The following is a 48,173-nucleotide window of genomic DNA, read 5'->3' as shown; positions in this document are numbered from 1 at the left end:
CGCCGGCTTCGCGCCGCCGTCCGGCCGACCGCCCGCCGCGCAGCCCGGGCCGGCGCCGGGCGGTGCGGGCGGCCGTCGCGCTCGTCGCGGTGGTGGGTCTGGTCGTCCTCTACCACCTGGCCCTGTACTTCTACGTCGACCAGCGGATCGACCGCGTCGACGCGCTCGCGACGGACGGTCCGGAGGTGCTCGCGCCCGACCTCCAGGACGCCGCGGACACCTACCTCGTGGTCGGCACCGGGATCCCCGGGCAGACCGGCGCCGCCTCGTTGGCCACCCTCGTCGCCTCCGTCTCGGCCGAGGGTGACCGTGCGGTCCTGGTCAGCGTCCCGCCCACGGCCCTGATCGACACCCCCGCGTGCCGCACGCCCGACGGTGACCTGCGCAACCCGGTGACCGAGGCGTTCGCCAGCAGCCTGCTCGACGGCGGACCGGCCTGCATGGTGCGTGCCGTGCAGCAGCTGTCGGGCTTGCGCATCGACCACTACCTCGGGGTCGACCTCGCCGGGGTGCCCGGCATGGTGGACGCGCTGGGTGGCGTCCCGGTCTGCGTGGTGCCGTCGCAGGCCGTCGCCGCCGCGGCCGAGCCGCCGCCGGCCGGTCCCTCCCAGCTCTCCGGCCCGGCGGCGTCCGGCTTCCTCGCTCCGGGGGACTCCGGCCTCGACGTCACCGGTGCCGCGGTGGCCGAGCGCGCCCAGCGGTTGCTCACCTCGACGCTCCGGGCCGCGATGTCGGCCGACACCCTGCTCGACCCGGTGACGCTGACCCGGTTCCTCAACCGTGCCTCCGACGCCCTGACCGTCGACGAGCAGACGACGCTCGGCGACCTGCGCGTCCTGGCCGGGACCCTCGGCGACCTGTCGGGCGACGCCGTCCACCGCGCCGGCCTGCCGGTCGCGCAGGTCGGTTACGTGCCGGCGGGCACCGACCAGGCCTACGTGGTGCTCGACCGGCCCGCGACCCGGGCGCTGTTCGACGAGGTGATCGACGGGGCCCGGCTGCCGGACGAGGTCCTCGAGGCGCAGCGTGCCGACGCCGCCGCTGCCACGACGCCGGCCCCCGAGCCCGCCCCCGAGGCGGCGCCGGCCGGGCCACCCCCGCTGACGGCCGCGCCGGAGCAGATCACCGTCGACGTGCTCAACGGCACCGGCACCACCGGGCTCGCCGCCACGGTGGCCGATGCCCTGCGTGCGCAGGGCTTCGGCGTCGCAGCCGTGGGGAACGAGCCGGGCACCGTGAGCCAGAGCGTCGTGCGCTTCGGCCCGGGCGCGGAGGAGGCGGCACGCACCGTGGCGGCGGCCGTCCCCGGCGCGGCACTGGAACCCAGCGACGCGATCGGCGGCGCGGTGCAGCTGGTGATCGGCCCGGGCTACTCCACGGTGGTCCCGGTCGAGATCGGCGCGCCGGCCGCCCCCGAGCCGGCCACGGACGTCGCCGCGGCGGCACCGCAGCCCGAGGCGGCTGCGGTCCGCTGCTGAGCGGGGCCGGTGCGCGCCCGGCGCCGGCTTAGCCGAAGCGGCCGGAGATGTAGTCCTCGGTGGCCTTCTCGTCCGGGTTGCTGAAGATCTTCTCGGTCGGGTTGAACTCGATCAGCCGGCCCGGCTGCCCGACGCCGTTGAGGTTGAAGAAGCCGGTGGACTCGCTCACCCGCGCCGCCTGCTGCATGTTGTGGGTGACGATCACGATGGTGAACTGCTCCTTGAGCTCGGTCATCAGGTCCTCGATGGCCAGCGTGGAGATCGGGTCCAGCGCGGAGCAGGGCTCGTCCATGAGCAGCACGTCGGGCTCGACGGCGATCGCCCGGGCGATGCACAGCCGCTGCTGCTGACCACCGGACAGGCCGGAGCCGGGGCGGTCGAGGCGGTCCTTCACCTCGTTCCAGAGGTTGGCGCCGCGCAGCGACTTCTCGACGAGGTCGTCGGCCTCGGACTTCTTCATCTTCTTGTTGTTCAGCCGGTTGCCGGCGATGACGTTGTCGTAGATGGACATCGTCGGGAACGGGTTGGGCCGCTGGAAGACCATGCCGATCTGGCGGCGGACGTCCACCGGGTCGACGTCGGCGCCGTAGAGGTCCTGGCCGTCCATGACGACCTTGCCCTCGACGCGGGCGCCGGGCAGCACCTCGTGCATCCGGTTGAGCGAGCGCAGGAACGTCGACTTGCCGCAGCCCGACGGGCCGATGAGCGCGGTGATGCTCCGCGGCTCGATGGAGATGTTGACGCCCTCGACGGCTCGGAAGTCGCCGTAGTAGATGTTGAGGTCGGAGACCTCGATGCGCTTGGCCACGTGCGTGTCCTCCGGGTCGGTCGGTCGGCTTCGGCGGTCAGCGACCGGTCTTGGGAGCGAAGAATCGGCTGATCAGGCGAGCGACGACGTTGAGCGCCATGACCAGGATGATGAGAACCAGGGCTGCCGTCCAGGCCCGGTCCAGGAATGCCTGGGTGGCGGTACCCGGCTGGGTCAGCTGGTAGAAGGCGAAGACCGGCAGGGTCGCCATGCGCCCGTCGAACGGGTTGAGGTTGGTGCCGGTGATCAGGCCGACGGTGACCAGCAGCGGGGCGGTCTCGCCGACGACGCGGGCGACGGCGAGGGTGATGCCGGTGCCGAGCCCCGCGATGGCGGTCGGCAGCACCACCTTCACCACGGTCCGCCACTTCGGCACCCCGAGGGCGTAGCTGGCCTCGCGGAGCTCGTTCGGGACCAGCTTGAGCACCTCCTCGCAGGAGCGGACGACCACCGGGATCATCAGCACCGAGAGGGCCACCGCGCCCATGACGCCCAGCCGGACGCCTCCGCCGAACAGCAGCGTGAAGAGCGCGAAGGCGAAGAGGCCGGCGACGATCGACGGGATGCCGGTCATGACGTCGACGAAGAAGGTGATCGACTTCTTGAGCCGCCCGCTGGCGTACTCCACGAGGTAGATCGCGGTCATCAGGCCGATCGGCACCGAGATGGCCGTGGCGAGCGCCGTGATGACCAGCGTGCCGAGGATTGCGTGGTAGGCGCCGCCGCCCTCACCGACCACCCGGTACATCGAGTTGGTGAAGAAGGCGGCGTCGAAGCGGGGCAGGCCGTTGTCCAGCACGGTCCACACCAGGGAGAGCAGCGGCACCATCGCGATGCCGAAGGCGGTGGTGACCAGGGAGGTCACCAGCCGGTCGGTGGCCTTGCGCCGGCCCTCGACCGCCCGGGAGGCGACGTAGACGGCCAGCGTGCCGAGCAGCACGCCGTAGACGACCGCCGTGGGGATGCTGAAGCCCGACAGGGCCGAGAGGGCGAACCCGAGGGCGACGCCGGCCAGGAAGAGGCCCAGCGGCGCGAAGCGGGGCAGCCGGCGCTGGGCGCGGACGGGCCCGGCGGGACGTGCCGGGGCCTCGGGTGCGATCCGGGTGGGCGTGCTCATCAGTTGGCTCCGGAGAAGTCGGCGCGGCGGTTGACGACCCAGCGGGCGAGCATGTTCACGCCGAGCGTGATGACGAAGAGCACCAGGCCGCTGGCGATGAGCGTGTTGACGTCGATGCCGGTGGCCTCGGGGAACCTCAGCGCGATGTTGGACGCGATCGTCGACGGGTTGGAGTTGCTGATCAGGGTCAGCGTCGCGCCCGCGCCACCGGAGAGGACGATGGCGACGGCCATCGTCTCCCCCAGCGCACGGCCCAGACCCAGCATCGCGCCGGCGATGACGCCGGACTTGCCGTAGGGCAGCACCGCCATCCGGATCATCTCCCAGCGCGTGGCGCCGAGCGCCAGGGCTGCCTCGCGGTGCAGCGCCGGGGCCTGGGTGAACACCTCGCGGGAGATGGCCGAGATGATCGGCAGGATCATCACCGCGAGCACGAGCCCCACGGTGAACATGGTGCGGCCGGTGGTGGACGCCGGGCCGGCGAAGAACGGGATGAAGCCGAGCGTGTCCGCCGCCCACGAGTGGAAGGGCCGCAGGGCCGGCGCCAGGACCGCCAGGCCCCAGAAGCCGTACACGACGCTGGGGATGGCCGCCAGCAGGTCGATGACGTAGCCCATGGCGGCTGCGATCCGCCGCGGGGCGTAGTAGGTGACGTAGAGCGCGATCCCGACGGCGAGCGGGGTGGCGACGAGGAGGGCGAGCACCGCGCCGAGCAGCGTGCCGAGGACGAGCGGGCCGATGTAGGCGGCCAGGCCCTCCCCGCCGGGGATCTCCTCCGCCGGCGCGGTCAGCGCCGGGATCGCCTCCCCGATGAGGAAGGCGGCGACGCCGGCGAGCACCAGCAGGATGAAGATGCCGGAGGCCTTCGCGCTGCCGGCGAAGATGCGGTCGCCGGGCCGGCGGACGGCCGGCTGGCGCATGGGCTCGGACGGGGCCTTCGTGGCGGTCACCGCTGCTCCGTGGGGTTCATGCGTGGATGTGTACGCCTGGTCCGGGCCGTCTGCTCGTCCGGTGCCGGGCGGTGCGATGGCCCGGGACGTCGTGGAGACGTCCCGGGCCATCGTGGCGTACTGAGGTTCAGCTCGCGGCGGTGATCGCCTCGACCGCGGTCATGGCCTGCTCGCGCAGCCCGTCGGAGATCGGCGCGCTGCCGGCGTTCTCCTCGGCGGTCGCTTGGCCCTCCTCGCTGATCACGTACTCCATGAAGGCCTTGACGTTGTCGGCGGTCGACTGGTCGTCGTACTCGATGCAGCCGATGTGGTAGCTGACCAGCACGATCGGGTACTCGCCCGAGCCCTCGGTCTCCCGGTTGACCTCGATGGCGAAGTCGTACTCGCCGCGGCCCTCGACGGCGGGGGAGTTCTCCACCACAGCGGAGGCGGACTCGGCGGTGGGAGCGACGAACTCCTCGCCCACGCCCACGCTCACCACTCCCAGCTCACCGGCGCGGCTGGCGTCGGCGTAGGTGATCGCACCCTCGCGGCCCTCGACCACACCGACGACACCCGAGGTGCCGTTGGCGGCCTCGCCGCCGGACAGCGGCCAGACGCCGTCGGGCTCGTTGGTCCACACGTCACCGGCGGCCTGGTACAGGTAGTCGGTGAAGTTGTCCGTCGTGCCCGAGTCGTCGGCGCGGTGGACCGCGGTGATCGGCAGGTCGGGCAGCGTCACGTCCGGGTTGTCCGCGGCGATGGCCGGGTCGTTCCAGTTCGTGATGCCGCCGGTGAAGATGCCGGCGATCGTGTCGGCCGAGAGGTTCAGCTCGTCGACGCCCTCGAGGTTGAACACGACCGCGATCGGCGAGATGTAGTTGGGCAGCTCGAAGATCTCGCCGCCGGCGCAGCGCTCCTGAGCGGTGGCCAGCTCCTCCTCGTCCAGCGCGGCGTCGGAGCCGGCGAAGTCGGTGTTGCCGGCGACGAACTGCTCGCGGCCGCCGCCGGAGCCGACCGGGTCGTAGCTGAAGTTCACGTCCGGGTACTCACCCTGGAAGCCGGCCTGCCAGGCCTCCATGGCGGCCTGCTGAGCGCTGGACCCGGCACCGACGAGGTCGCCACTGAGCGACTGCCCGCCGCCGCCGCCGCCGCCCTCGCTGCCCGACTCGTTGGAAGCACCACAGGCGGCGAGCGCGAGGGTGCCGGCGAGCGCCATGGACATGGCCGTGGCGCGCGTCTTGGTGCGGAGCTTCAACTCAGTGCCTCTCGACATGGGCCCGGACCTTCTCCGGGCTGCTGTGGACCGTCGAGTCAGGACGCTAGAGAGCCGAGGTGGACGGGCCCGGCCAGCGAGGTGAACGCATGATGAACGGAGCGAAAGAGGTCGGAAGATCCTCATGACCCGTCTCACGTCGGATTGGTGAACGCCCGCGTGTCTGCCTTTTCCATAACGTCTGGATAACGTTGGATCGCCGGTTGGATGTCGGCGGACGAGCATGCGGACGGGCGACGTCGGGACAGCGGCCAGGTGTCCGGCCCGGTGCGGCGGCCGTCACGTCCCCCTGCGGTCCGTTCCACCGATCTCTGTGCGGGAGGGTCCTCCCGCCGCCGCTCCTCGACCAGCTGACCGGCGGCCGCCTGGAGGAGTAGGCGTCGCGCATCACCTCGTGGACGACGGATCCGGACCGTTGCCTGTCCGCCTGGATCGGTCACGGGTCGGTCGCCGAGCGGTCGTCATCGGGGGTGGACGTGCGTCGGCGGCGGCCCCCTCGGTGGGGACCGCCGCCGACCGGGCAGCTGGGTGGGTCAGGCCGGCGCGCCCTCCGCGGTGGTGGTGATGCGGTCGAGCGACGGCGCGGTCACCGGGTCGTTGGCCGTGAGGTAGGCGGTGAAGGCGTCCAGGTCGATCGGACCGGTCACGGCATTCGTCCCGCCGGTGAGGACGGAGAACCCGTCGCCGCCGCCGGCGAGGAAGTTGTTCACCGTGACGCGGTAGGTCTCGTCGGCCACGACCGGCGCGCCGCCGATCTCCAGGCTGCCCTCCACGACCCGGGAGCCGGTGCACGGGTCGGCCCCGGCCGCCGCGGTCGTGCCCTGGGGATCGACCACGTAGGAGACCGTGTCGGAGACGTACAGCGTCCGGCGCACCTGGAACTGCTGCTCCAGCAGGCAGTACAGCTGCTCGCCGGTGAGGTCGAGAGTGACCAGGTTGTTGGCGAACGGCTGGACGGTGAAGGCCTCCTCGTAGGTGATCTCCCCGGCGTCGAGGTCGGCGCGGACGCCGCCGGGGTTCATGAAGGCGGCCACGGCGCCGGCCTCGTCGTCGGTGGCGGCCAGCTGCGCGTCGGCGATCACGTTTCCGAGCGCCGACTCACCGAGTGCCCCCTCGAAGAGGGTCTCCTGCGTCCTCGTCAGGCCGTCGGGGGTGGTGCCGACGACCTGGTCGGCGATCGGGCCGAGCGCCTCCTGGTAGCGCTCGATCAGCTCGGTCTGGGTGGCGTCGGGCGTCACGTCACGGGTCACGACGACGTTGTCGGCCTCGGCGGTGAGCACGTCGCCGGTGCGCCGGTCGATGGACAGGTCGATGTCGGTGACCAGTCGGCCGTTGGAGCCGGCGCTGGTGACGAGCTTCCCATCGATCGTGCAGTTGTACGCCTGGTGGGTGTGGCCGCTGACGACGACGTCGATGGCGTCGTCCATGCCCTCGGCGATCTCGACGACGGGGCCGGTGAAGCCGTTGCAGCCGTTGACGTCCCAGGCGTCCGCACCGGTCTGCGTGCCGCCCTGGTGCAGCAGGACGACGATCGTCTCGACGCCCTGGGCCTGCAGCTCGGCTGCGTAGCGGTTCGCCGTCTCGATCTCGTCGGCGAATTCCAGGCCGGCGACGCCCTCCTGGCTGACGACGTCCTTCGTGCCCTCCAGGGTCATGCCGATGAAGCCGACCTCGACCCCCTGCACCTTGTGGACGGCGTACGGGTCGAGCAGCGGCTCGCCGGTCTCGGTGACGAACGCGTTGGCCGACAGGTACCGGAAGCCGGCGCCTTCGTACGGCGTGCCGTCGGCGCAGCCGTCGTCGGGGTGGCAGCCGCCGTTCTGGATCCGCAGCAGTTCCTCGGCGCCCTCGTCGAACGCGTGGTTCCCCACGCTCGCGTAGTCGAGCCCGGCGAGGCTCAGCGACTCGATGGCGGGCTCGTCGTGGAAGGCGGCCGACAGCAGCGGCGAGGCGCCGATGAGATCGCCGGCGGCCACGGTGATCGTGTTGTTCTTCTTCTGCTCCTCGGCCAGCTCCGCCAGCTGGGTGGCGAGGTATTCCGCCCCTCCGGCGTCGACGGTCGTGCCGCCGGCGGCGGTCTGGATGCGGCCGCCGGAGCCGCCCGGGACCTCGAGGGCGCCGTGGAAGTCGTTGATGGCCAGCAGCTGGACGTCGACCGGCTTCGGGCCCTGGGCCTTGTCCGGAGCCGCTCCGGCGGCGGACAGGCCGCCGGCCAGCGTCAGGGTGGTCAATGCCGTCGCGGCGGCGGCACCGGTTGCCATCCGGTGGAGGGCTGTGCGGGTCATATGTGCTCCAGGGACGGGGTGGGAAGGAAGGGCCCGTCCATCCACGCCCGGGAGGGCGGCCGACGGGGAGCCGACGCGTGAACACAGGCCGACCGGCGGCGGAACTGGCGATGACGGTCGCTCCGGACACGCCGGCCGGGCATCGAGCGGTCACCGCGCGGCCTGCGGGGCCCAGCCAGGAGGTCCGGCGGGGCCTGAGCGGACCGGGAGCCCAGGGCAGGGGCAGGTCGGTCGGCACGACGCCACCTCGTCAGGCTGCGGCGCCCCGGACGGGCCCGGATGTCGCCGACGGTCACGGACCCGGGTGGACCGCAGGTCGCGGCAGCGCGGCGGCGTCGCACGCTCGCCCGAGGACGTGCCCCCCATCGCGGAGTCGACCGCCCGCTGCGCTCCCGGGATCGGTGGCGGATGCCCCGTCCGGGAGGACAGGTGGCCCCCGGTCGAGGTCACACCACCTGGTGGTCCCGGGAGTTCGCACCCACCGCCTCGAGGGCGCCGGCGATCTCGGCAGCCCACGCGCGGACGGCCTGCCAGTCCCGTTGGTCCCCGGCCGGCGCTGCGAACCGCGGCCACGCGTGGAGTTCCGCAGCCGAGAGCAGGCGTCGCTCGGTGCGACCGCGGAACCACCGGTGCTCGTGCCGGCCGGTGAGCTCATGGACCCACGGGGACGACTCACCCCGCAGCGAGGGGGAGGCTTCCTGCCCCCACATCCCGCTGGAGAACGACCACGTGGCCCTGCGGGCGAGGGCGTCGGCGTGGGTCTCGAGATAGCCCCTCGCCGGCTCGAGCCACGCACCTCCGTAGACCGCGCTGCCCAGCACGACCCCGGTGAACGGTTCCGGGTCGGGCCGGCTCTGCGCAGGCGCCAGGGCGGCGTGCAGACCGGTCCGCCGGCCGGCCTCGCTCTGCGTCAGGTATCGGGCGAGCCGGGCGGCGATCTCCCGCGTCGACCCGTGCCGACCGGCGAATACGACCAGCACCCGCGGACCCCGGCCGTGCCGGGGAGCCGTCGGCCCTCCGCCCGGGCCGATGGCTGCAGGCGGCATCGCGGTCGTGTCGAGCGTGGTGGACATGCTTCTCCTCGGATCGACGCCGTCCTCTGCACCGTAGGAAGCCGGTGCTGCTTCCGGGTGAACGCGGAGCCAACATCGCCGCCAGAGCGCGCAACGGTCGTTCGCCGGGGCTTCGCCGGACGGCTCCTTCCCGGACGTCCGAGCTCCCTAGCGTCGGAACGGTCCGTCCTCTGCTCGACCTCAAGGAGAGCACCACATGAGCAGCTCCCTCGACCGCCGCAAGTTCCTCCAGCGCGGCGCCGTCATCACTGCCGGCACCATGCTGGCCAGCGGCACGCACGCCCTCGCCGCCCACGGGGCGCTCGCCGCCCCCGGCCGCCGCGGCCAGGAGCTGAAGGCACCCGACAACGGTGGCTACGGCCCCATCGCGCCCGCCAAGGACATGACCACCGGCGAGACCCTGCTGTGGCTCCCGGCCGGGTTCGAGTACGCGTCCTTCGGTCACGAGGCATCCTTCGCCACCCCCCGGGGCCTGCCGGCCCGGGGTTCGGATGGCCACCCGACTCCCGGCCGGCACGACGGCATGGCCACCTTCGCCACCGGCACCCCCCAGGTCATCCGGCTGGTCCGCAACCACGAGCAGGGCTACGCGCCCACCCCCACGGCCACCAGGAGCTACGACAAGGCGCTCGTCGGCGACCGGGACGACGCCTACGACCCCCTGGCCGCCGGTGGCACGACGACGCTCACCTTCGACACCAGCGAACTGATGCTGACCGACAGCTTCATCTCGCTCAACGGCACCTCGGTCAACTGCGCCGGAGGGCTCACCCCCTGGGGGTCCTGGCTCTCCTGCGAGGAGACGGTCAACGGAACGCAGAACGGGTTCACCAAGAACCACGGCTACATCTTCGAGGTGCCCGCCCACCAGGACGGCCCCGTCGAGAACCCCGCGCCCTACACGGCGATGGGGCGCTTCGCCCACGAGGCCGTCGCGGTCGACCCGGCCACCGGCATCGTGTACGAGACCGAGGACAGCGGCAACACCTCGGGCTTCTACCGGTTCCTGCCCGCGGAGCCCGGCAACCTCGCGGCCGGCGGGGTGCTGCAGATGCTCGCGGTCAAGGAACAGCCGCAGATGCAGACCTACACCGGGGTGAGCAACCGGGTGGGGAACCCCATGCCGGTCGAGTGGGTGACCATCGACGACCCGGACCCGGCCGCCATCACGACCGAGTCGGTGTACAACCAGGGCGCAGTCAAGGGTGGCGCAGCTTTCGCCCGGCTCGAGGGCTGCTGGTACGACGGCGGCAGCGTCTTCTTCAACGCCACCAGCGGCGGCGACGCCGGCGCCGGCCAGGTGTGGGAGTACCGCCCCCGTGGGCGCTCCGGTGGCCAGCTGATCCTGCTGTTCGAGTCGCCGTCGGCCGAGGTGCTGGACGCTCCGGACAACCTCACGGTCAGCCCTCGCGGTGGCCTGGTGCTGTGCGAGGACGGCGGCGGCGAGCAGTTCGTCCGCGGTCTCAACGAGCGGGGCGAGATCTTCGACTTCGCGAAGAACAGCCTCAGCGACGCCGAGTTCGCCGGGGCGTGCTTCAGCCCCGACGGTGACGTCATGTTCGTCAACGTCCAGACCCCGGGGGTCAGCTTCGCGATCCGCGGGCCGTGGGAGAAGGGCGCGCTCTGACCTGAGCCTCCTGTTCCCCGGGTGTCCCGGTGCCGTGGCGCCGGGACACCCGGGGACCCGTGGCCACACGACTGCGATCGGAGCCTGGCGTGCTCAACTCGATCGGCTGGGGCGAGGTGGTCGTGCTCGCCCTGGCCGCACTGTTCATCTTCGGCCCCGACCGGCTGCCGGACCTGGCGCGGGAGTCGGCGTCCGGCCTCAAGCGCCTGCGCGGGGCCATGACCGGTGTGCGCAGCCAGCTGGACGACAGCATCGGCGAGGACCTCGGCCGGCTGCGCGACCTCGACCTCCGTCAGTACCAGCCCCGGGAGCTGGTGCGACGGCACCTCCTGGGCGACGGGGATCCGGACGGCCCGGCCGCCCCGTGACCAGCTCCCACCACCGTCGAACACGCACTCGAGGAGAGACGTCATGAACCTGGGTCCCATGGAGATCGGCCTCGTCCTGCTGGCCGTGCTCCTGCTCTTCGGTTACAAGAAGCTGCCGGACGCGTCCCGCTCGCTCGGCCGGTCGCTGCGCATCTTCAAGGGCGAGATGAAGGGGATGAAGGAGGACGACCGCCATCGCCCGGACGAGCCGGCCGCCCTGCGTGGTGAGCTCGTGGCGACGCCGTCCAGTAGCTCCGAGGCCGGCGCCGGAGCGCGTCGGGTGCCGCCCGCCCCGTCCGCCCCCTGATCGAGGCCGTGCCCAGCGTGCGGACCGTCCGTCTCCGGCAGCGCCGGGCAGCCCGTGACCCGCAGGCGGGGATGCCCCTGGTCGCGCACCTCACCGAACTGCGCAACCGGGTCGGCGTCTCGCTGATCGCTGTGCTCGCCGGAACGGCGCTGGCGTTCTGGTGGTACGACCAGGGGCTCGGGGACTTCATCCGGGCGCCCTACTGCGGGCTGCCCGAGGAACTGCGCTACAACGACGCGCAGGGTGGATGCGGGCTGCTGGTGACGGACGTCTTCGGCGGCGCTCTCATCCGGTTGAAGATCAGCTTCATCGTCGGGGTGGTCGTGTCGGCGCCGTTGTGGCTCTTCCAGGTGTGGCAGTTCCTGACGCCGGGGTTGAAGAGCACCGAGAAGCGCTACGGCGTCGTCTTCGTGACCGCGTCGTCGGCACTGTTCGGCCTCGGCGCCGCCCTGGCATACGTGTCGCTCTCGGCCGGCCTCCGGCTGCTGCTCGGCCTCGCCGGGGAGGGGGTGGTCGTCGCGCTCACCGCTCAGGACTACATCGGCTTCGTCATCTCGCTCCTGCTGGCGTTCGGCTTGTCCTTCGAGCTGCCGTTGATCGCTGTGGCGCTCAACGTCGTCGGCGTCCTCTCGCACGACGCGCTCTCCGGGGCCCGCCGGTGGATCTTCTTCCTGACGGTGCTGTTCGCCGCGTTCGTCACGCCGACCCAGGACCCGTTCACCATGGTGGCGATGGCCGCGCCCATGATCGTGCTGTTCGAGCTCGCCATCCAGGTGGCCCGGGTGGTCGACCGCCGGAGGGCCCGGCGATCGATGGCCGAGTCGTTCCGCTCCGTGGGCGACGGGGAGGCATCGCCGCTGGATGCCACGCCTTCCCGGCTGGACGCGGAATTCCTGCCGGCGGACAGCGAGCCGGCCGGCCTCGGCGATGCGGCACGGCCGGCCTAGGGCGGTGGCACGCGCCAGCGGTCCGGGCAGGCATGGGGACGCCGCTTCGCGGGCGGCTACGGTCGCTCCGGGCGCCGCCAGGCGACGTCGACGGCGGACCGGCGGAAACCACGTGCCTCGTACAGCCGCACCGCCGCCTCGTTGTCCTCCTCGACGTACAGCAGCACCTCGGCCAGGCCCCGCCCGCGCAGGTGGGCCAGGCCGAGATCGGTGAGCGCCCGGCCCAGGCCCAGACCTTGCGCGCCTGGATCGACGCCGAGCACGTAGATCTCGCCGACCGGCTCGGGGCCGGCGTCGCCGGGCGGGTGCACCTTCGTCCAGTGGAAGCCGAGCAGCTCACCGCCGTCGTCCGGTTCACCGCGCCAGGCCAGCAGGAAGCCCTCGGGGTCGAACCACGGCTCGGCCTCGCGCAGCTCCAGGTCCGCACGGGTCGTCCGCCCCTGCTCCGGGTGCCAGTCGAAGGCGTGGGCGTTCACCCCCAGCCACGCCTCCTCGTCCCGGCCGGGACGGAAGGCCGACACCGTGACGCCCTCGGCGAGGGCGGGCCGGGGATCGGGGTCGACGCCGGCGAGGTCGCGGCGCATCTGCAGCAGCACACGGGCGCGGGCGAAGCCGTGCGCGGCGAGCAGTTCGGCGGAGCCGGGCAGGTCCCCGTGCGCCCAGATGTCGACCGGGCCCCGGCCGGCGGCGTCCAGCACCCGGCGGAGCAGCGCCGTCCCGTGGCCGCGGCGCCGGTGGTCGGGGTGGACGACCAGCTCGGCGACGCCGTCGTCGAGGCGGGCGTAGCCGACCGGTGTGCCGTCGTCGGCGCGCTCCACGAGGTCGGCACCGCCGGGGGAGCGGTGCTGCAACCGCAGCTCGGCGTCCTCCGACAGCGGCCGCACGCCGTCGGCGGCCGTGGCGGCGCGCAGCAGCGCGAGGACGGCGGGGACGTCGACGTCGGGACCCGAGGTGCTCACCCGCCCCATCAGACCAGCTCGGCGTCGGTCCTGTCGTCCGGGGCGGCGGCCGCGGCGGTGGCGTCGGCCACCTGGCGGTCGAGCTTGTAGCCGACGTTGCGCACGGTGCCGATCAGCGCCTCGTGCTCGGTGCCGAGCTTGGCCCGCAGCCGGCGCACGTGGACGTCGACGGTGCGGGTGCCACCGAAGTAGTCGTAGCCCCAGATCTCCTGCAGCAGCTGGGCGCGGGAGAAGACCCGCCCCGGGTGCTGGGCGAGGTACTTCAGGAGCTCGAACTCCTTGTAGGTCAGGTCGAGGGCGCGGCCGCGCAGCTTCGCGGAGTAGCTGTGCTCGTCGATGACCAGTTCGCCGGCCTGCGTGACGCCGCCGTCGGCACCGTCCGCGGGCGTCGAGGCGGCCAGCCGGCGGGAGGTGGCCCACTTGAGCCGGGCGTCGACCTCGGCGGGGCCGGCGGTGTCGAGCAGCACGTCGTCGACGCCCCAGTCGGCCGAGAGGGCGACCAGGCCGCCCTCGGAGAGGATGGCGACCAGCGCGGCGGCGACCCCGGTGGAGGAGAGCAGCCCGCACAGGGTGCGGGCCCTGGCGAGGTCGTGCCGGGCATCGACCAGGACGACGTCGCCCGAGTCCCCGTCCAGCAGGCTCGACAGCTCCGGGGCGACCACGCGGACCTGGTGACCGAGCAGACCGAGGGCGGGCAGCACCTCGGTCGTGGCCTGGCGCGCGGCGGTCATGAGCACGAGTCGCATGTCGTCTCCTCAGGGGTCCGTGGCCGGCGGGCGACGGCCGGACCTGCGACCACGCTGTCGAGGTGAGAGGGCAGGATAGCCGACGTGCCCCGCGACGTCCCCGAACTCGTCGAGGCGCGCCCCCTGCGGGTCAGCAGCGCGCCGGCCCCGCTCGTCGAGCGGGTCGGACGCCGGGCGTCTGAGACGATCCAACGGTGAGTTCCACCGCGGTCGTGCCCGGGACGCCGGACCGGGCGCACCACCTGCCCGCCGCCGGGGTGGCGGTGCTCGCCACCGGCCTGCTGGCCGGCCTGCCCGCCGCCTTCGGTGCCGTCGGCGCGCTGGCCGCCGTGCTCGTGGTCCAGTTCGCGCTCGTCCTGTCCTGGGTGCTGGTCGCCGGGATGCGGGGCTTCGCGGCCTCGCTGGCCGTCGGCACGGCCGCGGCGGTGGCCGCCGACCTGGTGCTCGCCCTGCCGCAGCGCCCCGTGCTGGGCGGGCTGCTGGCGGTGCTGGGGGTCGGTTTCCTGGCCGCCGTCCTCCAGCAGATGCTGCGCTCCCCGCGGCACGCGCTGGTCGACTCGCTGGCCGGCTCCGCGCTGCTGCTGACCGCGGTCGGCGCGCTCGCGGCGCTGCTGCTGCTCGGCACGTCCGACGAGGGGCGGCTGGTGCTCACCGCCCTGTCCGCCGGGGTCTCCCTGGCGGTCGGCCACCTGGTGGACCAGGTGCTCCCGCGCCCGCAGGTCGCCGACGGCGTACCCCGGGGGCTGGTCGGCCTGGTGCTGGCCGTGCTCGCCGGCGCGGGGACGGCCTTCGCGGTCCGTGACCTCGCCGGGCTGGGCATGCTCCGCGCGCTGGCCCTCGGAGCCGTCGTCGCGGGCGTCGTCGCCCTGGTCGCCGTCGCGGCCAGCTACGTCGCGGTGGATGCGGCCGGCGGCACGGCGGCCGACGACTCGTCGCCGTGGGTGCTGACCGTGGTGCAGGTCGTGCTGCCGATGGCTGCGGCGGCACCGGTCGCCGTCGGTCTGCTGACGGTCCTGTGAAGGTCCTCGCGGTCCTGGTGCTGCTGGTCCTGGGGTTGTCGGTCCTGGTCGACCGGGTGGCGGTGGGCGTCGCCGAGGGGCAGGTGGCCCAGCAGCTCGCGGACCGCGGCGGGCTGGCCGGCGAGCCGGACGTGGACATCCGCGGCTTCCCGTTCCTGACCCAGGCCTTCGGCGGCCGGTACGAGGAGGTGCGGATCTCGCTGACCGCCGAGGAGCTGGGCCGCCCCGAGGGCACGGAGGCCGACATCGCCCTGCGCGGGGTCCGGTTGCCGCTGTCCTCGGTGCTGTCCGGGGAGGTGCGGGAGGTACCGGTCGACCGCATCGACGGCACGGCGACCCTGTCCTACGAGCTCCTGGCCGCCGAGCTGGGTGGCGACACGACCCTGCAGCGCGAGGGCGAGGACCTACGCATCACCAGGACGGTCGACCTGCTGGGCTACTCGCTGCCGCTGACCGCCTCCGGCACGGTGGGCCTGGACGGCGACGAGGTCGTGGTGGAGGTGGCGGACGCATCCGGCGCCGGCGTCGAGATCCCGCGGATCCTGGTCGGGCGGGTCGCCGACCTGCTCGACCTCCGCTACCGGGTGGAGCTGCCGTTCGGCCTGCGGCTCACCGGCGTCGCCCCGGCCGACGACGGCGTCGACGTGCGGGTCGAGGCCGACACCACGGTGCTCAGCGCGGAATAGCGGCCCGGACCGGCCCGGTTGGGTCAGGCGTGACCGGACGAGCGGAGGGGCGAGGCCTGGCCGGCTCCCCGGTCCTCGAGCGGCTCGGCGTGCGCCCTGCGGATGCGGCGCTCACCGTCGTCCAGTTCTCGACGGCGTTCTGCGGCCCGTGCCGCGCGACGAAGGCGCGGCTGGACCGGCTGCGCGCCACGCGCCCTGGGCTGGCCACCGTGCACGTCGACGCCGAGAGCCATCTCGAGGAGGTGCGCGAGCTGGACGTGCGCAGCACGCCGACGCTCCTCTTCCTCGACCGGGCCGGGCGGGTGGTGCACCGCGGCACCGGCGCGCCCGGGTTCGCGGAACTCGCCGCCCTGGTGGACGCCCACGGAGGGGCGTCCACGTGATCGGCTACCCTCGCGCCGTGGGCATCCTGCTGACCTCGCGCCGCACAGTGGACCTGTGCCGCGTCGGCAGCTGCCTGTGTCCGGCCCTGTAGAGGGCGGCACCGCACCGTCCAGACGCGCTCTCCGCGACGTCGGGATGCCCCATTCCCCCGTGAGTCCCGCGCTCGAGCGATCCGCGTCGTCCCCGCACCGCCTGACCGACCGACCGCACACCGATCATCCGGAGGACCATCCATGAGCCGCAACGACGTGCTCGTCACCGCCGACTGGGTCCAGGACAACCTGGGCACGCCCGGCATCGTCTTCGTCGAGGTCGACGAGGACACCAGCGCCTACGACGGCGGCCACATCGAGGGCGCCGTCAAGCTCGACTGGAAGCAGGATCTGCAGGACCCGCTGCGCCGCGACTACCTCGACAAGTCCGCGTTCGAGGCGCTGCTGTCGGCGAAGGGCATCAGCAACGACGACACCGTGATCCTGTACGGCGGCAACAACAACTGGTTCGCCGCCTACGCCTACTGGTACTTCAAGATCTACGGCCACCAGTCGGTGAAGCTCATGGACGGCGGCCGCAAGAAGTGGGAGCTCGACGGGCGCCCGCTGTCGAAGGACGTCGTCGACCGCCCCGCCACCCGGTACGTGGCGAGCGAGCCCGACCTCTCCATCCGCGCCTTCCGCGACGAGGTCGTGGCCGCGATCGGCAGCAAGAACCTCGTCGACGTCCGGTCGCCCGACGAGTTCTCCGGCAAGATCCTCGCCCCCGCGCACCTGCCCCAGGAGCAGTCGCAGCGGGCCGGTCACGTGCCCACGGCGATCAACATCCCGTGGAGCAAGGCCGCCAACGAGGACGGCACCTTCAAGAGCGACGAGCAGCTGGCCGCCCTCTACGCCGAGCAGGGCTACGACGAGAACAGGCCGACCATCGCCTACTGCCGGATCGGCGAGCGCTCGAGCCACACCTGGTTCGTGCTGCGCGAGCTCCTCGGCAAGACCGACGTCAAGAACTACGACGGCAGCTGGGTCGAGTACGGCTCGCTCGTCGGCGTCCCGATCGAGAAGTGAGCTGACATGTGCGGTGCCCCGAAGCAGGGCGGTTCCCTCGCCGGGATCGACCTGAGCACGCAGACGGTGATCCAGGGTTCGGTCTGGCACGACGGGGCCCCGGTCGCCGGCGCCTACGTCCGGCTGCTGGACTCCACCGACGAGTTCACCGCCGAGGTGGTCACCACACCGGAGGGCGAGTTCCGGTTCTTCGCCGCCCCGGGCGCCTGGAAGGTCCGCTCGCTGGCTGCGGTCGGCAAGGGCGAGCGGGTCGTCGACGCCGAGCTCGGGCTGAACGAGACCACCATCGTCATCGACTGAAGGACCCCCCTTCCACCCACCCTTCGCAGGCTCAGGGCGGGGCCCTGAAGGGGGGCCGCTCCATCGGGTGACAGTGCGCCCGTCCCGGCAGCCGCCGGGGCGGGCGCTGCCGCGTCCGGGCTCAGGACCCGATCAGCCCGGCGAGGTCGGCCATCGCCCGGTCGCAGTAGCGGTCGCCGTCCTCCACCGACCCGACAGGAGGCGAGCTCGCGGCCGGTCGGCCGAGGTCCTGCGGGCCGCGACCGCTCAGTCCACGCCGGGCGGGACCCGGTTGGGGCCGGCCTCCGGCGGTCGCGGGCGGTCCTCGGGGAAGGTGCGCACCGCGACGATGGCGACGTCGTCCGCTCCGGCGTCGGGCAGCAGCCGGTCCAGGACGGTGTCGAGCAGGTCCTCCAGCGGGCGGTCGCCCAGGTCGCGCAGCGCCTCGACCAGCCGGGCGGTGCCCTCGTCCAGGTCGATGTCGCGGCGCTCCACCAGCCCGTCGGTGACCAGCAGCAGCGTGTGGTGGTCGGGCAGGTCGGCGACGTGGTCGGTGCGGGGGGCATCCGGGTCGATGCCGAGCATCAGCTCGGGCCGGGTGGCGAGCTCGGTGACCGTTCCGTCCGGCGCCAGGAGCAGCGGCGGCAGGTGACCGGCGTTGCTCCACCGCAGCAGCCGCATCCCGCTGACCGGGACGTCGGGATGGCGCTCGACGCGGGCGACCACCCCGGTGGCCATCGCCGAGACGGCCAGGCCCCGGGCGGCCCGCTCCGCCCGGGTGAGGACCGCCGCCGGGCCGCCGTCGGAGTCGTAGGCGAGCGCCCGCAGCAGCCCGCGGAGCTGGCCCATGGCCGCGGCCGCGCTGCTGTCGTGTCCCACGACGTCGCCGATGACCAGCACGGTGGCGCCGTCGGGCTGCAGGAACGCGTCGTACCAGTCGCCGCCCACCTGGGCCTCGTGCGCGGCCGGGCGGTAGCGCACGGCGATCTGCAGGTGGTCGGGCTCGGGTGGGGGAGTGAGCAGCGACTGCTGCAGCCGGTCGGACAGGGCGCGCTCGCTGGCCGCGCGCGCCGACAGCTCGGCCAGCTCGGCGGACTGCTGCTGGGCGGCCCGCCGCTCGCTGAGATCGCGGAAGGAGACGACGACGCCCGTCTGCACGCCGTCCTCCAGGGTGGGCACGACGACCATCTCCACCGGCATGGCCGTGCCGTCGCTGCGCCAGAAGACCTCGTCGTCGGCGACGACGGTCCGGCCGGTGCGCAGCGCGCGCCAGACCGGGCACTCCTCCCGCGGGTAGGGGGAGCCGTCGCGGCGGTGGCCGTGGATGAGCCCGTGCTGGTCGTGGCCCAGCTGCTGGGCGGCGGGGTAGCCGGTCAGGCGCACGGCGGACGGATTCAGGAACTCCACCCGGCCGTCGGCGTCCAGGCCGTAGATGCCGTCGGCCACGTTGGCCAGGACGCGCTCGCTGATCGCCAGGGTGCGGCTCAGCTTGGCCTCGGTCTCGCGCAGGACCTCGAGGTCCCGCGCACGGGTGGCCGCGATCCGGCGCAGCGCGGAGGCCTCCGCGCCCGCGGCGCGGGCCTCGGCGACCGTCCGTTCGCTGTCCAGCCGGTCGGTGATGTCCATGCCGGTGGCCAGCAGGTACTGCGGCCGCTCGCGCTCGCGCACCAGCTGCAGGGTGAAGTCGGCGACCCGCCGGGTGCCGTCGGCGAGGAAGAACTCCGTGACCGCGCGGACGGGCTCGCCGCCCGCGGCCACCTGCAGGCACCAGCGCCGGACGCGGTCCTGCACCTCGGCGCTCCCGGTCCACCACCCGGTGTCCCAGAACATCCGGCCCAGCTGCGCAGCGCGGTCGAAGCCACGGCCCTCGACGGCGAGCAGGTTGGCCGTCAGCAGCCGGCCGTCGAGCTCGCAGACGGCGGCGAACATGAACTGGGAGTCGTGCAGCACCGAGTACCAGGAGGGCGTCCCGGGCAGCGCCTGGTCCGCCGCGGTCGGCACCGTCCCGCCGGGGCCGGCCTCGGCCATCTCGATGTCTGCTCCTCGTCCGCTCGGGGGTGGGTGCCCGGACCGGCGCCACGACGCCTCGGTCGTCCATCATCCTCGCCGGTCGCGCCCGCCGCACCGACGGTCGGCCGGTCGAGGGCTCGCGGACCGGGCCGGAACGGCGACGGGCATCATGTCCTCCGTGGCACCGTCCCGCCCCGGTGGAGGGCCCGCAGCGGCGGCGGAGCCGGCGGCCCGGGCGAGCGGGGGGCGCGGGTGAGCGCGGTCCACGACCCGCAGCCGGACCTCGCGCGGGGCCAGCTGCGCGGGCTGCAGGGCGTCAACCTGGCCAGCTCCCTGGACCGCTCGACGATCGCGCCCATGCTGCTGGTCATCGCCGCCGACCTCCGCGTGTCGGTGGCCGAGGTGACCGTGGTCGCCAGCGTCTACTACCTGACCTACGGGCTGATGCAGCCGGTCTGGGGCATCGTCTCCGCGCGCGTGGGCACGGTCCGCACCCTGCGGCTCACCCTGGCCGGTGCCGGGATCGTGGGGCTGGTCTCCGCGCTCGCCCCCGACGTGGTCACGCTGACGGTCCTGCGCAGCATCGCCGGCGGGCTGTTCGCGGCAGCCATCCCGTCCACGCTGACGTACGTCGGTGCGACCGTCCCGGTCGAGCGCCGCCAGCAGCCGCTGGCCGACCTCATGGCGGGGGTCGCCGTCGGTATGGCGGCAGCCACGCTGGCGGCCGGCTGGGCGGCGGAGCTGATCAGCTGGCGGTGGGCGTTCGCGGGGACGGCGGCGGCCGGCGTGGTCCTCGCGCTGCTGCTGCGCACCCTGCCCGAGCTGCCGCGTGTACCGGGCGCCGCCCACCCGGTGCGCGCCCTGCTGTCGGCGGTGCGCGAGCCGTGGACCGCGCTGGTCCTGGTCCTGGGCTTCGTGGAGGGCGCCGCGCTGACCGGCGTCCTCACCTTCATCGCGCCCGGGGTGGAGGAGTCCATCGCCGGCGGTGCGGGGCTGGCCGGCACCGTCGTCGCCGCCTACGGCCTGTCCGTGCTGCTCTTCACGCGCGTCGTCCGCCTGCTGTCCCGGCGGCTGACCACACCCACGCTGCTGGTCATCGGTGGCGTCGCGGGTGCGGCGGGCTTCGGCGTGCTCGTCCTCCAGCGCGGCCTGGTCGGTGGGGTGGCGGCCTGCTTCCTCCTGGGCGCCGCCTGGGCGTTCATGCACTCCACGCTCCAGACGTGGGCCACCTCGGTGGCGCCCGCGGCGCGGGCCCAGGTGGTGTCCCTCTTCGCCGCCTGCCTCTTCCTCGGTGGGGCGACCGGCGCGGCGCTCAGCGCCGGCCCCGCCGAGGACGGTCGCTACGCGCTGCTGTTCGGCACCACCGCCTTCGTCTTCGTCCCGCTCACCCTGGTCGCCGCACTGGCCCGCCGGCGCTACCTGCGCACCCGTCCCGGCCGCTGACGGGGGCCGTGCGCGGGGTCCGGCCGTGCCGCGGGAGGGGCGTCACTACGGTGGTTCCCATGGTTTCTGCCTGGGTCCTGGTCACCCTGTCGGCGCTCGCCGCCCTCGGGTCCGGCTACGGCGCGGTCCGCCTGTCCCGCCGTCCCGAGGGGGCGCGGCGATGAGCGGCGAGACGGAGCTGCCGGTCCCCGACACCGCCGACGTCCGCAGCGGTGCCGAGGTCTCCGAGGAGATCCTCTCGGTGCTCCCGCTGCTCGGTGAGTGGCACGGGGAGGGTCAGGCCGCCGGCACCAGCGGCGACCACCGGTTCGGGCAGTGGGTCCGGTTCGGCCACGACGGCCGGGGATTCCTGGCCTACGAGTCGCGGACCTGGCGGCTCACCGACGACGGGAAGATCGTCGGCCCCGACGTCCGCGAGTCCGGGTTCTGGCGGCCACGTGGGAACGACGACGTCGAGCTGCTCGTGGCCGCTCCGGACGGGCTGGTGGAGATCTACGTGGGCACCGCCCGGACCGCGACCAGCTGGGAGCTGACCAGCGACGTCGTCGCCCGCACGCCCGATGCCCCGGAGGTGAGCCGCGCCGTGCGGCTGTACGGCATCGTCGAGGGCGCGCTCATGTACGCGATCGACCGCGCCGTCGGCGACGGACCCCTGCGCCCGACGATGTCGGCCCGGCTGGAGCGCCTCCGTTGACCGGTCCGCTCCCCGCCCCGCCGTCGCCCACCCGCCCCACCACCCCGAGACAGGTCGCCGACCGGTACGTCGAGGCCGTGTGCGATCTCGACCCGATCGTCGCCACGTCGCTGGGCAGTCGTCCCGGCGACGACCGGCTGCCCGACTTCTCGCCCGCCGGGCTCGAGGCCGACGCCGAACTCGACCGGCGCACGCTGGCCGCGCTCGACGCCCTGGGGCCGGTCGAGGACGCGGTGGAGCGCCGGTGCGCGCGGCTGCTGCGGGAGCGGTTGTCGGCGCAGCTCGCCGTGCACGAGGCCGGCGAGGGCTACCGGACGCTGTCGAACCTCTTCTCGCCGATCCACTCCACCCGGCAGGTGTTCGCGTTGATGCCGACGGCGGGTGAGGAGGACTGGGAGGTCGTCGGCCGGCGGTTGGCCCGCGTCCCCGAGGCCTACCGCGGCTTCGCCGAGTCGCTGCGCGAGGGCGTCCGCCGGGGTCTTCTGGCCGCTCCGCGTCAGGTCGCCACCGTGGTGGGACAGCTGGACGAGTGGCTCGCCGGGCCGTACTTCACCACCTTCGTGGCCGACGGCCCCGCACGGCTGGGCGAGGAGCTGCGCGCGTCGGCGGCCGCGGCGGATGCGGCGGTCGCCGAGGTCCGCGACTTCCTCCGCGATGAGTACGCACCGGCGACCGCGGGCACGCCGGACGCCGTCGGACGGGAGCGCTACGCCCTCGCCGTGCGGCGCTGGACCGGATCGGACCTCGGCGCCGGATCCGGACTGGAGGATGCGTACGCCTGGGGCTGGGCGGAGCACCGGCGGATCCTCGACGAGCAGGAGCTGGCGGCCGGGAAGGTACTGGCCGGCGGGACGCCGGCGGAGGCCCGGCGGTGGTTGCACGACCACGGCCCGGCGGTCGAGGGGGTCGAGGCCATCCGGGCCCACCTCCAGGCCCTGATGGACCGGACGATCACCGAGCTCGACGGCGAGCACTTCGACCTGGCAGAGCCGATCCGCCGGGTGGAGGCGATGATCGCCCCGCCCGGCAGCGCGGCGGCGCCGTACTACACCCGGCCGGCGCAGGACTTCTCCCGGCCGGGCCGTACCTGGCTGCCCACGCTCGGTCGCACCCGCTTCCCGCTCTGGGACCTGGTCTCGACCTGGTACCACGAGGGGGTCCCCGGCCACCACCTCCAGTTGGCGCAGTGGGCGCTGGTCTCCGGGCAGCTCTCGACGTACCAGACCTCGATCGGGCAGGTCAGCGCCGACGCGGAGGGCTGGGCGCTCTACGCCGAGCGGCTGATGGACGAGCTCGGCTACTTCGCCGACCCGGGGGAGCGGCTGGGCTTCCTCGACGAGCAGCAGCTGCGGGCCATCCGCGTGGTCATCGACATCGGCATGCATCTGCGCCTGGCGGTGCCCCAGGACGCCGAGGGCGTGCTGGCGGAGCACCGCGGTCGGCCCTGGAGCCCCGAGCTCGCACGCGCTTTCCTCGCCGAGCACACCGGTGCGCCGGCCGAGATGCTCGACAGCGAGGTCGTGCGCTATCTCGGCATCCCCGGCCAGGCGATCGGATACAAGCTGGGGGAGCGGGCCTGGCGGGAGGGCCGGGAGGCGGCGCAGCAGGCATGCGGGGCCGCCTTCGACCTCAAGTCCTGGCACATGGCCGCGCTGTCGCAGGGCTCGCTCGGCCTGGACGACCTCGCGGCCGAGCTCGCCCAGCTGTAGGCGGGGGACTCCGGGCGCGCCGGCCTACTGGTCGCGGGGTGGAATCGGGTTGACCGGGTCGTCGGCGTGGCCGACGTGGTCGTCCGGCGCGGCGGGCACGACCTCCAGGTCGGGGGCGGCCAGCAGGTCGGCGATGCACGCGGTGCTGCCGGCCACGTAGGTGCTCATCAGGTCGATGTCGGTGGACACCACCCAGGCGCGGTCGGTCGGCCACCAGATGTTGGCGCTCTGCTCGGAGGGCTCCGGTGCGAGGTTGCGGACGGCGTCGCCGGCGCTGCCCCGCACGAGAACGACGTCCCGGGCGCGCGGGAGGGGCAGGCGGGGCACGTCCCGCAGCTCGGCGGTGTCGTAGCCGAAGCCGGCCCACCGGCCCAGCCAGCACCGGTCGGGGGTGGTGGTGTGCCGGGCGAGGACGGCGGCCATGCGCTGCGCGAGCGTGCAGGGCAGGTGGCCCTCCGCGGGGGTGCCGTCCCAGGTGGGGGGCTGGCTGTCCTCGGCGAGGTACTCCCACCCGCCGGTGACCGCGGGCCACTGCATCAACGGGTGGGCGGTCGTGCCGTTGAGCGCGGCGACCTCGGTCCAGCCGATCTCGACGTCGTCGTCGCCGTCGTACCGGTAGGCCGGGTGCAGCACGCGGACGAAGTCGGGGAACCCGGCGGGCACGAGCGACCCCACGGTGCTCCAGTGCGCCCGCGCCACGGCGTCGGCGATCCAGGACCCCACGGTCACGTCCAACTCGATCGGCAGGCCGCCGAGCTGCACTGGACCTCCCCGCAGAACGGACAACCCCCGGGCTGCTCCGCGGCGCCCAGCCCCTCGACGGGGGGAGCAGCTCGCGGGCCGACTGGACAACGGTCGGCGGCCCGGGGGTCGGGTGACTGTCCGGTTCTCGCTCGCCGCCGTACGACGGACGGGCGATCATGCCGTCGTCCGGCTTCCACGCCGGACGGGCGGCCCATCTGGACGGCGGCTAGCGGACAGCCACCTCACGAGTCCTGTAGCTCAGCAAGTTACGGACCACCTCCTCTCTCGTGTGCCACGACGGTACGACCGGGGAAGCGGGCCCGGCAACCGGATTGTTCAGCCGTCGGCGAACGGCCTGGCCGGCCGCCCGGGCGGCGGACCGTCGTGCCGGTCGCGGTTGTGGTCGGCCCGGTCGTCGACCGTCTCGTAGTCGGCCGGGGGCGCCTGGACCGGCTCGCCGGCGAGCCCGGACCCGGGCGGCGGGCCGTGCTGCGGATCGCGGTTGTGGTCGGCCCGGTCGTCGACCGTCTCGTAGCCGGCCGGGGGTGCCTCGTCCGGGTCGCCGGTGCGCCCGTACCCGGGGGGCGGGGGGCCCTGCCGGTCCGGGCCGGTCGCGACGCGGTCGTCGACGGGGTCCCAGGCGTCCGGGATGCCGTCGCGGTCGAGGTCGGACCGCTCGCCGGCGTACAGCTGCTTGTAGCGGCGGTTGCGCAGCCGGAGGATCACGGCGGCGACCACCGCGGCGAGCAGCGTCCCGAACAGGATGCCGACCTTCGCGTGCTCGTAGCTCTCGCTCTCGGCCCCGTAGGCAAGCTCGGTGATCAGCAGCGAGACGGTGAAGCCCATGCCGCCGAGCAGCGCCAGGCCCACGACGTCGGGCCAGCCCAGGTTCTCGTCGAGCTGCGCGCGGGTGAAGCGGGAGACCAGCCAGGTGGCGCCGGTGATGCCGATCGCCTTGCCGGCCACCAGCCCGACCATGATGCCGACGGCGATGCTGTCGCCGAGCGACTCGCCCAGGCCGGACAGCCCGCCGACGGCCACGCCCGCGGAGAAGAACGCGAACACCGGGACGGCCACCCCGGCCGACAGCGGACGGATGCGGTGCTCGAAGTGCTCGGCGAGCCCCGGGCCGGCGTCAGGCCCGCCGGCCGCGTCGCTGCGGACCACCGGCACGGTGAAGGCCAGCAGCACGCCGGCGACCGTGGCATGCACGCCGGACTCGTGCATCAGCACCCAGGTGATGGCCGCGAGCGGCAGCAGCAGCCACCAGGACCGGATCCGCTTCTGCACGAGGAAGCCGAAGACCGCCAGCGGCAGCAGCGAGAGCAGGAGCGCCGGGACGACCAGCTCGTCGGTGTAGAAGATCGCGATGACCACGATGGCCAGCAGGTCGTCGACGACCGCGAGGGTGAGCAGGAAGGTGCGCAGCGCGCTGGGCAGGTGCGTGCTGATCACCGCCAGCACGGCGAGCGCGAAGGCGATGTCGGTGGCCGACGGGATCGCCCACCCGCGCAGGGCGCCCTCCGGTCCGCCGAGGTTGATCAGCACGAAGAACAGGGCGGGCACCGCCATCCCGCCCACGGCGGCGGCGATCGGAAGCGCCGCGCGGCGGGGCTCGCGGAGGTCGCCGGCCACGAACTCGCGCTTGAGCTCCAGGCCGGCGACGAAGAAGAAGATCGCCAGCAGGCCGTCGGCGGCCCACGTGCCCAGCGACAGGTCCAGGTGCAGGGCGGACGGCCCGACGCGGGTGTCGCGCAGCGCCTCGTAGGTGTCGCCCCACGGGGAGTTGGCCCAGACGAGCGCTACCGCCGCGCCGATGAGCAGGAGGACCCCGCCGACGGTCTCCTTGCGCAGCACCTCCGTGACCCGGCGGGCCTCGGTCCAGGAGCCGCGCCCGAAGAGGCGGTTCGGAGACGTGGAGGTCATGGGGCAGCTCCTGTTGCAGGCGTCGGCTGGGGCCGTGCCCTCGACGGACACGTTGCCGACCAGACTTCCCGGCGCACCTGGGGCAACGCTACCGGGCGAGCAGCTCCCGGACCCGGCGGGAGAGCCCCGCGTCCCCCCGGCGGACGCCGTCGAGCGTGTGCACGGTGGCTGCGCCCCGGACGCCGGAGAGCAACCAGACGGCGTCGGCCGCGTGCAGGTCGTCGACGGTGCCGGCGGTGACGGCCGTCGGCCAGCCGTCCGCCTCGGCGCGGGCGAACAACCGCGCCTGGGTCGTGCCGGCCAGGATCCCGGTGTCGGCCGGCGGCGTGTGCAGCGCTCCGCCCGTCGCCCACACCACGGTGGACGTGGGCCCCTCGAGCACCCGGCCCTCCAGGCTGGTGAGGACGACGTCGTCGGCGCCCAGGTCGTGGGCGTGCCGCTGGGCGGCCATGTTCACCGCGTAGGAGAGCGTCTTCGCCCCGCCGAGCAGCCACGGCGCGCCGGCGCGGAAGTCGGCCGGCACGCCGAGCCCGAGGCTGACCACCGAGATGCCCTCGGTGCGCTGCCGGAGGGTGTCGGCGGGGACGGGCGCGAGCAGCGCCAGGGCGGTCGGCGGGGTGCCGTCGCCGAGCCCGCGGGTGAGGAAGAGCCGGCAGACGCCCTCGAGCCCGGGTTGCCAATCGACGACGACCGCCGCGACCAGCCGGCGCCAGGCGGAGCCCCCGGGGGAGACCAGCCCGAGCAGGGACGCCGAGCGGTCCAGCCGTGCCAGGTGGGCGTCGAGGTGCGGCGTGCGGCCCTCGACGACGGCCACGGACTCGAAGACGCCGTCACCGCGACCGAGGCCCTGGTCGAAGGCGGTCACCACCGGTTCCGCCGCGGGCACCGCCACGGCCGCGCCGTCCCGCCAGATCGCGACCGTGCGCTGCTCCGTCACGGCTCCAGCCTGCCGCACCCCCGGCATAGGCTCAGCACATGGGCCCGGAGCACACCATCGCGCGCGCGGACCCGGCCGCGCCGCTGGCCGAGCAGCTGCGGTCCCGCGGCCTGCGGCTGACGCCGCAGCGCGCGCGGGTGCTGGACGCCGTCAGCAGCCTCGAGCACGCGACCCCGGAGGCCATCGGCGCCCGGCTGCGCGAGGAGGCGGGCCCGGGCGGCAGCGCGCCGGACACCTCGACCGTCTACCGCACGCTCGAGCTGCTGGAGAGCCTCGGCCTGGTCTGGCACACCCACCTGGGGCGCGGCGCGCCGGTCTACCACGCCGCGCAGCGGCCGCACCTGCACGTCGTCTGCGCCTCCTGCGGGGAGATCGCCTCGGCGGCGCCGGACCTGCTGGACGAGGCGGCGGAACGTCTGGCCGCCGATCTGGGTTTCACCGTGGACGTCGGCCACGTCGCCCTGTCGGGGACGTGCCGTGCCTGTCGGAACCGAGCAGTCCAGGAGAAGCCGTGACCGCCTCACCCCTGCTGTCCCTCCCCGGCGCCGTCCCGGAGGAGGGCGGCCAGGTCGCGCACCACTACGGCGACCCGCTGCGGGAGCAGCGGACCCTCGCCGAGGGGGCGGGGCTGGTCGACCGCAGCGACCGCGACGTCCTCGTCGTCCCGGGCGCCGACCGGCTGTCCTGGCTGCACAGCATCACCAGCCAGCACTTCGAGCGGCTGACCGACGGCGCGGGCAGCGAGGCGCTGGTGCTGTCCCCGAACGGGCACGTGGAGCACCACCTCGTCGTCGCGGAGCTGGCCGGCAGCACGTGGGCCGACGTCGAGCCCGGCACCGGGACCGAGCTGCTCGGGTTCCTCGACCGGATGCGGTTCATGCTCCGGGTGGAGCCGCAGCTGGTGACCGATCGCTGGGCCCTCCTGTCGCTGGTGGGACCCGAGGCCCCCGGGGTGCTCGCCGCCGCCGGGCTGCCCGCCCCCGACGAGGAGTACGCCGTCGCCCCGCTGGAGACCGGCTTCGTCCGCCGCATGCCCCCGATCGGCGACGGCGGGGCGGCGGTGCTGGACCTCCTGGTGCCGCGCGCCGCGCTCGGCGAGGTGGCGGACCGGCTGCTGGCCGCGGGTGCGCGGCCGGCCGGCACCTGGGCGTACGATGCGCTGCGGGTGGAGGCCCGCCGCCCGCGCTTCGGGTTCGACAGCGACCACCGGACCATCCCGAACGAGCTGGAGTGGCTGACCACCGCCGTCCACCTGGAGAAGGGCTGCTACCGCGGGCAGGAGACGGTGGCCCGGGTGCACAACCTCGGCCGTCCGCCGCGGCGGCTGGTGCTGCTGCACCTCGACGGTGTCAGCGAGGACCTGCCGGTGGCCGGCGACCCGGTGCTCGCCGGCACCCGCACGGTCGGCCGGCTGGGCAGCGTCGCGCGCCACCACGAGCTGGGCGTCATCGCGCTCGCGCTGGTGAAGCAGTCCGTCGGGCCCGACGCAGCCCTCACGGTGGGCGGCTCGACGGCCGCGATCGACCCCGACGACACGGCCCCCGAGCTCGACGAGACCCGGGCGGCGGCGCGCGACCGGGTGCGTGCGGTCCGGTCTGCGACGATCCGGTAGTGACCTGGTCCGCTCGGCTCCGCGGCGCGGCCGCCACACGCGGCCCGGGAAGTGGGCAGGAGCTCCGCGCTGACCTACGCTCCGGGCGAGCCGGTGCGTCCCGCACCGCCCAGCGCCCGCCGATGACCACCGCCGATGCCCGTCCGATGCCGGGGATCACGCACCTGGAGGCCGCCCCGTGAGCCCGAAGCCGTCCCCCGCCGGCGGTGCCGCCGTCGACGCCCTGCTGGACCCGGCCTTCCTCGACAGCGCGGTCTCGCGCCCGATGGGCGAGGTGCGGCAGCTGCGCCGCGAGGCGGAGCAGGAGGAGGTCAACCTCTCCTACACCCGCCGGCTCCTCCAGGGCCGGCTGGACATCGTGCGCCGGGAGCTGCAGCGCCGGGCCGAGGACGACGGGCGGTCTCTGGTGGACCTGCTGCCGGAGATCCTGGCGGAGAAGGGGCGCGGTCCCGCACACGGCCTCGGCCGCCACCAGACGGTGCAGCCGGCCCGCCCCGAGGACTACGAGTCCTGGGTGAACTCGCTGACGCCGGGGGCGGACCTCTCGGCGATCTCGGAGCTGTCGGACAGGAAGCTCGAGGCCGCGGCGCGGTCGTTGGCCGAAGCGGAGAAGGGCCTGTCGGAGCGCCGCCGCGGCGTCCAGCAGGTCATGGACGGGCTGGCCGCGGAGCTGGGTCGCCGGTACCGCGACGGCGAGGCCGACGTGGCGGCGCTGCTGGCCGACGAGGGTCGGTGAAGGAGCCCCTCGCCCCCCACCACTCGCAGGCTCGCGGTGGGGCCCTGCGAGTGGGCCGTTCCAGCCCCTCACCTTGGCCGGACAACCCCGTCCTCGTCGAGGTGCGGCGATCCGGCTTCCTGGAGTCGGTGCACCGGGGCTCGCTGGTCGTGCTCGACGCGACGGGCCAGGTGACCTTCGCGGCCGGTGCGGTGGATCGCCCGACCCTGCCGCGGTCGTCGAACAAGCCGGTGCAGGCGACGACGATGCTCGCCGCGGGCTGGGTGCCGGCGTCCGGCGAGGAGCTGGCGATCGCCGCCGGCTCCCATCTCGGCGAGGACGGCCACCGGGAGACCGCGGCCGCGATCCTCGCGGCGGCCGGCCTGGGGTCCGAGGCCCTCGGCTGCCCCCCGGCGATGCCGTCGCACGAGGCGACGAAGGCGGCCTGGCTCACCGCCGGCCGCGCACCGGAGCGGCTGGCGATGAACTGCTCGGGCAAGCACGCGGCGATGCTGGCCGCCTGCGTGGCCGCCGGCTGGCCGACCGAGGGGTACCTGTCCCGTGATCACCCCCTGCAGCAGGCGATCGAGGCCCGGCTGGCCGACGCCGCCGGGGAGCCGGTCACCGCCGTCGTCGTCGACGGCTGCGGTGCTCCGCAGCACGCGCTGTCGCTGACCGGGCTGGCCCGCGGTGTGCTGTCGCTGGTGGCGGCGCCGGAGGGTTCGGCCGGTCGGGCGGTGGCCGACGCCATGCGGGCCCACCCCTGGTTCGTGGCCGGCACCGGGCGCGAGGACACCGATCTCATGCGCGCGGTCCCCGGGCTGCTGGTCAAGGGCGGCGCCGACGGCGTGCACGTGGCGGCCCTGGCCGGCGCCGGCGCGGTGGCGCTCAAGCTCGACGACGGTGGGGACCGGGGCCGCACGCCGGCCCTCGGCGCCGGGTTGCGACGGCTCGGGGTGCCGGCCGAGGTGCTTGCTCCGTGGGCGCGCACGCCTGTGTCCGGGGGTGACGGAGTCGTCGGCGAGGTCGCGGAATCGGCGTTCCTCAACGCCTGAGCGGGACTTTCCTACTGTGAGCGTGGTCACGCCGATCTGCTAGCTCCAGCGCTTGCAGGAGCTAGCACCTAGGGTTAGCGTCGTACCCGTGCAGACCCCCGGTGAGTTCGTTCGCGAGCAGGTGACGACGGTCCGTTCCACGGTGGACCGGGTCGCCGGCAGCGTGGCGGAGACGGTCTCGGACGCCCCCAGCGTGTCCGCCGTCAGCTCCTCGGTGGGCGACTTCATCCGCGAGCAGCGCAACGCCGCCCGGGTGTCCCTGCGCGAGCTGGCCCGCACCGCGGGGGTCAGCAACCCGTACCTGTCCCAGGTGGAGCGGGGGCTTCGCAAGCCGTCAGCGGAGATCCTCGCGTCCATCGCCCGGGGCCTGAAGATCTCGGCCGAGACGCTCTACGAGCAGGCGGGGATCCTCGACCGGCGTTCCGGGAACCCGGACACCGTGGCGGCGATCCGCGCGGACGAATCGCTGTCCGAGCGCCACAAGGCCGTCCTGCTCGAGCTCTACGAGACCTACGTCCGGGAGCACCGGGCGACGTCCCCGGCCGCCAGCTGAACCCCCATCTCTCTCCCAAGGAGTCGGCATGACCCCCACCCAGACCGTGAAGCAGTACGCCGAGCAGGCCCGCACCCCGCTGCTGGCCGTCGTCGGCGCCGGTGACCTCGCCGTCGAGCGGGCCCGCACCGTCGTCGCCTCGTTCCGCACCAAGGCCGAGGCCCTGCCGGGCGAGGCCCAGGTCCAGGCCGACCTGGCCGTGAAGGAGGCCCGGACCCGGGCCACCGAGGCCGCCGGCACCGCGCGCAGCACCGTGCAGCAGCTGGCCACCGTCGCCCGGCCCGACGTGCTGCGCAGCACCGTCGCCGGCCTGGTCGAGACCGCCCGCACCCAGGCGGTCAGCACCGTCGGGACGCTGGCCGAGCGCGGCGCCGTCGTGGTCGAGGAGCTGCGCCGCCAGCCCGCCGTCCGTCGCGTCGTCCGCCGCGCCGAGGAGGCCGTGGACACCGTCGAGGACACCCTCGAGGAGGCGCTCGAGGAGACCGCCGAGGCCGTCACCGAGGCGTCCGACGAGGTGACCTCGATCGTGCAGAAGACGGCCGGTAAGGCCACCAAGGCCGCCGCCAAGGCCGAAGACGCCGTGCGGGAGACCGCCGAGTCGACCAAGGCCTCCGTGGCCGAGGTCGCCGAAGAGCCGGCGCAGGCGCCCAAGGCCAAGTCGACGGCGAAGAAGAGCAGCGCCGCCGCGAAGAAGTCCCCGGCCACGACGGCCCGCGTCAACCGCGCCCGCACCGCCCGCCGGAGCGACCCGACCGCCGTGCCGGCCAAGAAGAACTGACCCACCGGTCCCACGACCAGGGCCCCGGAGCTGCGACCAGCGCTCCGGGGCCCTGTCGCGTCCGGTCACGCCGTGCCGCCCCGGGGGGAAGCTGCGGCGTCGCCCCCTGGCCGTGGGGGTCACCGCGAGTAGCCTGGGCCCATGCCCGAGTTCGACTGGTTGCTGCTCACCGCCCTGACCTGGGGCGGTCTGGCACTGGCCGCCTGGGCCTTCGTCGACTCGCTGATCCGCCCGGCAGGTGCCTTCGTGGCCGCCGGCAAGCTGACCAAGCCCGGGTGGATGGCGATCACCGGGCTGGCCACCGCGATCGTCTACCTGTTCGGCCTGATGAGCTTCCTCGGCCTGCCGGCGATCATCGCCGCGACCGTCTACCTGGTCGACGTGCGCCCCGCGGTCCGCGGCCTGCGCCGCGGCAACAGCTGGTAGCCCGGCGCACGACCCGTCTCAGGGCTGGTCGTCGGCCGGGATGAGGATCCAGAGCAGCAGGTAGGCGACGAACTGCGGGCCGGGGAGCACGCAGGAGATCAGGAAGGCCACGCGCAGGCCGCCGCGGGACAGGCCGTAGCGGCGCGCGATCCCGGCGCACACGCCCGCGACGAGCTTGTTCCGGGAGGCCCGGCGGAGCCGGTACGAGGCAGGCGTCGTCATGCGGGCAGCCTACGGTCGCGGTGCGCCGGACGGGCCCGGCGCACAACCGCCGGTCGGCGCTCAGCGACCGAAGACGCCCGCCGGTGGTTCGGGTGAGGGCTGGGCGTCGGCGTCCCGGACCGGCTGGGCCGCGCCGGTGAACTGCTCGAGGTCCGCCCCGTCGACGACCCGGGAGGGCATGGGGTCACGGGCGCAGGCGCGGCTGAGCCCGGCCAGGGGGAGCCCGGCATCGGAGGCCACGGCGACGAGGTTGCCGAAGCGGCGGCCGCGCAGCGTCCCCGGCTCGGCGAGCAGGCAGACGTGCCGGAAGGCGGTGCGGAGGGTGGCGACCTGGGCGCGGGCGAAGCGCAACGGGGGGCCGTCGGCGACGTTCGCGACGTAGAAACCGCCGGGGCGCAGCACGCGGGCCGCCTCGGCCGCGAACTCGGCGCTGGTCAGGTGCGCCGGGGTGCGGGCGCCCGCGAACACGTCGGTGATCACCACGTCGGCGCTCGCCGGATGCATCGTGATCAGCGCGGCGCGGGCGTCGGCCGCACGCACGCGGATGCGGGCGCGCCGGGGGAGCGGCAGGTGCTCGCGGACCAGCTCGGTGAGCGGTTCGTCGATCTCGACCACCCGCTGCCGGGACCCGGGTCGGGTGGTGGCGACGTACCGGGGCAGGGTCAGCGCCCCGCCGCCCAGGTGCACGACGTCCAGTGCGGCGCCCGGTTCGGCGGCCAGGTCGAGGACGTGCCCCATGCGGCGGACGTACTCGAACTCCAGGTGCGCCGGGTCGTCGAGGTCCACGTGCGACTGCGGGGTGCCGTTCACCAGCAGCATCCAGGCCCCGTCGCGGTCGGCGTCGGCCAGCAGCTCGGCGGTGCCGCCGGTGACCGGCGTCGGTCCGGGCGGGATCCTCATGCGCCCACCGGGGCGACCGCCGACCAGCGCACGGTCACCTCGCCGTGGCGCCACCGGCGGCTGGACCCCACCAGCGGCCAGCCCTGCTCGCCGAGCGCCTCCACGGCGGCGACCCAGCGCTGCCGCGGGCCGAACGTCGACAGCCCCGCGGCGGCGGCCCACGCGGCGTCGAACGCCCGCAGGAACTCGTGCACCGGCTGCCCGGGCACGTTGTGGTGGATCAGCGCCTTGGGCAGCCGCTCGGCCAGGTCCGACGGCGTCCCGATGTCCGACACCCGGGCGGCCAGGGTCAGGGTGAGCGGACCGTCGGCGTCCAGCGCCACCCACGCCGAGCGCCGTCCCCACTCGTCGCAGGTGCCCTCCACGAGCAGCCCGCCGGGCGCCAGCGCGCGGCGCATCGTGTCCCAGGCGCGGGCCGCGGACTCCTCGTCGTACTGGCGCAGCACGTTGAAGGCGCGCACCAGGACCGGCTGCAGGCCGGCCAGCTCGAACCCGCCCACGCCGAAGTCGACCCGCGGCGGGTCCCGGTCCTCGGCCACGGCGGCGACCCGCTCGGGATCGATCTCCAGCCCGACGACCTCCAGGCCGTCGACCTCGGGCCCGAGCCGCTCCACCAGCTCCAGCGTGGTCACCGCCGAGGAGCCGTAGCCGAGGTCCACCACGAGCGGTCGGGCGGAGTCGCGCAGCCGGGGGACCTGGGTGGTCACGATCCACCGGTCGACGCGCCGCAGCCGGTTGGCGTTCGTGGTGCCGCGGGTGGGGAGGCCGAGCGCCCGGGCCCGTCCGGCGGCCAGTCGGGGGGCCTTCCGCTGCGGCTGCGGGGACAGCGAGGCCCGACGTTTGTGATCGTTGCCCGCCTCGCTCACCGGGCGTCAGGGTAGTCCCGGTTACCGTCGACCCGTGCAGGTGCGATCCGACGTCCGTCTCGCGGACCTCACCACCCTCGCCGTCGGCGGTCCCGCGGAGCGGCTGATCGAGGTGGAGACCGCTGCGGAACTGGTGACGGCGGTCCGCGACGCCGACGAGTCCGGCCGCCCCCTGCTGGTGCTCGGCGGCGGGTCCAACCTCATCGCCCCGGACGAGGGCTGGCCCGGGGACGTCGTCGCCGTGCGGTCCCGGGGGATCGAGCGGACGGGGAACTCCCTCACCGTCCAGGCGGGGGAGGACTGGGACCACCTGGTCGGCTACACCGTGGAGGCCGGGCTGGCCGGCATGGAGGCGCTGTCCGGCATCCCCGGCTCCACGGGTGCGACGCCGGTGCAGAACGTGGGCGCCTACGGCCAGGAGGTCGCCCAGACGATCACCGAGGTGCACGCCTACGACCGGCACGAGAAGACCCAGCGCGTGCTCTCCCCGGCCGACTGCGGTTTCGCCTACCGCGACAGCCGGCTCAAGCGCGAGCCCGGCCGCTTCGTCGTCCTCGAGGTGACCTTCGCGCTGCACCGGGGCGAGCTCTCCCGGCCGGTCGGCTACGCCGAGCTGGCGCGCAGCCTCGGCATCGAGGTGGGCGAGACGGCGCCGCTGGCCGCCGTCCGGGACGCGGTGCTGGCGCTGCGCCGCGGCAAGGGCATGGTCTGGGACCCGGCCGATCCCGACAGCCGCAGCGCCGGCTCGTTCTTCACCAACCCGATCGTGCCCGCGGAGCGCGCCGTCGAGGGCTGCCCGAGCTGGCCGGCCGGCGACGGGCGGGTCAAGCTCAGCGCCGCCTGGCTGGTGCAGCACGCCGGCTTCGGCCGCGGGACGCGCGACGGGCACGTCGGGACGTCGTCGCGGCACAGCCTGGCGCTGACCACCGAGGACGGCGCGACCGCCGCCGAGCTGCTCGCCTTCGCCGGGCGGATCGTTGCCACCGTCGAGGAGCGGTTCGGCGTCACTCTCGACCGCGAACCGACGGCGGTGCGGCCGTGACGACGGACGACGACCGCCAGACGCAGCTGCGCGCCCTGTACACGCTGCTCTCCGCGGCCCACCCCAGCCCCAGCGGGCAGGCGAGCGACGCGGAGTGGACCGCCTGGATGGACCGGACCGGTGCCGACGGCGATCTCGCGGGGCTGCTCCACTCCGCCGCGCACGGGGCCCGTTTCGACGGCGCCGAGCTCGCGCCCTACCGCGAGGCATCGGAGCGCTGCGGATCGCGGCTGGATCCCGCCGCCCTGGCAGAGGCGTACCGATTGCTCGCGGCGGAGTAGTTCAGCTCTCCCGCGCGACCTTGTGCTGGGCGGCCTGGGCGCGGGGGCGGACGACGAGCAGGTCCACGTTCACGTGGTGCGGGCGGGTGAGCGCCCAGGCGATGCAGTCGGCGACGTCCTCGGCCACCAGCGGCTCGCGCACACCCTGGTAGACCGCGTCGGCCTTGTCGGCGGAACCGAGCCGGTTCAGCGAGAACTCCTCGGTGCGCACCATCCCCGGCGCGATCTCGATGACCCGCACCGGCTCGCCGCAGAGCTCCAGCCGCAACGTCTCCGCCAGCGTGTGCACCCCGTGCTTGGCCGCGGTATAGGACGCCCCGCCCTCGTAGGAGGTGAGCCCGGCGGTCGAGCCGACGAACAGCACGTCACCCGCACCTGAGGCCCGCAGCGCGGGGAGCAGCGCCTTGGTCAGCCGCACCGTCCCGAGCACGTTCACCTCGTAGGTGCGCGCCCACGCGTCGAGGTCGGCATCGGCCACGGGGTTGGCGTCGAACGCCCCGCCGGCGTTGTTGACCAGCACGTCCACCCGGTCCAGCGCGGTCACGAACGCCGCGACCGACGCCGGGTCGGTCACGTCCAACGGCAGCGCCCGCGCCCCGACCGACGACGCCAGCTCCTCCAGCCGGTCGACCCGGCGGGCGCCGACGACGACGTCGAAACCCTCGGCCGCCAGCCGGGCAGCGGTCGCCGCGCCGATGCCGCTGGAGGCCCCGGTGACGACGGCGGTGCGCCCGCGACCGGGCAGCGGGCGGGACTCGGACGGGGTGGTCTCGGTGGGGTCGGGCATGCGGGCCATCCTCGCGCTGTTGCAGGATGGGAACCAGACGGGGGTGCCGCGGAGGCGCCCGGCCAGGAATCCGCACCAGCCGGTGCAGCGCAGAGCGGGAGGTCGCACGTGCCCGCTCGCCGCTTCCCGGGTCCGGGGCTGCCCCGGCGGGTGGCGACCCTCTCGGTGCACACCAGCCCCCTCGACCAGCCCGGCGCCGGCGACGCGGGCGGCATGAACGTCTACATCGTCGAGGTCTCCCGCCGGCTGGCCGCCCGCGGCATCGCCGTCGACGTCTTCACCCGCGCCACCTCCAGCGACCTCCCGCCGGTCGTCGAGATGAGCCCCGGTGTCACCGTGCGGCACGTCAGCGCCGGTCCGTTCGAGGGTCTGGGCAAGGAGGAACTGCCGGCCCAGCTGTGCGCGTTCACCGCCGCGGTGCTGCGCGAGGAGGCCCAGCACGAGCCGGGCTACTACGACGTCGTCCACTCCCACTACTGGCTCTCCGGCCAGGTCGGCTACCTCGCCCGGGACCGGTGGAGCGTGCCGCTGGTGCACACCGCGCACACCCTGGCCAAGGTCAAGAACGAGGCGCTGGCCGCCGGTGACCGTCCCGAGCCCCGATCCCGGGTGATCGGCGAGGAGCAGGTCGTCGCCGAGGCCGACCGGCTGGTCGCCAACACCGACGAGGAGGCCCGCCAGCTGGTGCGCCTCTACGGCGCGGACCCGGCCCGCACGCTCGTCGTCCCGCCCGGCGTCGACCTGGACCGGTTCGCCCCCGGCAGCCGGACGGCGGCCCGGCGTGCCGTCGGCGTCCCGGACGACGCCGTCGTGCTGCTCTTCGTCGGCCGCATCCAGCCGCTCAAGGCCCCCGACGTCCTGCTCGGCACGGCTGCCCGGATGCTCGCCGACGACCCGGCGCTGCGCGACCGGCTGCAGGTGCACGTCGTCGGCGCCCCCAGCGGCACCGGCCTGGACGCGCCCCGGCAGCTGGAGAAGCTGGCCGTCGAACTGGGCATCCCCGACATCGTCCGGTTCTCCCCGCCGCAGCCCCCGGAGCGGCTCGCCGACTTCTACCGCGCCGCCGACGTCACCGTGGTGCCCAGCCACAACGAGTCCTTCGGCCTGGTGGCGCTGGAGTCGCAGGCCTGCGGTACCCCCGTCGTCGCGGCCGCCGTGGGCGGGCTGCCGACGGCGGTCCGCGACGGCGTCTCCGGCGTCCTGGTCCCCGGCCACGACCCGGCCGACTACGCGGTCGCGGTGCGCGCCGTCCTGGCCCGCCGGGAGCTGCTGGCCGCCGGCGCCCGACGGCACGCCGGCCGCTTCTCCTGGGACCGCACCGTGGACGCGCTGGTGGACGGCTACGCCGCCGCGGCCCGTGACATGGCCGCCGCTCCGGTCCGGCGGGCCCGGCGGGGCGGTGCCCTGCGCTCGCTGCCCGGGATGTCGGTGGCCCGGTGAGCACGGTCGACGAGCTCGACGCCGTCATCGACCAGACGCTGCGCGACAGCGAGCTGGTGCACGAGCACCCGCGGCCGGGCACCTGGCTCGTCGACCTGCCGGGCACCAAGAAGCTCAAGACCGTCTGCGGGCTGATCGTGGGAGAGCACTCGCTGCGGGTGGAGGCGTTCGTCTGCCGCCAGCCGGACGAGAACCGCGAGCAGCTGTGGACCTACCTGTTGCAGCACAACGCGCGCATGTACGGCGTCAGCTACTCGATCGACTCCGTCGGCGACGTCTACCTGACCGGGCGGCTGCCGCACGCCGCCGTCACCCCCGATGAGCTCGACCGCCTCCTCGGCGCGGTGCTCAGCTACGCCGACGACCACTTCAACACCATGCTGGAGATCGGGTTCGGCACCGCCATCCGCCGCGAGTGGGAGTGGCGGGTCAAGCGCGGGGAGCCGCTGCGCAACCTCGAGGCCTTCGCGTCGTTCGCGGATCCCACCCGCCGGTCTTGAGGCCCGGGGTCGAGACCTCCCCCGGCTACTCCCGCCGCTGGTGGGTGCTGGCCACCATGACGGTCTGCCTGCTCGTGGTGATCATGGGCAACACGATCCTCAACGTCGCCATCCCGACTCTCCAGCGGGAGCTCGGCGCCACCCAGGGCGAGCTCCAGTGGGCGGTGGACTCCTACATCCTCGTGTTCGCCGGGCTGCTGTTCTCCTGGGGCGTCATCGGCGACCGGATCGGCCGCCGCCGGGTCCTGCTCATCGGGCTGGGCGTCTTCGCCGTCGGCTCGGTGCTGGCCGCCTTCAGCGACAGCCCGCTGGAGCTGATCGCCTGGCGTGCGGTCATGGGCGCCGGCGGTGCGGCGGTCCAGCCGACGACGCTCGCCGTCATCACCAACGTCTTCCCGCCGCACGAGCGCGGACGGGCCATCGGCGTCTGGGCGGGGACCGCGGGCATCGCCATCGCCGGCGGGCCGCTGGCCGGCGGGGCCGTCCTCGAGCACTTCTGGTGGGGGGCGGTCTTCCTCGTCGGCGTGCCGGTCGCCGTGCTCGGCCTGGTGGCCGTCTTCGCGGTCGTCCCCGAGTCGCGCGACCCCAGCCCCGGCCGGCTGGACGTCCCCGGTGTGCTGCTGTCGATCGTCGCCCTGGCGGGGCTCGTCTACGGGATCATCCGCGGTGGCAGCGGCGAGGGCTGGACGACGCCCGGCGTCCTGGTGCCGCTGCTGGGCGGGCTGATCCTGCTCGCGCTGTTCGTCTGGCTGCAGCGCCGTTCCGCCCATCCCGCGCTGGACGTCTCGCTGTTCCGCGACCCCGCCTTCTCGGCGGCCGCGGGCGCCCTCGGGCTGAACTTCTTCGCGCTGCTCGGCGCCACGTTCTACCTGGTGTTCTACCTGCAGGGTGTCCTCGGCTACAGCCCTCTGGAGAGCGGTGCCGCGCTCATCCCGGTAGCCCTCGGCATGGCGGTCATGGCGCCGCCGAGCTCCGGGCTGGCCGACCGGTTCGGCGCCAAGGCGGTCTGCGCGACCGGCTTCGCGCTCATCGCGCTGTCCTTCCTCGGGGTCCAGCTGCTCGGGCTGACCACCCCGCTGTGGCTGCTGGTCGGGGTCCTCGCCGTGCAGGGGATCGGCATGGGGGCGGTCATGGCGCCGGCCACCGAGTCGATCATGTCCGTCGTGCCCCGCGACAAGGCCGGCGCCGGCGCAGCGGTGAACAACTCGGTGCGCCAGGTGGGCGGGGCCCTCGGCGTGGCGATCCTGGGCTCGATCCTGACCGCCTCCTACGCCGCGCACCTCGGCGCGGCGGCCGACCGGCTCCCGCCGGAGGCGCGGGAGGAGGCCGCGCAGTCCATCGTCGCCACCCTCGAGGCCGTCCGCCGGGTGCAGGCCGACGGCGACCCGGAGGCGGTCGCGGCGGCCGCCGAGGTGGTCGGTCCGGCCCGCGAGGCCTTCGTCTCGGCCATGCACGTGACCGCGATCGGTACGGCGGCGGCCTCGATCGTGGCCGCCGGGGTGGTGCTGATCTGGCTGCCGGGCAGGCGCCGCGAGGTGTCCTCGGTCACGGAGTGACTCGATCGGGCAACGAAGAGTTGACGTCCGGCCCCTGCGATCGGCGATCCTTGCCGCGACGCAGGCGGGGCCTCCCGCGACACCGCGGAGGGAGTCCCCCGTGCCCGACCACGCCTCCGGCCCCCGGCCGGGACGCCGGGACCCCTTCGCGCCGCTCCTGCAGAACCCGCTGGCCGCGCTGCTGCGCGAGCACAACGACGCCGGCCAGGCCACGCACTCCGTTCCCACCGGCGGCGCGCCGCTGCCGGTGACCACGTACGCCGACGGCCGGGCGCGCATCAACCTCGGGACGGGCAACTACCTGGGTCTGGCCGGTGATCCCCGGGTGGTCGAGGCGGCGGTCGCGGCGCTGCGCCGCTACGGCACGAGCGCCTCGGGCAGCCGGGTGCTCAACGGCACCACCGCGCTGCACCTGGAGCTGGAGGGGGAGCTGGCCGACCACTACGGCACCGAGGCGGCGGTGCTCACCTCCTCGGGGGTGAACGCCAACCTCGCGCTGCTGTCCACCGTCTGCGGGCCGGACGACGTCCTGCTCGTCGACGCCCACGTGCACGCCAGCCTGCACGCCGCTGCCGCGGCGAGCCGGGGGTCTGTCGTCCGCTGGCGGCACAACGACCTGGACTCGCTGAGCACCCGGCTGGAGCGGTTGGACGCCCGCGCCGGGGCCGTGATCGTGGTCGACGGCGTCTACTCCATGACCGGCGAGCTCGCCCCGCTGGCCGAGATCGTCGCCCTCTGCCAGCGGCACTCGGTGCGGTTGGTCGTCGACGAGGCGCACGGACTCGGGGTGCTCGGCGCCGGGGGGCGTGGCGCGGCCGAGCAGGCCGGGGTGCTGGACCGGGTCGACGCGGTCACCGTCGCGCTCAGCAAGTCCCTGGCCAGCGTGGGCGGTGCGGTGATGACCTCGCGCGCGGCCGCCGACGGCATCCGCGCCGGCGCCGTGCCCTACGTCTTCAGCGCGGCCAACGACCCGGCCTCGGTGGCGGCCGCCCTCAGCGCGCTGCGCATCCTGCGCGCCGAGCCCGAGCGGATCGCCCGTCTGCAGCGCAACGGCGAGCTGCTGCGCACGGCGCTGGCCGAGGCCGGGGCGCCGGCGGTCCCCGGCCGCGGCGCGGTCCTCGCCGTCCCGACCGGCAGCGAGGAGGTGACCGCGACGGCCTGGCGGTACTGCTTCGACCACGGCGTCTACGCCAACGCGGTCGCCTACCCCGCCGTCCCGCGGGGGAGGGGCGTGCTGCGGCTGACCGTGATGGCCACGCACACCGAGGAGCAGCTGCGCGAGGCCGCGCAGGTCGTGGCGGCGGCGGTGCGCTGGGTGCGGGACGGGGAGCGGGAGCTGGCGCCGGCCTGACCCCGGCCCGGCGGTCGGCGCTGCCCGCTCCGGCGCCGTCCGGCAGGATGATCGCCGTGACGACCTCCCCGGGAACCCTGGTGCTGCTCCGCCACGGCGAGAGCGAGTGGAACAAGGCCAACCTCTTCACCGGCTGGGTGGACGTGCCGCTCACCGAGAAGGGGCGCGAGGAGGCCGCCCGCGGCGGCCGATTGATGGCCGAGCACGGGTTGCTGCCCGACGTCTCGCACACCTCGCTGCTCCGGCGGGCGATCATGACCGCCGAGCTGGCGCTGCACGAGGCCGACCGGCAGTGGATCCCCGTGATGCGCTCGTGGCGGCTCAACGAGCGGCACTACGGCGCGCTGCAGGGCAAGGACAAGGCCGCCACCCTCGCCGAGTACGGCGAGGAGCAGTTCATGACCTGGCGTCGCTCCTACGACACGCCACCGCCGCCGATCGAGGCGGGCAGCGAGTTCTCCCAGGACACCGACGCCCGGTACTCGTTCCTGCCGCCCGAGGCGCGGCCGGCCACCGAGTGCCTGGCGGACGTCGTCGTCCGGATGCTGCCGTACTGGTACGACGCGATCGTCCCGGACCTGCGCCAGGGCAAGACCGTCCTGGTGGCCGCCCACGGCAACAGCCTGCGCGCGCTGGTGAAGCACCTGGACGGCATGGGCGAGGACGAGGTGGTCGGGCTCAACATCCCGACCGGTGTCCCGCTGCGCTACGACCTCGACGCCGACCTGCGGCCCAGGAAGCCGGGCGGGGAGTACCTCGACCCCGAGGCCGCCGCGGCCGCCATCGAGGCCGTCAAGAACCAGGGCAAGTGAAAGGACCCCCTTGCCCCCCACCCCTCGCACGCTCGGGGCGGGGCCCTGCAAGGGGGCCTGCCGCCGTCAGGGGTGGCTGACCTCGGGCACGTGCCGCTCGCCGGTGACCAGGTAGACCACCCGGCGGGCGACGCCGACGGCGTGGTCGCCGAACCGCTCGTAGTAGCGGCCCAGCAGCGTGATGTCGATGGCCGTCTCGACGCCGTGCGGCCACTTGTCCGACAGCAGTTCCCGGAACAGCTCGCGGTGGATCGCGTCCATCGCGTCGTCGTCGGTCTCCAGCTCGCGGGCGGCCTCGACATCGCGGGTGGCGATCACGGTGCCGGCCTTGGCGATGAGCATCTCCGCGACGTGCCCGGCCTCGAGGAAGGCCGGCCGGACCTCCTGCGGCACGGCGTGCTCCGGGAACCGCATCCGCGCCACCTTCGAGATGTGCTCGCAGAGGTCGCCCATCCGCTCGAGGTCGCTCACCATCCGCATCGCGGTGGTGATGACCCGCAGGTCGCCGGCGACCGGCTGCTGGCGGGCGAGCAAGGTGAAGCAGCGCTGTTCGATGTTCTCGCGCATGGCGTCGATCTGCTCGTCGCCGGCGATCACCAGGTCGGCCAGGGCGACGTCGGCGTCGAGCAGCGCGGTGGTGGCCGTGGACATCGCCGAGCCCACCGCGTTCGCCATGCCCACCAGACAGGCGTTGATGTCGTCGAGTTCCTCGCGGTAGCTGTCGCGCACGGGTCGTCCTCTCGTCGTGGTTCCCCGGCGACGGTAGGCGCCACCGAGGGCGGGTCGCTCGCCGCCAGGTGAACGTCGACCCACTCAGCAGTGAACTCTGACCCGTCCGGGCGGTGAACCCGTGCCGCACGGCCGGGAAAGCGCCCGTGGACGCCTAGCATCTGGGCCGTGAGTCCACTGGTCGCCCTGGTGGTCGGCCTCGTCCTCGGTGGGGTGGTGGTCGCCACCGTCCTCATCCGCTCCCGCACCGATTCGGGTCCCTCCGCCGACGTCCCGGGCCTGACGCTGCCCGAGGCGGCGTTGGCCCGTCGGCTGGTCGACCTGATCGACCCGGCGATCGTCTTCGTGGGCACCGACGACGCGGTGCTGCTCGCCAACCCCGCCGCCCGGGCGCTCGGCATCGTGCGCGGTGACCGGCTGATCGTCGCCGAGCTGCTCGCCCTCGCCCGCGAGGTGCGGGCCGCCGGCAGCCGGCGTGGTGACATCCAGCTGCCCGGCGACCTGGTCGGCGCGGGTCCGCGCCTGGTCGGCGTGCACGGCGTGCGCCTGGACAGCGGGACGGTCCAGCGGCCGGGGCCGGTCGCCCTGCTCCTGCAGGACGTGACCGAGGCACGCCGGGTCGAGGCGGTGCGGCGCGACTTCGTGGCCAACGTCGGGCACGAGCTGAAGACCCCCGTCGGCGCCCTGGCGCTGCTGGCGGAGGCGATCGAGGGCGCCGCCGACGACCCGGAGGCGGTGCAGCGGTTCGCCGGTCGGATCGCGCACGAGGCCGATCGGCTGGGCCGGCTGGTCCGGGAGCTGATCGACCTCTCCAGGCTCCAGGGCGGCGAGCCGCTGCCGGAGCTGCTGCCGGTGGAGGTCGACCGCGTGCTGGCCGAGGCCGTGGACCGGACCCGCACCGCGGCCCGCGCCAAGAAGCTCGACATCGTCGTGGGCGGGCAGCCGGGTCTGCGCGTGCGCGGGGTGGAGAACCAGCTGGCCACCGCGGTCACCAACCTGCTGGCCAACGCCGTGGCCTACAGCGAGGGGGAGAGCCGGATCGCCGTCGCGGCCCGGTCGCGCTCGGGGTTCGCCGAGATCACCGTGACCGACAGCGGCATCGGCATCCCGCGCGCGGACCGGCACCGCATCTTCGAGCGCTTCTACCGCGTGGACCAGTCGCGGGCGAGCAGCACCGGTGGGACCGGCCTCGGGCTGGCCATCGTCAAGCACGTCGCGAGCAACCACGGTGGCTCGGTCACAGTCTGGAGCGAGGAGGGCCTGGGGTCGACCTTCACCCTGCGCATCCCGCTCGCCGAGCCCGCCGACCACCCCATGTCCCCACCGGCCGTCGTCCCCACCCCCCAGTCGAAGGAGTCCGAGCGTTCATGACCCGCGTGCTGGTCGTCGAGGACGAGGAGTCCTTCTCCGACGCCCTGTCCTACATGCTGCGCCGGGAGGGCTTCGAGACCGTCGTGGCCGCCACCGGCCCGGATGCGCTCGCCGAGTTCGACCGCGACGGCGCCGACATCGTGCTGCTGGACCTGATGCTGCCCGGGCTCTCGGGCACCGAGGTGTGCCGGGCGCTGCGCGCCCGGGGGAACGTGCCGATCATCATGCTGACCGCCAAGGACAGCGAGATCGACAAGGTCGTCGGCCTGGAGCTCGGCGCCGACGACTACGTGACCAAGCCCTACTCGGCCCGCGAGCTGGTCGCCCGGATCCGCGCGGTGCTGCGGCGGCGCGGCGAGGCGGCGGAGTCGGTGTCCGACGAAGGTGTGCTCACCGCCGGTCCGGTCCGGATGGATGTCGAGCGGCACGTGGTCGCCGTCGACGGGCAGCCGGTGGCCCTGCCGCTCAAGGAGTTCGACCTGCTGGAGTTCCTCATGCGGAACGCGGGCCGGGTGCTCACCCGCGCCCAGCTGATCGATCGCGTGTGGGGGTCGGACTACGTCGGCGACACCAAGACCCTGGACGTCCACGTGAAGCGGCTGCGCGCCAAGCTCGAGCCCGACCCCGCCAACCCGACCTACCTGCTGACGGTGCGGGGCCTGGGCTACAAGCTCGAGGCCTGAGGCAGGGCCCCCTGCTCCGCCGGGGGCCGGGGCAGGGGCAGGGTCGGCCGCCCCGACGGCTCAGTTCTTCAGGTCGTCGATCTTCTGCGAGGCCTCGGCCTTGGTGAGCTCGTCGGGGTCGACGTCCTCGTCGGTGTTGCGCGCGAGTGTCTCCAGGTAGCTCTTCTGCGCGCCGGTGGCCGGCTCGTCGCCGGTCACCCAGTCGGCCGGGTCCTTCTCCGCCGACGCGGCGGGCTGGCTGTTGGCGTTCGATTCGCTCATGTGTTCGAGCCTAGGCCGGGACCGGGTGCTGCGCACGGTGAGCGGGCGCGGCCGGCTGTGCCGCACGGGCGGCCCGGGTGGCCTCCCACCGACGGCCGGTCCGGTAGACGTGCACGGCTCCGCACGCGGGGCAGTCCACGTGCAGCGCCACGTGCGTCGGGTGGTTGACGACCGACCGGATCCGCCGGTCGGCGACCAGCTCGTCGGAGCGGGTGACGGGGCAGGTGATCAGCAGCATGCGATCAGCCTGGCCCTCGCCGGCTCCCGGGACGAGTGGCAGATGTGACCGCTATCGCGTCTTTTCTGCCATCATGCCGACATGAGCCTTCCCGACCCCCCGATCGTGGTCAGCGCCCTCGTCGCCGACGGCCTCGTCGGCAGTTTCGGCGTGGGGGTCGCCGCCGAGGTGTTCGGCTACGACCGCCGGCAGCTCGGCCTGCCGCGGTTCGACTTCGCGCTGGTCAGCGAGCAGCCCGGGCTGCTCCGCACCGACACGGGGATCGCGATCGCCGTCGAGCACGGCCTCGACCGGCTGGACCGCTCCGACATCGTCCTCATCACCGCGTGGGAGCTGTACGAGGAGGACCCGTCGGCAGCGCTGCTCGACGCCCTCCGCGCCGCCGCGGCGCGGGGCGCCGTCCTGGTCAGCCACTGCACCGGCGCCTTCGTGCTGGCGGCTGCCGGGCTGCTCGACGGCATGCGGGTCACCACCCACTGGAAGTACGCCGGGGAGCTCGCCGCCCGGTTCCCCCGGCTCGACGTCGACCCGTCGGTCCTCTACGTCGACAACGGGTCGATCATCACCGGGGCCGGGACGGCGGCCGGTGTGGACACCCTGCTGCACCTGCTCCGGCGGGAGTGGGGCGCCGCCGCGGCGAACGCCCTGGCCCGGGAGATGGTGGTGCCGCCGCACCGCGACGGCGGCCAGGCGCAGTTCGTCGACGCGCCCGTGCCCGCCTGCCAGGACGACCTGCTCGGGGTCGTCCTGGAGTGGGCCGGGCGCAACCTGGCCGAGGACATCTCGGTGGACGTGCTGGCCCGGCGTGCCCTCATGAGCCCGCGCAGCTTCGCCCGGCGGTTCAGGGCCACGACGGGCACCACGCCGCACGCCTGGCTGCTGGGCCAGCGGCTGGCCGCGGCCGAGGAACTGCTGGAGAACAGCGATGCCTCCGTCGAGGAGGTCGCGCGGCTGGTCGGCTTCGGCACCGCCGCCGGCCTGCGCGAGCAGTTCACCCGCCGGCGCGGCGTCTCCCCGAGGGCCTACCGCCGGACGTTCCGCGCCGGCCGGCCGGCGTCAGGTGCCAGGGCGGCGGCGGTGCAGCTCGACGGGCACCGGCCGGGGGCTCGCGGGATGGGGGGCGATCAGACCCTGGTCGAGGCGGAGTTCGGTCAGCCGGCGTAGCTCGGCGTAGGCGGCGTCCCCCAGCAGGGCGGTGAGCTCGGCGGCGTAGGTGTCCACCAGCGGCTCGGGCGCGACGTGCGCCGTGGGGGAGCCGGTGCACCACCAGTGCAGGTCGTGGCCGCCGGCACCCCAGCCCCGCCGGTCGAACTCGCCGATCGTGGACACCAGGACGCGCGTCCCGTCCGGCCGGTCCACGTGCTCCTGCTCCCGGCGCACCGGGAGCTGCCAGCACACGTCGGGCTTGGTGGTGAGCGGGTGCAGCCCGGTGCGCAGCGCCATGCGGTGCAGCGCGCAGCCGCCGCCGCCCGGGAACCCCGGCCGGTTGAGGAAGACGCATGCCCCGTCGACCACCCGCGTGCGCAGCGACCGGACACACGTCCCCTCGCCGGTGGGCTCGTCGTCGGCGGGGTCCTCCTCGGTCCACGCCCCACGGCCGACCGCGGCGAGCTGCCAGTCCTCGTCTCCGAGGTCGGCGACGGCGGCGGTCACCCGGTGCAAATCGTCCTCGTCGGTGAAGAAGGCCCCGTGGCTGCAGCAGCCGTCGTCCGGGCGCCCCTCTACCACGCCGGCGCAGCCGCGGCCGAACACGCAGGTCCACGCCGAGGCCAGCCAGGTCAGATCTGCGCGGACGACGTGCTCGGGGTCGGCCGGGTCGGGGAACTCCACCCACTCCCGCGGGAAGTCGAGGGGAACCTCCGGGGGCGGGGCGTCGGGCACCGCACCAGCGTAGAGAAGCACCCCCCTCCCCCTCGCGCCTCGCTCCGCTCGCCGCGAGCCTCTGGAGGGGGCCGTCGGGCAGACTGGGCGCATGCGACTCGGGGTGCTGGACGTCGGCTCGAACACCGTGCACCTCCTCGTGGTGGACGCCCACCGCGGCGCACACCCCACACCGATGCACGACGACAGGTCCGTGCTGCGGCTGGCCGAGCACGTCGGGCCGGACGACGTGCTGTCCAGGGCGGGGGAGAAGGCGCTCCTGCGCGCGGTCCAGGACGCCTGCGAGCAGGCCGAGGCGCAGGGGTGCGACGAGTTCATGGCCCTGGTGACCTCCGCGATCCGCGAGGCGGCCAACGGGCTGGAGGTGCTGGAGCGGATCCGCGAGCGCACCGGCGTCCAGCTCGAGGTGCTGACCGGCGAGGACGAGGCGCGGCTGACCTTCCTCGCCGTCCGCCGCTGGTTCGGGTGGAGCGCGGGGCGGCTGATGGTCCTCGACATCGGCGGGGGCTCCCTGGAGCTGGCCGCCGGGATCGACGAGGACCCGGAGGTGGCGCTGTCGCTGCCGCTGGGTGCCGGCCGGATGACGCGCCGCTTCCTGCCGGAGGCGCGGGACGGGGGCCGGCCGGACCTCACCGCCCTGGACGCGCTCGCCGCGCACGCCGCCGACCTGCTCGCGCCCGCCGCCGAGAAGATCACCGCCGTCGGGCCGCCCGACCTCGTGGTGGCCACGAGCAAGACGTTCCGCACGCTCGCCCGCCTCGCCGGGGCCGCGCCGTCCTCGGCCGGGCTGCGGGCGCACCGCGAGCTGACGGCCACCGGGCTGGGGCAGCTGGTGGGCTTCGTGTCGCGCATCGAGTCCGCCGCGCTGGCCGAGCTGCCGGGTGTCTCGTCCGACCGCGCGCACCAGGTTCCCGCTGGAGCGGTCGTCGCTGCCGCAACTCTGCGTGCGCTGGACGTACCGTGCGTGCGGATCTGTCCGTGGGCGCTGCGCGAAGGTGTCATCCTGCGCAGGCTGGACTCGATGGGAGGGGCGTGATGGCCGAACCGGACTGGAACCCGGACACGGGAGGGCGGTCGCTCGCCGAGATCCTCCGCGAGGCCGACATCGAGTCCGCGGCCCGGCAGCAGGCCCGCCGTCGCCGCCTCGAGGACGACGACGACACCGGTATCCGTCAGCGGCGGGCCGACGACGCGGCCGCCGACCGCGGTGGATTCGGGCGGCGGCGCAGCGACCTGCTCGCCGAGTCCCCGCCGCCCGGGGGCCGCGCGGCCCGGCCGGTGCAGCGCGGCACGGCCGGCTCG

At 74.3% G+C, this 48,173-nt stretch carries 51 protein-coding genes and 1 pseudogene; 32 read left to right on the top strand and 20 right to left on the bottom strand.

The genetic code is table 11. The annotated features are described in order from the left end of the window. Nucleotides 1-1,478 (top strand): LCP family protein (locus tag C5507_RS17900; RefSeq protein ID WP_104529869.1); only part of this gene is annotated, 1,478 nt, incomplete at its 5' end. A 28-nt stretch (nt 1,479-1,506) separates the two neighbouring features. Here C5507_RS17900 and pstB read toward each other — a convergent pair. The 6 genes from pstB to C5507_RS17870 all read right to left on the bottom strand — a co-directional run bounded on the left by pstB (nt 1,507) and on the right by C5507_RS17870 (nt 8,966). Next, on the bottom strand, nt 1,507-2,286 hold the full coding sequence (gene pstB, locus C5507_RS17895; protein WP_104529861.1) for a phosphate ABC transporter ATP-binding protein PstB: 780 nt from the start codon (nt 2,284-2,286) through the stop codon (nt 1,507-1,509). A gap of 37 nt (nt 2,287-2,323) precedes the next feature. Continuing rightward, nucleotides 2,324-3,403, bottom strand: a complete 1,080-nt coding sequence (pstA, locus tag C5507_RS17890; protein ID WP_104529860.1) for a phosphate ABC transporter permease PstA — start codon at nt 3,401-3,403, stop codon at nt 2,324-2,326. Continuing rightward, the gene (pstC, locus tag C5507_RS17885) at nt 3,403-4,353 is read right to left on the bottom strand and encodes a phosphate ABC transporter permease subunit PstC (protein WP_242611184.1); all 951 of its coding nucleotides are present in this window, start codon (nt 4,351-4,353) and stop codon (nt 3,403-3,405) included. The genes pstA and pstC overlap by 1 nt, the downstream gene beginning before the upstream one ends. Before the next feature lie 127 nt (nt 4,354-4,480). Next, nucleotides 4,481-5,608 carry a phosphate ABC transporter substrate-binding protein PstS gene (pstS, locus tag C5507_RS17880; RefSeq protein WP_104529859.1) on the bottom strand — a complete coding sequence of 376 codons (1,128 nt, stop codon included), beginning with the start codon at nt 5,606-5,608 and terminating at the stop codon, nt 4,481-4,483. 533 nt (nt 5,609-6,141) lie between these two features. After that, nucleotides 6,142-7,893 (bottom strand): bifunctional metallophosphatase/5'-nucleotidase, encoded by a 1,752-nt coding sequence (locus tag C5507_RS17875; RefSeq protein WP_207225853.1) that lies wholly within the window; start codon nt 7,891-7,893, stop codon nt 6,142-6,144. Nucleotides 7,894-8,339: 446 nt separating this feature from the next. Further along, entirely contained in the window at nt 8,340-8,966 is a 627-nt protein-coding gene (locus C5507_RS17870) for a flavodoxin domain-containing protein (protein WP_104529858.1), read from the bottom strand. A 196-nt stretch (nt 8,967-9,162) separates the two neighbouring features. Here C5507_RS17870 and C5507_RS17865 point away from each other — a divergent pair, with 196 nt between their 5' ends. From C5507_RS17865 to tatC, 4 genes are all read left to right on the top strand, one after another. Beyond that, complete coding sequence (locus C5507_RS17865; RefSeq protein WP_104529857.1) at nt 9,163-10,593, top strand: PhoX family protein; 1,431 nt, start codon at nt 9,163-9,165, stop codon at nt 10,591-10,593. A gap of 89 nt (nt 10,594-10,682) precedes the next feature. Then, nucleotides 10,683-10,961: a twin-arginine translocase TatA/TatE family subunit gene (locus C5507_RS17860; RefSeq protein ID WP_104529856.1), complete on the top strand. Its 279-nt coding sequence runs from the start codon at nt 10,683-10,685 to the stop codon at nt 10,959-10,961. Nucleotides 10,962-11,004: 43 nt separating this feature from the next. Continuing rightward, on the top strand, nt 11,005-11,268 hold the full coding sequence (gene tatA / locus C5507_RS17855) for a Sec-independent protein translocase subunit TatA (RefSeq protein WP_104529855.1): 264 nt from the start codon (nt 11,005-11,007) through the stop codon (nt 11,266-11,268). 8 nt (nt 11,269-11,276) lie between these two features. Continuing rightward, nucleotides 11,277-12,215: a twin-arginine translocase subunit TatC gene (tatC, locus tag C5507_RS17850; RefSeq protein ID WP_242611183.1), complete on the top strand. Its 939-nt coding sequence runs from the start codon at nt 11,277-11,279 to the stop codon at nt 12,213-12,215. 56 nt (nt 12,216-12,271) lie between these two features. Here tatC and mshD read toward each other — a convergent pair whose 3' ends face one another. Further along, nucleotides 12,272-13,174, bottom strand: coding sequence for a mycothiol synthase (gene mshD / locus C5507_RS17845; protein WP_242611182.1), 903 nt, complete (start codon nt 13,172-13,174; stop codon nt 12,272-12,274). 8 nt (nt 13,175-13,182) lie between these two features. Further along, nucleotides 13,183-13,920 (bottom strand): winged helix-turn-helix domain-containing protein, encoded by a 738-nt coding sequence (locus tag C5507_RS17840; RefSeq protein ID WP_104529853.1) that lies wholly within the window; start codon nt 13,918-13,920, stop codon nt 13,183-13,185. 194 nt (nt 13,921-14,114) lie between these two features. On the opposite strand from C5507_RS17840, the gene C5507_RS17835 reads away from it, so the two are divergent. The 5 genes from C5507_RS17835 to C5507_RS17815 all read left to right on the top strand — a co-directional run bounded on the left by C5507_RS17835 (nt 14,115) and on the right by C5507_RS17815 (nt 17,370). Further along, nucleotides 14,115-14,939 (top strand): hypothetical protein, encoded by an 825-nt coding sequence (locus tag C5507_RS17835; RefSeq protein ID WP_104529852.1) that lies wholly within the window; start codon nt 14,115-14,117, stop codon nt 14,937-14,939. Next, nucleotides 14,936-15,625 carry an LmeA family phospholipid-binding protein gene (locus tag C5507_RS17830; RefSeq protein ID WP_104529851.1) on the top strand — a complete coding sequence of 230 codons (690 nt, stop codon included), beginning with the start codon at nt 14,936-14,938 and terminating at the stop codon, nt 15,623-15,625. Before C5507_RS17835 ends, C5507_RS17830 begins: the two co-directional genes overlap by 4 nt. A 29-nt stretch (nt 15,626-15,654) precedes the next feature. Then, nucleotides 15,655-16,008, top strand: a complete 354-nt coding sequence (locus tag C5507_RS17825; protein ID WP_242611181.1) for a thioredoxin family protein — start codon at nt 15,655-15,657, stop codon at nt 16,006-16,008. A 234-nt stretch (nt 16,009-16,242) separates the two neighbouring features. Next, entirely contained in the window at nt 16,243-17,070 is an 828-nt protein-coding gene (locus C5507_RS17820) for a sulfurtransferase (RefSeq protein ID WP_104529850.1), read from the top strand. A 6-nt stretch (nt 17,071-17,076) separates the two neighbouring features. Then, nucleotides 17,077-17,370 (top strand): DUF1416 domain-containing protein, encoded by a 294-nt coding sequence (locus tag C5507_RS17815; RefSeq protein ID WP_104529849.1) that lies wholly within the window; start codon nt 17,077-17,079, stop codon nt 17,368-17,370. A gap of 246 nt (nt 17,371-17,616) precedes the next feature. On the opposite strand, the gene C5507_RS17810 is transcribed toward C5507_RS17815, so the two are convergent. Further along, nucleotides 17,617-19,377 carry a SpoIIE family protein phosphatase gene (locus tag C5507_RS17810; protein ID WP_104529848.1) on the bottom strand — a complete coding sequence of 587 codons (1,761 nt, stop codon included), beginning with the start codon at nt 19,375-19,377 and terminating at the stop codon, nt 17,617-17,619. A 234-nt stretch (nt 19,378-19,611) separates the two neighbouring features. Between C5507_RS17810 and C5507_RS17805 the strand changes: the two genes are divergently transcribed. The 3 genes from C5507_RS17805 to C5507_RS17795 all read left to right on the top strand — a co-directional run bounded on the left by C5507_RS17805 (nt 19,612) and on the right by C5507_RS17795 (nt 23,205). Continuing rightward, nucleotides 19,612-20,802, top strand: coding sequence for an MFS transporter (locus tag C5507_RS17805; RefSeq protein ID WP_104529847.1), 1,191 nt, complete (start codon nt 19,612-19,614; stop codon nt 20,800-20,802). Between the two features lie 160 nt (nt 20,803-20,962). Then, nucleotides 20,963-21,496 (top strand): heme-binding beta-barrel domain-containing protein, encoded by a 534-nt coding sequence (locus C5507_RS17800; protein WP_104529846.1) that lies wholly within the window; start codon nt 20,963-20,965, stop codon nt 21,494-21,496. Beyond that, complete coding sequence (locus C5507_RS17795; protein ID WP_104529845.1) at nt 21,493-23,205, top strand: DUF885 domain-containing protein; 1,713 nt, start codon at nt 21,493-21,495, stop codon at nt 23,203-23,205. Before C5507_RS17800 ends, C5507_RS17795 begins: the two co-directional genes overlap by 4 nt. A 24-nt stretch (nt 23,206-23,229) precedes the next feature. Here the strand turns inward: C5507_RS17795 and C5507_RS17790 are convergent, their stop codons facing one another. The 3 genes from C5507_RS17790 to C5507_RS17780 form a co-directional block, all read right to left on the bottom strand. After that, the gene (locus C5507_RS17790; protein ID WP_104529844.1) at nt 23,230-23,967 is read right to left on the bottom strand and encodes a hypothetical protein; all 738 of its coding nucleotides are present in this window, start codon (nt 23,965-23,967) and stop codon (nt 23,230-23,232) included. Nucleotides 23,968-24,285: 318 nt separating this feature from the next. Further along, a complete protein-coding gene (gene nhaA, locus C5507_RS17785; protein ID WP_104529843.1) occupies nt 24,286-25,875 on the bottom strand; it encodes a Na+/H+ antiporter NhaA in 1,590 nt (529 codons plus the stop codon). 88 nt (nt 25,876-25,963) lie between these two features. Beyond that, nucleotides 25,964-26,812 carry an aminotransferase class IV gene (locus C5507_RS17780; RefSeq protein ID WP_104529842.1) on the bottom strand — a complete coding sequence of 283 codons (849 nt, stop codon included), beginning with the start codon at nt 26,810-26,812 and terminating at the stop codon, nt 25,964-25,966. Between the two features lie 38 nt (nt 26,813-26,850). On the opposite strand from C5507_RS17780, the gene C5507_RS17775 reads away from it, so the two are divergent. The 7 genes from C5507_RS17775 to C5507_RS17740 all read left to right on the top strand — a co-directional run bounded on the left by C5507_RS17775 (nt 26,851) and on the right by C5507_RS17740 (nt 31,951). Then, nucleotides 26,851-27,327 carry a Fur family transcriptional regulator gene (locus C5507_RS17775; RefSeq protein ID WP_104529841.1) on the top strand — a complete coding sequence of 159 codons (477 nt, stop codon included), beginning with the start codon at nt 26,851-26,853 and terminating at the stop codon, nt 27,325-27,327. Beyond that, entirely contained in the window at nt 27,324-28,424 is a 1,101-nt protein-coding gene (gene ygfZ / locus C5507_RS17770) for a CAF17-like 4Fe-4S cluster assembly/insertion protein YgfZ (protein WP_104529840.1), read from the top strand. Before C5507_RS17775 ends, ygfZ begins: the two co-directional genes overlap by 4 nt. Nucleotides 28,425-28,602: 178 nt before the next feature. Next, a complete protein-coding gene (locus C5507_RS17760) occupies nt 28,603-29,160 on the top strand; it encodes an RsiG family protein (RefSeq protein ID WP_104529838.1) in 558 nt (185 codons plus the stop codon). Continuing rightward, entirely contained in the window at nt 29,157-30,194 is a 1,038-nt protein-coding gene (locus tag C5507_RS17755; RefSeq protein ID WP_242611180.1) for an asparaginase, read from the top strand. Before C5507_RS17760 ends, C5507_RS17755 begins: the two co-directional genes overlap by 4 nt. Before the next feature lie 88 nt (nt 30,195-30,282). Beyond that, the gene (locus C5507_RS17750; protein WP_104529837.1) at nt 30,283-30,747 is read left to right on the top strand and encodes a helix-turn-helix domain-containing protein; all 465 of its coding nucleotides are present in this window, start codon (nt 30,283-30,285) and stop codon (nt 30,745-30,747) included. Nucleotides 30,748-30,775: 28 nt separating this feature from the next. Further along, the gene (locus C5507_RS17745) at nt 30,776-31,525 is read left to right on the top strand and encodes a hypothetical protein (protein WP_104529836.1); all 750 of its coding nucleotides are present in this window, start codon (nt 30,776-30,778) and stop codon (nt 31,523-31,525) included. A gap of 141 nt (nt 31,526-31,666) precedes the next feature. Next, nucleotides 31,667-31,951 (top strand): DUF2516 family protein, encoded by a 285-nt coding sequence (locus tag C5507_RS17740; protein WP_104529835.1) that lies wholly within the window; start codon nt 31,667-31,669, stop codon nt 31,949-31,951. Nucleotides 31,952-31,969: 18 nt separating this feature from the next. On the opposite strand, the gene C5507_RS17735 is transcribed toward C5507_RS17740, so the two are convergent. From C5507_RS17735 to C5507_RS17725, 3 genes are read right to left on the bottom strand one after another with little or no spacing between them, the layout of a single operon-like run. Beyond that, the gene (locus C5507_RS17735) at nt 31,970-32,173 is read right to left on the bottom strand and encodes a PspC domain-containing protein (protein WP_104529834.1); all 204 of its coding nucleotides are present in this window, start codon (nt 32,171-32,173) and stop codon (nt 31,970-31,972) included. Between the two features lie 60 nt (nt 32,174-32,233). Beyond that, the gene (locus tag C5507_RS17730; protein WP_104529833.1) at nt 32,234-33,073 is read right to left on the bottom strand and encodes a spermidine synthase; all 840 of its coding nucleotides are present in this window, start codon (nt 33,071-33,073) and stop codon (nt 32,234-32,236) included. Further along, nucleotides 33,070-33,939, bottom strand: coding sequence for a class I SAM-dependent methyltransferase (locus C5507_RS17725; protein WP_104529832.1), 870 nt, complete (start codon nt 33,937-33,939; stop codon nt 33,070-33,072). Before C5507_RS17725 ends, C5507_RS17730 begins: the two co-directional genes overlap by 4 nt. A 34-nt stretch (nt 33,940-33,973) precedes the next feature. Between C5507_RS17725 and C5507_RS17720 the strand changes: the two genes are divergently transcribed. Beyond that, nucleotides 33,974-34,981 (top strand): UDP-N-acetylmuramate dehydrogenase, encoded by a 1,008-nt coding sequence (locus C5507_RS17720; RefSeq protein ID WP_104529831.1) that lies wholly within the window; start codon nt 33,974-33,976, stop codon nt 34,979-34,981. Continuing rightward, entirely contained in the window at nt 34,978-35,262 is a 285-nt protein-coding gene (locus tag C5507_RS17715) for a hypothetical protein (RefSeq protein WP_104529830.1), read from the top strand. Before C5507_RS17720 ends, C5507_RS17715 begins: the two co-directional genes overlap by 4 nt. Nucleotide 35,263: 1 nt before the next feature. Here the strand turns inward: C5507_RS17715 and C5507_RS17710 are convergent, their stop codons facing one another. Further along, nucleotides 35,264-36,049 (bottom strand): SDR family oxidoreductase, encoded by a 786-nt coding sequence (locus C5507_RS17710; protein WP_104529829.1) that lies wholly within the window; start codon nt 36,047-36,049, stop codon nt 35,264-35,266. 108 nt (nt 36,050-36,157) lie between these two features. On the opposite strand from C5507_RS17710, the gene mshA reads away from it, so the two are divergent. From mshA to C5507_RS17685, 5 genes are all read left to right on the top strand, one after another. Continuing rightward, nucleotides 36,158-37,489: a D-inositol-3-phosphate glycosyltransferase gene (mshA, locus tag C5507_RS17705; RefSeq protein ID WP_104529828.1), complete on the top strand. Its 1,332-nt coding sequence runs from the start codon at nt 36,158-36,160 to the stop codon at nt 37,487-37,489. Continuing rightward, a complete protein-coding gene (locus C5507_RS17700; protein WP_104529827.1) occupies nt 37,486-37,989 on the top strand; it encodes a type III secretion system chaperone family protein in 504 nt (167 codons plus the stop codon). Before mshA ends, C5507_RS17700 begins: the two co-directional genes overlap by 4 nt. Then, entirely contained in the window at nt 37,986-39,545 is a 1,560-nt protein-coding gene (locus tag C5507_RS17695) for an MFS transporter (RefSeq protein WP_242611179.1), read from the top strand. Before C5507_RS17700 ends, C5507_RS17695 begins: the two co-directional genes overlap by 4 nt. A gap of 100 nt (nt 39,546-39,645) precedes the next feature. After that, nucleotides 39,646-40,896 (top strand): aminotransferase class I/II-fold pyridoxal phosphate-dependent enzyme, encoded by a 1,251-nt coding sequence (locus C5507_RS17690; protein WP_158657638.1) that lies wholly within the window; start codon nt 39,646-39,648, stop codon nt 40,894-40,896. Nucleotides 40,897-40,943: 47 nt separating this feature from the next. After that, nucleotides 40,944-41,708, top strand: coding sequence for a phosphoglyceromutase (locus tag C5507_RS17685; RefSeq protein WP_211295533.1), 765 nt, complete (start codon nt 40,944-40,946; stop codon nt 41,706-41,708). A gap of 66 nt (nt 41,709-41,774) precedes the next feature. On the opposite strand, the gene phoU is transcribed toward C5507_RS17685, so the two are convergent. After that, nucleotides 41,775-42,437, bottom strand: coding sequence for a phosphate signaling complex protein PhoU (gene phoU / locus C5507_RS17680; protein ID WP_104529825.1), 663 nt, complete (start codon nt 42,435-42,437; stop codon nt 41,775-41,777). A gap of 168 nt (nt 42,438-42,605) precedes the next feature. On the opposite strand from phoU, the gene C5507_RS17675 reads away from it, so the two are divergent. After that, complete coding sequence (locus C5507_RS17675) at nt 42,606-43,808, top strand: sensor histidine kinase (protein ID WP_207225852.1); 1,203 nt, start codon at nt 42,606-42,608, stop codon at nt 43,806-43,808. Next, on the top strand, nt 43,805-44,491 hold the full coding sequence (locus tag C5507_RS17670) for a response regulator transcription factor (RefSeq protein WP_104529823.1): 687 nt from the start codon (nt 43,805-43,807) through the stop codon (nt 44,489-44,491). The genes C5507_RS17675 and C5507_RS17670 overlap by 4 nt, the downstream gene beginning before the upstream one ends. Nucleotides 44,492-44,551: 60 nt before the next feature. On the opposite strand, the gene C5507_RS17665 is transcribed toward C5507_RS17670, so the two are convergent. Together C5507_RS17665 and C5507_RS17660 are read right to left on the bottom strand one after the other, a co-directional pair. Continuing rightward, nucleotides 44,552-44,752 carry a DUF3072 domain-containing protein gene (locus C5507_RS17665; RefSeq protein WP_104529822.1) on the bottom strand — a complete coding sequence of 67 codons (201 nt, stop codon included), beginning with the start codon at nt 44,750-44,752 and terminating at the stop codon, nt 44,552-44,554. A gap of 10 nt (nt 44,753-44,762) precedes the next feature. Next, a complete protein-coding gene (locus C5507_RS17660) occupies nt 44,763-44,990 on the bottom strand; it encodes a hypothetical protein (RefSeq protein ID WP_104529821.1) in 228 nt (75 codons plus the stop codon). Nucleotides 44,991-45,071: 81 nt separating this feature from the next. Between C5507_RS17660 and C5507_RS17655 the strand changes: the two genes are divergently transcribed. Further along, nucleotides 45,072-46,154 carry a helix-turn-helix domain-containing protein gene (locus C5507_RS17655; protein ID WP_104529820.1) on the top strand — a complete coding sequence of 361 codons (1,083 nt, stop codon included), beginning with the start codon at nt 45,072-45,074 and terminating at the stop codon, nt 46,152-46,154. Here C5507_RS17655 and C5507_RS17650 read toward each other — a convergent pair. Continuing rightward, nucleotides 46,047-46,871 (bottom strand): DUF3109 family protein, encoded by an 825-nt coding sequence (locus C5507_RS17650; protein ID WP_104529819.1) that lies wholly within the window; start codon nt 46,869-46,871, stop codon nt 46,047-46,049. The two genes, C5507_RS17655 and C5507_RS17650, sit on opposite strands and share 108 nt — an antisense overlap. A 91-nt stretch (nt 46,872-46,962) precedes the next feature. Here C5507_RS17650 and C5507_RS17645 point away from each other — a divergent pair, with 91 nt between their 5' ends. Both C5507_RS17645 and C5507_RS17640 read left to right on the top strand, forming a co-directional pair. Next, a complete protein-coding gene (locus C5507_RS17645; RefSeq protein ID WP_104529818.1) occupies nt 46,963-47,907 on the top strand; it encodes a Ppx/GppA family phosphatase in 945 nt (314 codons plus the stop codon). Then, nucleotides 47,907-48,173: pseudogene (locus tag C5507_RS17640) on the top strand (hypothetical protein); the annotation flags it as partial. The gene C5507_RS17645 and the pseudogene C5507_RS17640, both read left to right, overlap by 1 nt.

The sequence above is a fragment of the Blastococcus saxobsidens genome (genome assembly GCF_002938435.1).
In the GTDB taxonomy this organism is placed as follows: Bacteria; Actinomycetota; Actinomycetes; order Mycobacteriales; family Geodermatophilaceae; genus Blastococcus; species Blastococcus saxobsidens.
This window is presented reverse-complemented; position numbering and strand designations above follow the sequence as displayed.

Coding starts and splice junctions, on each gene's coding strand:
- pstA (WP_104529860.1), bottom strand. CDS start 3,403: ATGAGCACGCCCACCCGGATCGCACCCGAGGCCCCGGCACGTCCCGCC.
- pstS (WP_104529859.1), bottom strand. CDS start 5,608: ATGTCGAGAGGCACTGAGTTGAAGCTCCGCACCAAGACGCGCGCCACG.
- C5507_RS17875 (WP_207225853.1), bottom strand. CDS start 7,893: ATGACCCGCACAGCCCTCCACCGGATGGCAACCGGTGCCGCCGCCGCG.
- C5507_RS17870 (WP_104529858.1), bottom strand. CDS start 8,966: ATGTCCACCACGCTCGACACGACCGCGATGCCGCCTGCAGCCATCGGC.
- C5507_RS17865 (WP_104529857.1), top strand. CDS start 9,163: ATGAGCAGCTCCCTCGACCGCCGCAAGTTCCTCCAGCGCGGCGCCGTC.
- tatA (WP_104529855.1), top strand. CDS start 11,005: ATGAACCTGGGTCCCATGGAGATCGGCCTCGTCCTGCTGGCCGTGCTC.
- C5507_RS17840 (WP_104529853.1), bottom strand. CDS start 13,920: ATGCGACTCGTGCTCATGACCGCCGCGCGCCAGGCCACGACCGAGGTG.
- C5507_RS17820 (WP_104529850.1), top strand. CDS start 16,243: ATGAGCCGCAACGACGTGCTCGTCACCGCCGACTGGGTCCAGGACAAC.
- C5507_RS17815 (WP_104529849.1), top strand. CDS start 17,077: ATGTGCGGTGCCCCGAAGCAGGGCGGTTCCCTCGCCGGGATCGACCTG.
- C5507_RS17810 (WP_104529848.1), bottom strand. CDS start 19,377: ATGGCCGAGGCCGGCCCCGGCGGGACGGTGCCGACCGCGGCGGACCAG.
- C5507_RS17800 (WP_104529846.1), top strand. CDS start 20,963: ATGAGCGGCGAGACGGAGCTGCCGGTCCCCGACACCGCCGACGTCCGC.
- nhaA (WP_104529843.1), bottom strand. CDS start 25,875: ATGACCTCCACGTCTCCGAACCGCCTCTTCGGGCGCGGCTCCTGGACC.
- C5507_RS17775 (WP_104529841.1), top strand. CDS start 26,851: ATGGGCCCGGAGCACACCATCGCGCGCGCGGACCCGGCCGCGCCGCTG.
- C5507_RS17745 (WP_104529836.1), top strand. CDS start 30,776: ATGACCCCCACCCAGACCGTGAAGCAGTACGCCGAGCAGGCCCGCACC.
- C5507_RS17740 (WP_104529835.1), top strand. CDS start 31,667: ATGCCCGAGTTCGACTGGTTGCTGCTCACCGCCCTGACCTGGGGCGGT.
- C5507_RS17735 (WP_104529834.1), bottom strand. CDS start 32,173: ATGACGACGCCTGCCTCGTACCGGCTCCGCCGGGCCTCCCGGAACAAG.
- C5507_RS17730 (WP_104529833.1), bottom strand. CDS start 33,073: ATGAGGATCCCGCCCGGACCGACGCCGGTCACCGGCGGCACCGCCGAG.
- C5507_RS17710 (WP_104529829.1), bottom strand. CDS start 36,049: ATGCCCGACCCCACCGAGACCACCCCGTCCGAGTCCCGCCCGCTGCCC.
- C5507_RS17685 (WP_211295533.1), top strand. CDS start 40,944: ATGATCGCCGTGACGACCTCCCCGGGAACCCTGGTGCTGCTCCGCCAC.
- C5507_RS17670 (WP_104529823.1), top strand. CDS start 43,805: ATGACCCGCGTGCTGGTCGTCGAGGACGAGGAGTCCTTCTCCGACGCC.
- C5507_RS17665 (WP_104529822.1), bottom strand. CDS start 44,752: ATGAGCGAATCGAACGCCAACAGCCAGCCCGCCGCGTCGGCGGAGAAG.
- C5507_RS17660 (WP_104529821.1), bottom strand. CDS start 44,990: ATGCTGCTGATCACCTGCCCCGTCACCCGCTCCGACGAGCTGGTCGCC.
- C5507_RS17655 (WP_104529820.1), top strand. CDS start 45,072: ATGAGCCTTCCCGACCCCCCGATCGTGGTCAGCGCCCTCGTCGCCGAC.
- C5507_RS17645 (WP_104529818.1), top strand. CDS start 46,963: ATGCGACTCGGGGTGCTGGACGTCGGCTCGAACACCGTGCACCTCCTC.